This window comes from Micromonospora sp. NPDC047740, from assembly GCF_043204735.1.
GTDB lineage: Bacteria > Actinomycetota > Actinomycetes > Mycobacteriales > Micromonosporaceae > Micromonospora.
In genome coordinates, this window is sequence record NZ_JBIDCT010000004.1 from 284158 (window position 1) to 340515 (window position 56358).

Annotated in this window: 52 protein-coding genes, 1 tRNA gene and 1 riboswitch (2 of these 54 cut by a window edge); of the genes, 27 read left to right on the forward strand and 26 right to left on the reverse strand. The window is 73.6% G+C overall.

Translation table 11 applies throughout. The features are described 5' to 3' along the window. From ACGF4F_RS10510 to ACGF4F_RS10525, 4 genes are all read left to right on the forward strand, one after another. On the forward strand, window positions 1-1371 hold the 3' portion of the coding sequence (locus ACGF4F_RS10510) for a HelD family protein (RefSeq protein ID WP_393076605.1). The gene continues 747 nt to the left of window position 1, outside the view; 1371 of the gene's 2118 nt are visible here — the last part of the coding sequence; the start codon falls outside the window, past its left edge; its stop codon occupies window positions 1369-1371. 91 nt (window positions 1372-1462) lie between these two features. After that, window positions 1463-2377 (forward strand): cation diffusion facilitator family transporter, encoded by a 915-nt coding sequence (locus tag ACGF4F_RS10515; protein ID WP_357434866.1) that lies wholly within the window; start codon window positions 1463-1465, stop codon window positions 2375-2377. 147 nt (window positions 2378-2524) lie between these two features. After that, window positions 2525-2657, forward strand: a riboswitch (cyclic di-AMP (ydaO/yuaA leader). A gap of 4 nt (window positions 2658-2661) precedes the next feature. Next, entirely contained in the window at window positions 2662-3729 is a 1068-nt protein-coding gene (locus ACGF4F_RS10520) for a hypothetical protein (RefSeq protein ID WP_357434865.1), read from the forward strand. Window positions 3730-3837: 108 nt separating this feature from the next. Further along, on the forward strand, window positions 3838-4392 hold the full coding sequence (locus ACGF4F_RS10525; protein WP_357434864.1) for a hypothetical protein: 555 nt from the start codon (window positions 3838-3840) through the stop codon (window positions 4390-4392). 139 nt (window positions 4393-4531) lie between these two features. Here the strand turns inward: ACGF4F_RS10525 and ACGF4F_RS10530 are convergent, their stop codons facing one another. Together ACGF4F_RS10530 and ACGF4F_RS10535 are read right to left on the reverse strand one after the other, a co-directional pair. Then, a complete protein-coding gene (locus ACGF4F_RS10530; protein WP_073835630.1) occupies window positions 4532-4984 on the reverse strand; it encodes an SRPBCC family protein in 453 nt (150 codons plus the stop codon). Between the two features lie 102 nt (window positions 4985-5086). Continuing rightward, window positions 5087-5449, reverse strand: a complete 363-nt coding sequence (locus ACGF4F_RS10535; protein ID WP_393076610.1) for an STAS domain-containing protein — start codon at window positions 5447-5449, stop codon at window positions 5087-5089. Window positions 5450-5879: 430 nt separating this feature from the next. On the opposite strand from ACGF4F_RS10535, the gene ACGF4F_RS10540 reads away from it, so the two are divergent. Beyond that, window positions 5880-6284: a hypothetical protein gene (locus ACGF4F_RS10540; protein WP_393076613.1), complete on the forward strand. Its 405-nt coding sequence runs from the start codon at window positions 5880-5882 to the stop codon at window positions 6282-6284. A gap of 51 nt (window positions 6285-6335) precedes the next feature. Here the strand turns inward: ACGF4F_RS10540 and ACGF4F_RS10545 are convergent, their stop codons facing one another. Further along, on the reverse strand, window positions 6336-6974 hold the full coding sequence (locus ACGF4F_RS10545; protein ID WP_393076616.1) for a maleylpyruvate isomerase N-terminal domain-containing protein: 639 nt from the start codon (window positions 6972-6974) through the stop codon (window positions 6336-6338). A 253-nt stretch (window positions 6975-7227) separates the two neighbouring features. Between ACGF4F_RS10545 and ACGF4F_RS10550 the strand changes: the two genes are divergently transcribed. Both ACGF4F_RS10550 and ACGF4F_RS10555 read left to right on the forward strand, forming a co-directional pair. Then, window positions 7228-7908, forward strand: coding sequence for a BON domain-containing protein (locus ACGF4F_RS10550; protein ID WP_357434860.1), 681 nt, complete (start codon window positions 7228-7230; stop codon window positions 7906-7908). Between the two features lie 163 nt (window positions 7909-8071). Continuing rightward, the gene (locus tag ACGF4F_RS10555; RefSeq protein ID WP_393076619.1) at window positions 8072-8623 is read left to right on the forward strand and encodes a DsbA family protein; all 552 of its coding nucleotides are present in this window, start codon (window positions 8072-8074) and stop codon (window positions 8621-8623) included. A gap of 72 nt (window positions 8624-8695) precedes the next feature. Here the strand turns inward: ACGF4F_RS10555 and ACGF4F_RS10560 are convergent, their stop codons facing one another. Beyond that, window positions 8696-11515 (reverse strand): LuxR C-terminal-related transcriptional regulator, encoded by a 2820-nt coding sequence (locus ACGF4F_RS10560; protein ID WP_393076622.1) that lies wholly within the window; start codon window positions 11513-11515, stop codon window positions 8696-8698. A 190-nt stretch (window positions 11516-11705) separates the two neighbouring features. Between ACGF4F_RS10560 and ACGF4F_RS10565 the strand changes: the two genes are divergently transcribed. The 7 genes from ACGF4F_RS10565 to ACGF4F_RS10595 all read left to right on the forward strand — a co-directional run bounded on the left by ACGF4F_RS10565 (window position 11706) and on the right by ACGF4F_RS10595 (window position 20156). Further along, complete coding sequence (locus tag ACGF4F_RS10565) at window positions 11706-12131, forward strand: hypothetical protein (RefSeq protein WP_393076840.1); 426 nt, start codon at window positions 11706-11708, stop codon at window positions 12129-12131. Further along, a complete protein-coding gene (locus ACGF4F_RS10570) occupies window positions 12128-13279 on the forward strand; it encodes an alcohol dehydrogenase catalytic domain-containing protein (RefSeq protein ID WP_357434858.1) in 1152 nt (383 codons plus the stop codon). The genes ACGF4F_RS10565 and ACGF4F_RS10570 overlap by 4 nt, the downstream gene beginning before the upstream one ends. A gap of 31 nt (window positions 13280-13310) precedes the next feature. Next, on the forward strand, window positions 13311-14486 hold the full coding sequence (locus tag ACGF4F_RS10575; RefSeq protein ID WP_393076625.1) for a saccharopine dehydrogenase family protein: 1176 nt from the start codon (window positions 13311-13313) through the stop codon (window positions 14484-14486). 54 nt (window positions 14487-14540) lie between these two features. After that, on the forward strand, window positions 14541-15620 hold the full coding sequence (locus ACGF4F_RS10580) for a MerR family transcriptional regulator (protein ID WP_393076843.1): 1080 nt from the start codon (window positions 14541-14543) through the stop codon (window positions 15618-15620). Window positions 15621-16101: 481 nt separating this feature from the next. After that, the gene (serS, locus tag ACGF4F_RS10585) at window positions 16102-17388 is read left to right on the forward strand and encodes a serine--tRNA ligase (protein WP_393076628.1); all 1287 of its coding nucleotides are present in this window, start codon (window positions 16102-16104) and stop codon (window positions 17386-17388) included. 283 nt (window positions 17389-17671) lie between these two features. Next, on the forward strand, window positions 17672-19171 hold the full coding sequence (locus tag ACGF4F_RS10590) for an alpha-amylase family protein (protein ID WP_393076631.1): 1500 nt from the start codon (window positions 17672-17674) through the stop codon (window positions 19169-19171). A gap of 61 nt (window positions 19172-19232) precedes the next feature. Beyond that, the gene (locus ACGF4F_RS10595) at window positions 19233-20156 is read left to right on the forward strand and encodes a L,D-transpeptidase (protein ID WP_393076634.1); all 924 of its coding nucleotides are present in this window, start codon (window positions 19233-19235) and stop codon (window positions 20154-20156) included. Between the two features lie 6 nt (window positions 20157-20162). On the opposite strand, the gene ACGF4F_RS10600 is transcribed toward ACGF4F_RS10595, so the two are convergent. The 5 genes from ACGF4F_RS10600 to ACGF4F_RS10620 all read right to left on the reverse strand — a co-directional run bounded on the left by ACGF4F_RS10600 (window position 20163) and on the right by ACGF4F_RS10620 (window position 24045). Further along, complete coding sequence (locus ACGF4F_RS10600) at window positions 20163-20786, reverse strand: response regulator transcription factor (RefSeq protein ID WP_393076637.1); 624 nt, start codon at window positions 20784-20786, stop codon at window positions 20163-20165. Between the two features lie 73 nt (window positions 20787-20859). Beyond that, window positions 20860-21987: a sensor histidine kinase gene (locus tag ACGF4F_RS10605; RefSeq protein WP_393076640.1), complete on the reverse strand. Its 1128-nt coding sequence runs from the start codon at window positions 21985-21987 to the stop codon at window positions 20860-20862. A gap of 34 nt (window positions 21988-22021) precedes the next feature. Then, on the reverse strand, window positions 22022-22831 hold the full coding sequence (locus ACGF4F_RS10610) for an ABC transporter permease (RefSeq protein ID WP_393076643.1): 810 nt from the start codon (window positions 22829-22831) through the stop codon (window positions 22022-22024). A 1-nt stretch (window position 22832) separates the two neighbouring features. Beyond that, the gene (locus ACGF4F_RS10615) at window positions 22833-23771 is read right to left on the reverse strand and encodes an ABC transporter ATP-binding protein (RefSeq protein ID WP_393076646.1); all 939 of its coding nucleotides are present in this window, start codon (window positions 23769-23771) and stop codon (window positions 22833-22835) included. A gap of 88 nt (window positions 23772-23859) precedes the next feature. Then, window positions 23860-24045, reverse strand: a complete 186-nt coding sequence (locus ACGF4F_RS10620; protein ID WP_393076649.1) for a hypothetical protein — start codon at window positions 24043-24045, stop codon at window positions 23860-23862. On the opposite strand from ACGF4F_RS10620, the gene ACGF4F_RS10625 reads away from it, so the two are divergent. Together ACGF4F_RS10625 and ACGF4F_RS10630 are read left to right on the forward strand one after the other, a co-directional pair. Beyond that, a complete protein-coding gene (locus ACGF4F_RS10625) occupies window positions 24044-24892 on the forward strand; it encodes an alpha/beta fold hydrolase (RefSeq protein WP_357434849.1) in 849 nt (282 codons plus the stop codon). The genes ACGF4F_RS10620 and ACGF4F_RS10625 overlap by 2 nt on opposite strands. 107 nt (window positions 24893-24999) lie before the next feature. Continuing rightward, a complete protein-coding gene (locus tag ACGF4F_RS10630) occupies window positions 25000-26145 on the forward strand; it encodes a site-2 protease family protein (protein ID WP_393076652.1) in 1146 nt (381 codons plus the stop codon). A gap of 118 nt (window positions 26146-26263) precedes the next feature. Here ACGF4F_RS10630 and ACGF4F_RS10635 read toward each other — a convergent pair whose 3' ends face one another. The 3 genes from ACGF4F_RS10635 to ACGF4F_RS10645 form a co-directional block, all read right to left on the reverse strand. Continuing rightward, window positions 26264-29998 (reverse strand): S8 family serine peptidase, encoded by a 3735-nt coding sequence (locus ACGF4F_RS10635; RefSeq protein ID WP_393076655.1) that lies wholly within the window; start codon window positions 29996-29998, stop codon window positions 26264-26266. A gap of 215 nt (window positions 29999-30213) precedes the next feature. Further along, window positions 30214-31446, reverse strand: a complete 1233-nt coding sequence (locus ACGF4F_RS10640) for an FAD-binding protein (protein ID WP_393076658.1) — start codon at window positions 31444-31446, stop codon at window positions 30214-30216. Beyond that, a complete protein-coding gene (locus tag ACGF4F_RS10645) occupies window positions 31443-32168 on the reverse strand; it encodes a hypothetical protein (RefSeq protein WP_393076661.1) in 726 nt (241 codons plus the stop codon). Before ACGF4F_RS10645 ends, ACGF4F_RS10640 begins: the two co-directional genes overlap by 4 nt. A gap of 94 nt (window positions 32169-32262) precedes the next feature. Here ACGF4F_RS10645 and ACGF4F_RS10650 point away from each other — a divergent pair, with 94 nt between their 5' ends. Then, window positions 32263-32487 (forward strand): hypothetical protein, encoded by a 225-nt coding sequence (locus ACGF4F_RS10650; RefSeq protein WP_393076664.1) that lies wholly within the window; start codon window positions 32263-32265, stop codon window positions 32485-32487. On the opposite strand, the gene ACGF4F_RS10655 is transcribed toward ACGF4F_RS10650, so the two are convergent. After that, a complete protein-coding gene (locus ACGF4F_RS10655; RefSeq protein WP_393076667.1) occupies window positions 32471-33400 on the reverse strand; it encodes an LLM class F420-dependent oxidoreductase in 930 nt (309 codons plus the stop codon). The genes ACGF4F_RS10650 and ACGF4F_RS10655 overlap by 17 nt on opposite strands. A gap of 116 nt (window positions 33401-33516) precedes the next feature. Between ACGF4F_RS10655 and ACGF4F_RS10660 the strand changes: the two genes are divergently transcribed. After that, entirely contained in the window at window positions 33517-33825 is a 309-nt protein-coding gene (locus tag ACGF4F_RS10660; RefSeq protein WP_393076670.1) for an ArsR/SmtB family transcription factor, read from the forward strand. Window positions 33826-33827: 2 nt separating this feature from the next. After that, window positions 33828-34355, forward strand: coding sequence for an SRPBCC family protein (locus tag ACGF4F_RS10665; RefSeq protein ID WP_393076673.1), 528 nt, complete (start codon window positions 33828-33830; stop codon window positions 34353-34355). 48 nt (window positions 34356-34403) lie between these two features. Here ACGF4F_RS10665 and ACGF4F_RS10670 read toward each other — a convergent pair whose 3' ends face one another. Beyond that, window positions 34404-35609 carry an FAD-dependent monooxygenase gene (locus ACGF4F_RS10670; protein ID WP_393076676.1) on the reverse strand — a complete coding sequence of 402 codons (1206 nt, stop codon included), beginning with the start codon at window positions 35607-35609 and terminating at the stop codon, window positions 34404-34406. Window positions 35610-35680: 71 nt separating this feature from the next. Between ACGF4F_RS10670 and ACGF4F_RS10675 the strand changes: the two genes are divergently transcribed. Further along, entirely contained in the window at window positions 35681-36268 is a 588-nt protein-coding gene (locus ACGF4F_RS10675; RefSeq protein ID WP_393076679.1) for a TetR/AcrR family transcriptional regulator, read from the forward strand. Here ACGF4F_RS10675 and ACGF4F_RS10680 read toward each other — a convergent pair. From ACGF4F_RS10680 to ACGF4F_RS10690, 3 genes are read right to left on the reverse strand one after another with little or no spacing between them, the layout of a single operon-like run. Beyond that, window positions 36259-36912 carry a response regulator gene (locus ACGF4F_RS10680; RefSeq protein WP_393076682.1) on the reverse strand — a complete coding sequence of 218 codons (654 nt, stop codon included), beginning with the start codon at window positions 36910-36912 and terminating at the stop codon, window positions 36259-36261. The two genes, ACGF4F_RS10675 and ACGF4F_RS10680, sit on opposite strands and share 10 nt — an antisense overlap. Continuing rightward, window positions 36909-39083: a sensor histidine kinase gene (locus tag ACGF4F_RS10685; RefSeq protein ID WP_393076685.1), complete on the reverse strand. Its 2175-nt coding sequence runs from the start codon at window positions 39081-39083 to the stop codon at window positions 36909-36911. The genes ACGF4F_RS10680 and ACGF4F_RS10685 overlap by 4 nt, the downstream gene beginning before the upstream one ends. A 24-nt stretch (window positions 39084-39107) precedes the next feature. After that, window positions 39108-39800, reverse strand: coding sequence for a hypothetical protein (locus tag ACGF4F_RS10690; protein WP_393076688.1), 693 nt, complete (start codon window positions 39798-39800; stop codon window positions 39108-39110). Between the two features lie 218 nt (window positions 39801-40018). Here ACGF4F_RS10690 and ACGF4F_RS10695 point away from each other — a divergent pair, with 218 nt between their 5' ends. Then, complete coding sequence (locus ACGF4F_RS10695) at window positions 40019-41182, forward strand: acyl-CoA dehydrogenase family protein (protein ID WP_393076691.1); 1164 nt, start codon at window positions 40019-40021, stop codon at window positions 41180-41182. Window positions 41183-41341: 159 nt separating this feature from the next. Here ACGF4F_RS10695 and ACGF4F_RS10700 read toward each other — a convergent pair whose 3' ends face one another. Further along, window positions 41342-42379, reverse strand: a complete 1038-nt coding sequence (locus ACGF4F_RS10700; RefSeq protein ID WP_393076694.1) for a hypothetical protein — start codon at window positions 42377-42379, stop codon at window positions 41342-41344. After that, on the reverse strand, window positions 42379-42648 hold the full coding sequence (locus tag ACGF4F_RS10705; RefSeq protein ID WP_387272524.1) for a hypothetical protein: 270 nt from the start codon (window positions 42646-42648) through the stop codon (window positions 42379-42381). Before ACGF4F_RS10705 ends, ACGF4F_RS10700 begins: the two co-directional genes overlap by 1 nt. A gap of 1056 nt (window positions 42649-43704) precedes the next feature. On the opposite strand from ACGF4F_RS10705, the gene ACGF4F_RS10710 reads away from it, so the two are divergent. From ACGF4F_RS10710 to ACGF4F_RS10720, 3 genes are all read left to right on the forward strand, one after another. Beyond that, window positions 43705-44973 (forward strand): glycine betaine/L-proline ABC transporter ATP-binding protein, encoded by a 1269-nt coding sequence (locus ACGF4F_RS10710; protein WP_393076846.1) that lies wholly within the window; start codon window positions 43705-43707, stop codon window positions 44971-44973. Next, on the forward strand, window positions 44970-45863 hold the full coding sequence (locus ACGF4F_RS10715) for an ABC transporter permease (protein ID WP_393076697.1): 894 nt from the start codon (window positions 44970-44972) through the stop codon (window positions 45861-45863). The genes ACGF4F_RS10710 and ACGF4F_RS10715 overlap by 4 nt, the downstream gene beginning before the upstream one ends. 74 nt (window positions 45864-45937) lie before the next feature. Then, window positions 45938-46822 (forward strand): glycine betaine ABC transporter substrate-binding protein, encoded by an 885-nt coding sequence (locus tag ACGF4F_RS10720; protein ID WP_393076700.1) that lies wholly within the window; start codon window positions 45938-45940, stop codon window positions 46820-46822. Between the two features lie 67 nt (window positions 46823-46889). Here the strand turns inward: ACGF4F_RS10720 and ACGF4F_RS10725 are convergent, their stop codons facing one another. Then, entirely contained in the window at window positions 46890-47285 is a 396-nt protein-coding gene (locus ACGF4F_RS10725; protein ID WP_393076702.1) for a hypothetical protein, read from the reverse strand. Window positions 47286-47536: 251 nt separating this feature from the next. Here ACGF4F_RS10725 and ACGF4F_RS10730 point away from each other — a divergent pair, with 251 nt between their 5' ends. Continuing rightward, window positions 47537-49990, forward strand: a complete 2454-nt coding sequence (locus ACGF4F_RS10730; RefSeq protein WP_393076705.1) for a metallophosphoesterase — start codon at window positions 47537-47539, stop codon at window positions 49988-49990. Between the two features lie 88 nt (window positions 49991-50078). Here the strand turns inward: ACGF4F_RS10730 and ACGF4F_RS10735 are convergent, their stop codons facing one another. The 4 genes from ACGF4F_RS10735 to ACGF4F_RS10750 all read right to left on the reverse strand — a co-directional run bounded on the left by ACGF4F_RS10735 (window position 50079) and on the right by ACGF4F_RS10750 (window position 53007). Then, window positions 50079-50804: a DUF2510 domain-containing protein gene (locus ACGF4F_RS10735; RefSeq protein ID WP_393076708.1), complete on the reverse strand. Its 726-nt coding sequence runs from the start codon at window positions 50802-50804 to the stop codon at window positions 50079-50081. Window positions 50805-50875: 71 nt separating this feature from the next. Further along, window positions 50876-51151: a hypothetical protein gene (locus tag ACGF4F_RS10740; protein WP_393076711.1), complete on the reverse strand. Its 276-nt coding sequence runs from the start codon at window positions 51149-51151 to the stop codon at window positions 50876-50878. A gap of 49 nt (window positions 51152-51200) precedes the next feature. Beyond that, window positions 51201-52244, reverse strand: coding sequence for an ABC transporter permease (locus ACGF4F_RS10745; protein ID WP_393076714.1), 1044 nt, complete (start codon window positions 52242-52244; stop codon window positions 51201-51203). Between the two features lie 40 nt (window positions 52245-52284). Beyond that, entirely contained in the window at window positions 52285-53007 is a 723-nt protein-coding gene (locus tag ACGF4F_RS10750) for an ABC transporter ATP-binding protein (protein ID WP_393076717.1), read from the reverse strand. Between the two features lie 88 nt (window positions 53008-53095). On the opposite strand from ACGF4F_RS10750, the gene ACGF4F_RS10755 reads away from it, so the two are divergent. Beyond that, the gene (locus ACGF4F_RS10755; RefSeq protein WP_393076720.1) at window positions 53096-53755 is read left to right on the forward strand and encodes a response regulator transcription factor; all 660 of its coding nucleotides are present in this window, start codon (window positions 53096-53098) and stop codon (window positions 53753-53755) included. Next, window positions 53742-54809: a sensor histidine kinase gene (locus ACGF4F_RS10760; RefSeq protein WP_393076723.1), complete on the forward strand. Its 1068-nt coding sequence runs from the start codon at window positions 53742-53744 to the stop codon at window positions 54807-54809. Before ACGF4F_RS10755 ends, ACGF4F_RS10760 begins: the two co-directional genes overlap by 14 nt. Window positions 54810-54915: 106 nt before the next feature. Here ACGF4F_RS10760 and ACGF4F_RS10765 read toward each other — a convergent pair. Together ACGF4F_RS10765 and ACGF4F_RS10770 are read right to left on the reverse strand one after the other, a co-directional pair. Further along, a tRNA-Ile gene (locus ACGF4F_RS10765) sits at window positions 54916-54989 on the reverse strand. Between the two features lie 142 nt (window positions 54990-55131). Beyond that, window positions 55132-56358: the 3' portion of an NAD(P)/FAD-dependent oxidoreductase gene (locus ACGF4F_RS10770; protein WP_393076726.1), read on the reverse strand. It continues 15 nt past the right edge of the window; only the last 1227 of its 1242 coding nucleotides appear in the window; its start codon lies off the right edge, out of view; it ends in the stop codon at window positions 55132-55134.

Genomic DNA, 56358 nt, shown 5'->3' on the forward strand with positions numbered 1-56358 from the left:
CTGCCCTCGCTCGGCGAGGAGACCGCCACCCTGCACTCGCTCGGCTCGCTCTTCCCCGGCATGTCGGCGACCCGTACCGATCCGCCCGAGGTGGCCGCGGTGAAGGGGTCGCTGCGGATGCGCCGGGTGCTGGAGCGCGCGGTCCGGGACGCGGTGCCGGACTCCCCCACCGAGCTGCGCCTGCTCTACCGCGGCGAGTTGCTCCGGCTGACCAGGGACCAGCTGGACGCGATCCGGAACAAGGCGCTGCCCCGTGGCGCGCGCCGCAACGAGGTGCGCCGGGCCGGGTTCGACGGCGTCCTCGCCGCCCTGTACGCGCAGGCCCGCCGGCTGCGGATCGGCCGGCTGCCGGAGCAGCCCGCGTTCGAGGACGAGATCATCGACCGGCCGGAATTCCGCGAGTTCCTGAAGGCCTGGTGGCCCCGGCTGCACCCCCGGCACGTGCTCGGCTGGCTGGCCCGCCCGGAGCGGCTGCGCCGGTACGCGGGCGGTGTCCTGTCCGGGGCCGAGATCCGGCTGCTCACCGAGGCGTACCGGACGCTGGACCGGGCCGGGCTGACCATCGCCGACATCGCCCTGCTGGACGAGCTGGACGCGCTGCTCGGCAAGCCGGTGCAGCGGGCGAAGCCGAAGCGCGACCCGTTCCAGCTCGCCGGGGGCGTCCGGGAGTTGAGCACGTTCGCCGACCGGCAGCGGGCGGCCCGGGCCGCGGCCCGCGAGCGCCCGGAGGACTACCGCGACTACGCCCACGTGGTGGTCGACGAGGCGCAGGACGTCTCCCCGATGCAGTGGCGGATGATCGGCCGGCGGGGCCGGTTGGCCTCGTGGACCGTGGTGGGCGACCCGGCGCAGACCGCCTGGACCGGCGACCCTGAGGAACTGACCCGGGCCCGGGACCAGGCGCTGGGGCGGCGCCGCCGGTACCGGTACGAGCTGACCACAAACTACCGCAACTCGGCGGAGATCTTCGCGGTGGCGGCGGCGGAGATCCGCCGGCTCTACCCGGACCTGCCGCTGCCCACCGCGGTCCGCTCCACCAGCGTCGAGCCGGTCGAGCTGACGGTGCCCCCCGCCGAGCTGGCGCCGGCCACCGTGGCGGCGGCGCGCACCCTGCTGGCCGAGGTGGAGGGGACGGTTGGCGTGATCACGCCGGTGCCGCGCCGGGACGAGGTCGCCGGCTGGCTGGGCGAGCTGGGCGGCGGCCGGCTGCAGGTGGTGACCAGTCTCCAGGCCAAGGGCATGGAGTACGACGGCGTGGTGCTGGTGGCCCCGAGCGAGATCCGGGCCGATCCGGGGTCCGGCGTCCGGACGCTCTACGTGGCGCTCTCCCGGGCCACCCAGCGCCTCACCACCCTCGACCCGGTGGGCTGACGGCGGCTCCGGCGACGCCCATTCACTCGCACATATAGCGATGTGAGCATAGATTGGGTCGGGCCGGGGTGCGGAACGGAAGGGTGTGGGCGTGGGCGCAGGTCATGACCACAGCGGCACGGTGGCCAACGCCGCGCACCGCCACCGGGGCCGGCTCTGGGCCGCCTTCGGGCTGCTCAGCGCCCTGATGGTGGTCGAGGCGGCGACCGCCTTCGCGACCGGCTCGCTGGCCCTGCTCTCCGACGCCGGGCACATGTTCACCGACGTCCTCGGCATCGGCATGGCGCTGGCCGCGATCACCGCCACCCGCCGCGCCGAGACCGATCCGCAGCGCACCTTCGGGCTCTACCGGCTGGAGGTGCTGGCCGCCCTCGCCAACGCGGTGCTGCTCGGCGCGGTCGCCGCGTACGTGCTCGTCGAGGCCGTCCGCCGGTTCGGCGAGCCACCGGAGGTCCTCGCCGGGCCGATGCTCGCCGTGGCGGTGCTCGGCCTGCTCGCCAACCTGGTCGCGTTCGCGCTGCTGCGCAGCGGGGCGCAGGAGAGCATCAACCTGCGTGGGGCCTACCTGGAGGTGCTCGGCGACCTGCTCGGCTCGCTCGGCGTGATCGGCGCCGCCCTGGTCATCACGTTCACCGAGTGGTGGTGGGCGGACCCGCTGGTGGCCGTTGCGATCGGGCTGTTCATCCTGCCGCGCACCTGGCGGCTCGGCCGGGCCGCGGTCCGCATCCTGGTGCAGGCCGCCCCGGAACACCTGCAGGTGACCGCCGTGCACGACCGGCTGGCCGCGGTGCCCGGCGTCGCCGAGGTGCACGACCTGCACGTCTGGACGCTCACCTCCGGCATGGACGTGGCCTCGGCGCACCTGACCACCACCCCCGACGCCGAGGTGGGCGAGGTGCTCGCCGCCGCGCGGGCCGCGCTGCACGATGACTTCCGGATCGATCACGCCACGTTGCAGATCGAACCCGGGGCGTCACCCGGCGCGTGCGGAACCGTCGAGTGGTAATTGAGGACAACCTTAAATCCAAGTGGCTATTGTGCACTAGTGCCGGCTTATGCCCGATTCCCGTTCGCCGTCCACGGCGACGGGCCGGAACAGCGCCGGTAGGCTCGGTCGCGGCTTCCGCCGGGCGACGCCCAGCAGCGTCCGCGGTGGTGGCCGTCGCCTAATCGCCACCGTACGGCGAGCCGGGGAACCATGTACCTGGGGTGCATCCGCGTCAGCGGTAGGGATCTTCCGTCCCGAACCCGTCAGCTAACCCGGTCGGCGGTTGACGGAAGGACACGTGAATGCCACCAGTGGCACCTGTACGAAGGACGGCCGCCCGGTTGGCGGCCCTGCTCGTCGCGGCGCTCGCCCTCGGCGTCGCGGCCACGCCGGTCTCCCCCGCCTCGGCGGCTCCCCCGACCGGCCTGCTCGCCGCCGCACCCGGCGACGACGAGGGCGGCACACCGGCGCTGCGCGCGCAGCTCGACGCGGCCAGCAAGGGCTGGCTGGAGGCGCGGACCGCGTTGAACCGGTCGGTGAGTCGGCAGCAGCAGCTCACCGCCCAGCTCAAGACGATCAACAGCGAGTTGGGCGTACGCGACGCCAAGGTCGGCGAGCTCGCCGGGTTGGCCTACCGGACCGGGCGGCTCGGCACCGCCGCGGCGCTGCTCGGCAGCAGCAACCCGGAGGGCTTCATGGACCGGGCGCTCACCCTGCAGCAGGTCGCCGCACACGAGGACCGGGCCCTGCGCGACCTGATCGACACCCGGGACCAGGCCACCCGCACCCAGAACGCGCTCAACGGCGAGATCCGGGAACAGCGCAAGCAGGTCGCGGTCATGGCCAAGCGCAAGGCGCAGGCGGAACGCGCGCTAAAGGTGGCGAACAACCGGACCACCGGCGCCGCCGGCGGCAGCGTGCAGGGCACGTCCCGGGCCAACGCCACCCCCGCGAAGCGCAACGCCGACGGTTCCTGGCCCGCGGAGTCGTGCAGCGTCAACGACCCGACGCCCGCCGACGGCTGCATCACTCCGCGCACCCTGCACGCGCTCCAGCAGGCCAAGGCGGCCGGGTTCACCCGGTACGTCTCCTGCTACCGGCCCAGCGGCTCGGGTGAGCATCCCAAGGGCCGGGCCTGCGACTTCGCCGCCCAGAAGGACGGCTTCGGCGGGGTGGCCACCGGCGGCGACAAGACGTACGGCAACAACCTGGCCGCGTACTTCATCCGCAACGCCGACCCGCTCGCCGTGCTCTACGTGATCTGGTACAAGCAGATCTGGCTGCCCAGCAGCGGGTGGAAGGCGTACAGCGGGGGCAACGGCGACCCGTCCAGCGACCACACCAACCACGTGCACCTGTCGGTGTACTGAGCCCGCGGTGGCCCGCCGCCCGGCGGGCCACCGTACGCCCACCGACGTACGCCGGATGTCGCCGCGCGGCCCACGACGCCGGGCCGGCGACGGCCGAGCATCGAGGGCATGAGCCGACTCTCGCCCACCACGCGCAAGGCACTGCTCACCCTGCACCTGGTCACCTCGCTGGGTTGGCTCGGCGCCGACCTGGTGCTGCTCACCCTCGGCATCGCCGGGCTGCGCGGCGCCGACCCGGCGGTGGTCTATCCGACCGCCGGGCTGCTGGTCACGTACCTCTTCGCGCCGCTGAGCGTGGCGGTCTGGCTGGTCGGGCTGGCCAGCGCGCTGCTCACCCCGTGGGGCCTGCTGCGCTGGCGTTGGGTGCTGGTGAAGTTCGCGATCACCACCGGGATGCTCGGCCTGGTCCTCCTGCTGCTCACCCCGACCGTACGCGGGCTCGCCGAGCTGGGGCCGGAGCTCGCCACCCGGGACCGGCTGGACCTGGTCATCCCGCCGGCGGTCTCCAGCAGCCTGCTGATCCTCATGACCGTGCTGTCCACCTACAAGCCGTGGGGACGGCTGCGCCGCGCCACGCCGCCGACCCGGCGGCCGGCCGCCGGCTCCAGCGACGGCTTCAGTTCGCAGCGCGGCGTCAGACGCGCCGAACTGAAGTCGTCGTAGCGGCGCGAGGTCAGACCGGCCTTCATTCGGCCCGGAGCGCCGCCTGGCGGCGCGGAGGCCGAATTTTGGCCGCCAGCCGAGCCGGAGTTGCCGCACACCGCCGGGCGGCGGGCCTAGCCGGTACGGCCGCCGCACCGGCTCAGTCGGCGTGCCCCTCGAGGGTCGCGCCGAGCCGGCTGGCCAGGCCGAGATGGGCCGCCCGGGCCTGGCGGAAGGCGTACCCGAACAGCGGCGCCGGGGCGGAGAGGGTGATCTCGACGTCGATCCGCACCACACCGCCGGGCTCGTCCCGCAGCCGCGTGTGGTTGCGCACGGTGGTGGCCGGTTGCTGCCGGGCCACGGTCACCACCTCGTCCTCGTTGGCGACCAGCACGTCCGCCTGGTAGGTGACCGGGAAGTGCAGCGGCCCGAGCGCCAGCCGGTCGGTGATCGCATAGCTGGCCAGGGCGCCGGGCCGGGGCGGGAGCTGGCGGACCCGGACGATCAGCGGATGCAGCTCGCCCTGGCGGGTCAGGTCGCTGAGCAGGGCGACCGCCTCCGCCCGTGCGCACCGAGCCTGCACGGTGTAGCTGAAACTGTCGCTGCTGAGCAAGCCGTACTCCCCTAGCCGTCGCCGGTGGGCACGATCGTCCCGTACCGGGGGCCGGCTGGCAACGGTCGGAAGACCCGGTCCGAGCGGTCCGCCGGGCAGGGCTCAGGCGCCGGGGAGCACCTCGGGCGTGGGGGCGTCGGCGAAGTATGGCTCGGGAGCGCCGAAGAGGCCGAGCAGGCCGGTGACCCAGAGCTGCCGGTGCACGAACCGGCTCGGCTCGGTGACCACCAGCTTGACACCGCTCACCTCGGCGGTCTGGAAGCCGGCGACCATGGCGCTGATGCCGACCGAGTCGATGAAGGTGACCAGGCGCATGTTCAGCTCGATGCGGGCGGGCCGGCCCTTCGCAAGCACCTCGGCGATCGCTTCCCGCACCTCGTACGCGGTGTCGACGTCGATCTCGCCCCGCGGGGCGATCTGGACGACACCACCCGGCTGAACAGACTTCACGATCGACAGGCTCACGCGAACACCTCCACTCGCCCATACGGGCGCCTCATCAGTACGCGGGCCGCGACCGAGCGTATTCCTCCGACGGCCTCGGTCGCCACCCCTCGGGATGAGCAATTCGCGGACTGGGCACACCTGGGCATCCCAATCCGGAGCTTCCACTTCCTATTTCCGCTACGACAGGCTCTCACTATTCAACGACCGACGAGGGTCGCCGATCCGCCGACCCAGGGTAGCCGCCCCCCGCTCGCCGGGCCCGCACCCGGCCCTCGGCGCGTTCGGGTGGTCTGTCCCATCCTGCCCCAGTCGGCCGCGACGGGGCGCGCCGGGGTGGTTTGCGCCGAGTCCGCTCCGGGCACTGGCCGGGATGGGCGGACCGTCCCGCGCCCGATCGTCGCCGGAGTCCGAAGTGGCCGCCGGCCTTCGGCACCCCGAGGAGGTAACCATGTTCGGATCCACCCTGCTGGACCGTCGCAGCAAGCCCGAGCGGATCGCGGACCAGGCCTGGCAGCAGTTGCATTCCGCTGTCGACGCCGCCGGCGACAGCGTCCGGGGCGCCGCGCGGTCCGCCCGCCGCAACGGCTCCGGCCTCGCCGACGACGCCAGCAACCTGGTCGGCTCGGCCGCCGAGGAGGCCCGCCGGCGGGCCACCCTGGCCTTCGACGCGCTCGCCGGCCGGCGGCCGGCGCTGCCCTGGGCGCTGCTGATCAGCGCCGCGCTGGCCGGCGCCGCGGTCGGCTGGGCGGCCGGCACCTTCGCCCGGGCGGCCGGCAGCCGAGCCCGGGAACTCGGCGAGATCGAGTTCGTGGACGTGGACCGGCCGGACTCGGCGGCCGGCCTGGACCGCTGACCCGCACGCCACGACGGCGGTGTCCCGAGTTGGGGGCACCGCCGCCGGCGTCTAGAACGCGGTGACGCTCGCCGGCGCCCGTTCGGCCCGGCTGAGTGCCCGCAGCACGGCCGGCTGGCCGTGCCGGCGTACGGCGAGGCGGGCGAGCAGGGCGAGCACCGGGTCCAGCACGTCGGCCGGCAACTCCGGGGTGGGCACGCCCAGGCTGAACGCGAGGTCGTCGGAGTGCACCGCCAGTTCCATCAGCCGGGTGGTGAGGTAGTCGTCCAGCGCCAGTGACCAGGGCCCCCGGGCCAGGTGCACCACCCGCCCGTCCGGCTCGGCGGGCAACGCGACGGCCAGCTCGTCGACCGCGGCGCCGACCGCGGCCAGCAGCGCCTCGGGGCCGTCCGCGGCGAGCCGCTCCCCGGACCGGCGGATGCCCACGTTCACCTCGTCGTCGACCGACGCGCCGATCCAGGTGCCCCGGGCGTAGTGGTCGAGCAGGCCGATCGGCTCGCCCGGCGGCACCGGCTCCGCCAGCACCGCGGGCACGGCCAGGATCTGGAAGGCGAGGTGGCCGGCGAGTCCGCCGATCCGGAACTCGGCCAGCGCGCTCGGGGCGTCCCACTGCTTCGCCACGGCCGGGTCGGCGAGCAGCGCCGCGGCCGAGCGGGCGGCGGTCAGGTAGGCGATCCTGATCGGGTGCATCGGGCGTACCCCTCTCGTCACGGGTCCGGGAGGCCGAGCCTACTCACCAAGATCGACCACGGCACGGGCCCGGATGCGGCGGCGGCCGCGCCGCGGACCGGACGGCCACCGCATCTGGAGACGCTCCCAAGCAACTCGGTTCATTCGGTGCGGGTGACGGCAGGTCACCCGCGGAGCGGCCACCATCGGAGCCGGCGCCGGACCCGTGCCGGGCACCGCCGCGCCGCGAACCGATCCGGGAGGGAGAGCACCGATGGCCGCAGGGACGATCATGCGGACCGACCAGGACATCCAGTCCGACGTCCTCGACGAGCTGACCTGGGAGCCCCGGGTACGCCCCAACGAGATCGGGGTGACCGTCACCGAGGGGGTGGTGACGTTGACCGGCTGGGTGGACAGCTACGCCAAGAAGTGGGCCGCCGAGCGGGCCGCGCACCGGGTGTCCCGGGTACGGGCCGTCGCCAACGACCTCGCCGTGCGGATCGCCACCTCCGCCGAGAAGAGCGACCCGGAGATCGCCACCGCCGCCACACGGGCCCTGGAGTGGGACGCGTTCGTGCCGGTCGAGACGCTGGACGTGACGGTCACCGACGGCTGGGTCACCCTGCACGGCCAGGTCGAGTGGGAGTACCAGCGCCGGGCCGCCGAGCGGGCGGTCGGCCGGCTCACCGGCGTACGCGGGGTGAGCAACGGCATCACCGTCCGGCCCGGCACCCGCACCGACGCGCGCAACCTGGCCGAGCGGATCGTGGACGCGCTCGCCCGCAACGGCGCCACCGAGGTGGAGGGGATCAGCGTCCGGATCCACGGCGGCGACGAGGCGGTCCTGGAGGGCCTGGTCCGTTCGATCCCCGAACGCGAGGAGATCGAGCGGGTCGTCTGGTCGGCCCCGGGCATCCGGGAGGTGCACAACCACGTGGCCGTATCGCCGTGACGCGAATGACCCCGGCCGGGTGAGCCCGGCTCACCCCGTCGCGGGCGAGGCTGGGAACCATGACTGATCCGAACGGGTTGATCACGCCCGGGCGCGGCGCGTCCGGGTACCCCCGGCCGGCGATCCCGGCGGGGCGGATCCTGCGGCGGCCGGAGGTGGATCGATGACGACGCCACTGCAGGTCACCAGCGCCCGGTTGCGCCTCCCGGTGACCGAGACGGACCACGCCCGGGGGCCGGCCGACGCGGCGGTCACCATCGTCGAGTACGGCGACTACCAGTGTCGGTTCTGCGGGTCCGCGTACGCGAACCTGGCCGAGGTGCTGCGCCAGCGCGGCGACACCGTCCGGCTGGTCTACCGGCACTTCCCCATCGCCAACGTCCATCCGTACGCCGAGAGCGCGGCGGAGGCGGCCGAGGCCGCCGGCCGGCGGGGGCGGTTCTGGGAGATGCACGACTGGCTCTACCAGCACCAGGACCAGCTCGACCCGGTGCACCTGTCGCTCGGCGTCGAGCAGCTCGGGCTGCCGCCCGACGACGTGGACACGGAGGTGGGCGGGCACGCCCACGCCGACCGGGTCCGGCGGGACTTCGTCGGCGGCATCCGCAGCGGGGTGACCGGCACCCCGACGCTCTTCGTCAACGACGTCCGCCACGAGGGCGGCTACGACGTCGCCGAGCTGCTGGCCGCGGTCGATGCCGCCGCCACCCCCTGACACCCGGGCGACGGGATTCACGAGTGCCCATCCCCGGCCGGATGGGCACTCTTTCCCTGCACGGGGGCCGCGTCAGATCAACCGGAGTTCGCGGGCTCGGCGGACGGCCTCGCGGCGGCGCGTCGCGTCGAGCTTGCGGTAGATGTTGCGGACGTGGGTCTTCACCGTGTTGACCGACAGCGACAGCTCGCTGGCGATCTCCACGTTGGACAGGATGCTCTGCAGGTAGCGCAGGATGGTCAGCTCACGCTCGGTGAGCGGCTCGTCCAGCGCGCGCTCCGGCCCACCCGGACGCTCCGGCGGTTCGACGGAGCGCCGCTCGTCGGCCCCGCGTACCAGGTCGCTCACCGTCGCCCAGTGCGCCGTGCCCGAGTCCAGGTGGGCGGCGAGCAGGTCGCGTACGCCCGGCTCGGCGCGCGTGAAGACCCGCCGGTAGCCGTCCGGCTCGGCCAGGTCGAGCACCTGCTCCAGGACCCGCCCGGCCCGCCGGTCGTCGCCGCTGTCGTGGGCCAGGACGGCGTCGAGCACACCGGCGGCGAGCCGGACCGGCAGCGGCCACGACTCCGCCTGCGGCCCGGACCAGTCGGGCAGCGCCCGCCCGGCCGCCCGGCGGTCCCCCGCCCGCAGCTCCACCCGGGCCAGTGCCACCCCCAGCGCCGCCACCTCCCCGCCGGACCCGGCGTCCGCCCGCTCCGACGGCAGCGCGCCGGCGGACCCCGCCTCGGTGGCAGCCCGCAGCGCGTCGGTGAGCAGGGCGCGGGCGCTGTCCACGTCGCCGACGGCGGCGCGGAGCTGCGCCTCGGCAGCGGTCAGCGCGGCGGTCAACTCCCGGCCGGGCGACACCTCCCGGGCCTCGGCGAGGATCCGCAGGGCGGCGGCCGGCTCGCCGTCCGCGGCCAGCAGCTCGGCCCGGCAGAGCGCGGCCAGCGCGGCCGCGCCCGGCGCCGTGGTGGCCGGTCCCGCGAGCGTCAGGTTCGCCGCCGCCTCCGCCGGTTCGTCGCGGTGCCACGCCACCAGGGCCAGCGCGAGGTACGCGTGCCCGCAGTCCAGCCGGCACGACCAGCCCTGGCAGGGCGGCATCGCCAGCGCCTCCCGCGCGGTCCGTTCGGCCGCCCGCAACCCGCCCCGGGCCGCCGTCAGCAGCGCCGACCGGCTGGCGCAGACCAGCTCCGTACGCGGCCGTCCCGACCGCCGAGCCGCATCCAGCGCAGCGGTGAACCGCTCGGCGGCGACCGGCAACTCCCCCTCGGCCAGCCCCACCAGCCCGAGCGCGGTGCCGGCCACCGCACCGGCGTCGGCGTCCTCGCCGGCCCCGGCCCGCGGGTCGTCCCCGGGGCCGACGGCGGTACGGGTGGCGAGCAGCCGGGCGGCGGCCCGGCGTACCTCGGCGTGGTCACCGGCGAGCCGGGCCAGGGCCAGCTCCAGTGCGGTGGCCAACCGCCGGAACCGGTCCCGGCGCGGTTCGGGTAGCGCACCCGCCTGGTCCACGGCACGCCGCAGGTACCCGGCCGCCGCGTCAACGTCACCGTCGTACGCCCGCTCGGCGGCGCAGGCCAGCGCCAGCTCCGGGTCCCGGCGTACCGCCTCGGCGGGCGGCTCGGGCGGCGCCGGGGCGGCCGGCCGGTCCCGGTCGTACGGGGCCAGCTCCGGCCACCGGGCGATCAGCAGCTCGGTGGCCCGGTTCCACTCGCCCGCGGCCAGCGCGTGCCGCAGCGCCTCGGCCGGCCGGTCGTGGTCCCCGTACCAGCCGGCGGCGCGCAGGTGCAGGTCCCGCAGCTCCTCTGCGGGGAGCCGGCCCAGCTCGTCGCGGAGCAGGTCGGCCAGCAGCGGATGGCACCGGTACCAGGGCGGGCTACCCCCGTCGTGCTGGACGAAGCCGCCCGCTCGGGACAGGTCGGCGAGCACCTGCCCGGCGTCGCTGCGCCCGGTCACCGCCTCGGCCAGGTCGGCGCACACGGCGGTGGCGATCGCCGTGCGCCGCAGCACGTCCCGGGCGTCCGGACGCAGCGGGGCGAGCACCTCGTCGCGCAGGTACCCGGCGACGTCCGGCTGGTCACCGGTGAACCGCTCGACGGCCCGGGCCGGATCGGCCTGGGCGCGCAGCGCGAGCGCGGCGAAGCGCAGCCCGGCCGGCCAGCCACCGGTCCGCTCGTGGAGCCGGGACACCGCGGCGGCGGGCAGCGGCACCCCGTGCGCGACCAGCAGGTCGGCCACCTCCTCGGCGGTGAAGGCCAGCTCGTCCGGGCCGACCTCGCTCAGCTCCCCGGCCAACCGCCACCGGTGCAGGGCCAGCGGCGGGTCGAACCGCGCGCCGACCACCAGCCGCAGCCGCCCCTCGGCGTGCCGCAGCAGGAACTCCAGCCCGGTCAGCGCGCCGGGGTCGGTGATCCGGTGCAGATCGTCCAGGACCAGCCGCACCGGGCGTTCCCGGGCGGCGAGCGCCGCGGCGAGCAGTTCGAGCTGGTCCGGGCGGGGCGGACGGTCCGGCACCGGCGGCTGTGGACCCTCGTCCGGGACGCCCTCCGCGGCGGCCCGCAACGCGGCCGCCAGGTACGACCAGAGCCGCGTCCCGGTGTCGCCCTCCTCCACGGTCACCCAGGCCGTCGGCGGCTCGTCGCCAACCGCCCGCGCCCACGAGGCGAGCAGGGTGGTCTTGCCCCAGCCGGCCGGCCCGGAGACCAGGGTGACCGGCGCCGCGACCCCCTGCGCCAGCCGGGCCAGCAACCGGGGCCGGACCAGCACCGGCTCGGGCAGGGCGGCCGGGGCGAGCCGGGAGGCCAGCAGCGGCGGGAGGGCAGCCGGGTCTGCGCCCCCGGACGGCGCCGGGCCCGCCGGCACCGTGACGTCCCCCGGCGTCTCGGCGACCTCGACGTGGTCAGCCTCCTCCGGCATGCGGCCCCTCCCCCGTCGCGTCCGCTCCCCCGGTCGGTGCGGGCAGCGGTTACCCGGCCCGCACCGGTTCACCCCTTCGGGGCGAACCCGCTTCACCCGCACCGGCCGCACCCTGGAGACACGCGGGCGGCCGGCCGCGCGTGACCGGCCGCCCGACGACCCGCGACGACGGGAGGGGCCCGTGGCACGGATGGGACGGCTGGCCGGTGGCGGGAGCAAGGTGGCGAGGGTCGCGCGCACGCTGGTCGTACGCCGGCGGGAGCGCTGGCCACACGCGGCCGGCACCGACCCGCGGCCCGGGCGCTGGCAGGTGGTGACCGTGGCCGGCCGGCCCGAGGAGGTGCTGCCCCGCGGCCGGTGGCCGGAGCCGCTGCGCCGGCTCTACGGCGTAGTGGAGCTGTACGCCCGCCCGGCGCCCGGCGGGCGCGGCACCGAGCTGGCCGCCCGGCTGCTCGGCAACGCGCCGGGCCTGCGCGGAATGGTCGCCCACCTGGTCGGCGACGATCCCGGCCGGTTCATCCGGCAGGCGCTGCGGGAGGCCAAGCAGCTCGCGGAGACCGGCGACGTGCTGCGGGCGGACCGCTCGCGCTGGGACCGCCCCGGGGTGCCCGCGTGAGGGCCCTCTGCTGGGAGGGCGCCAACGCGGTGGCGGTCCGCGAGGTCCCCGACCCGGAGCTGCGCAACGCCCACGACATGATCGTCCGGGTACGACGGAGCGCGACCTGCGGCGCGGACCTGCCGCTGCTCGCCGGGCGGATCCCGTACCTCGCCGCCGGGGACGTGCTCGGGCACGAGTTCCTCGGCGACGTGGTCGAGGTCGGGCCGGAGGTACGCCGACACCGGGTCGCCGACCGGGTGGTGGTGTGCGCCGGGATCGCCTGCGGGGCCTGCTGGTTCTGCCGGCAGGGGCTCTTCGCCTGCTGCGACAACGGCACCACCGGCGCGTCGGCGGCCGAGTCGGCCTGGGGCCAGCCCACCGGCGGCTGCTACGGCCACCCCGGCCCGCTGGGTGGCTTCGCCGGCAGCCACGCCGAGTACGTGCGGGTGCCATACGCCGACGTCGGGGCGTTCGCCGTGCCGGAGGAGGTCAGCGACGACCGGGCGGTCTTCGCCTCGGACGCCGCGCCGACCGGCTGGCTGGGCGCCGAGCTGGGCGAGGTGCGGCCGGGTGACGTGGTGGCGGTGTGGGGCGCGGGAGCGGTCGGCCAGCTCACCGCCGGGGCGGCGCTGCTGCGCGGCGCGGACCGGGTCGTCGTGGTGGACGACCACGACGACCGGCTGCGGATGGTGGAGCAGCACGTCGGCGCGGAACCGCTCAACTACCGATTCGTGGACGTCCTCGCCGAGCTGCGGGAACGCAGTGGCGGCCGGGGCCCGGACGTGTGCGTGGAGGCGGTCGGCATGGCGGCCGAGCCGCCGGGGCTGCTAGCCGGCCGGCTCGGTGGCGGCGCGGAGCGGTCGCTGGCGTTGCGCGAGGCGGTGCACGCCTGCCGCAAGGCCGGCACAGTGGTGGTGCTCGGCACCTGGACCGGAGTCGTCGACACGTTCCCGCTCGGCGCGGTGATGCAGAAGGGGCTGACCGTCCGCAGCGCCCGGCAGCACGGGCAGCGCTGGATCCCGATGCTGCTGGACCGGATGGCCCGCGACGAGCTGCGGACCGAGCACCTGGCCACCCATCGGTTGCCCCTGGAGCGCGCCGCGGACGGGTACGCGCTGTTCCGGGAGCGTGCCGACGGCTGCGTCCGGGCGGTCTTCTCCCCGTGAGCCGGACGCCGGCGGATGGCACACTCGGCGGATGCGCGACGACCGGCCGTACGACCTCGTCCTCTTCGGCGCCACCGGGTTCACCGGCGGGCTGACCGCCGAGTATCTGGCCCGGCACGCCCCGGCGGGGCTGCGGTGGGCGCTGGCCGGCCGCAACCCGGGCAAGCTGGCCGCGGTCCGGGACCGGCTGGCCGCGATCGACGCAGGCCTGGCCGAGCTGCCGCTGCTGACCGCCGACGCCACCGACCCGGCGTCGCTACGCGCCGTCGCGGAGCGTGGCCGGGTCGTCGCCACCACCGTCGGCCCGTACATCCACCACGGGGAGCCGCTGGTCGCGGCGTGCGCCGCCGCCGGCACCGACTACGTCGACATCACCGGCGAGCCGGAGTTCGTCGACCTGATGTACGTCCGGTACCACGCCGAGGCGGTGCGCACCGGCGCCCGCCTGGTGCACGCCTGCGGCTTCGACTCGACCCCGCACGATCTGGGCGCCTGGTTCACCGTCAGACAGCTCGCCACGGACGGGCCGGTCGCCGTGGACGGCTTCGTCCGGGCCGGCGGGCGCTTCTCCGCCGGGACGTACCACTCGGCGCTGACCGCGCTGTCCCGCACCGGAGAGACGAGCCGGGCGGCGCGGGCGCGCAAGGCGGTCGAACCCCGGCCGGCGGGGCGGCGGGTCCGCGCCGTACCCGGGAAGGTGGGCCGGTCGGCCGAGGTCGGCATGTGGGCGGTACCGCTGCCCACCATCGACCCGCAGATCGTCCGCCGGTCGGCCGCCGCCCGCCCGGAGTACGGCCCGGACTTCTGCTACCGCCACTTCGCGGCCGTGAAGCGGCTGCCCACCGTCCTCGCCGCCGGGGTGGGCCTGGCCGGCCTGCTGGGGCTGGTGAAGCTGCCACTGACCCGGCGCTGGCTGCTCGGCCGGCTCTCCTCCGGGCAGGGGCCGAGCGCCGAGCAGCGGGCGAAGTCCTGGTTCCGGGTCCGGTTCGTCGGCACCGGCGGCGGCCGGACGGTGCACACCGAGGTGGCCGGCGGCGACCCGGGGTACGACGAGACCGCAAAGATGCTCGCCGAGTCGGCCCTGTGCCTGGCGTTCGACGACCTGCCGCCCACCGCCGGGCAGGTGACCACGGTGACCGCGATGGGCGACGCCCTGCTGGATCGGCTGGCCCGCGCCGGCATCACCTTCCGCGTACTGGAGCGGTGAGACTTGACCCTCGAGCGGGTTGAGGGCCCAGGATCCGGCGGCGTGGAGAGCGAACTGCGCAGCATCGGCGAGCTGGCCCGGGCCAGCGGCCTCACGGTGAGCGCGCTGCGGTTCTACGACCGGTCCGGCGTGCTGGTCCCGGCGCTGGTCGACCCGGCTACCGGCTACCGCTGGTACCGCGACGACCAGATCGCGCCGGCCCGGCTGGTCGCCGGGCTGCGCCGGGTGGGGATGCCGCTGGCCGGGATCGCCGACGCGCTGCGGCACCGGCACGAGCCGGCGCTGGTCCACCGGCTGTTGGACGCGCACCTGCGGCGGCTGGAGGACGGCCTCGCCGACGCCCGCCGTGAGCTCTCCCGGATCCGTACCCTGATCGATCCCGAGGAGATCCCCATGACCACCCGTCTCGTGCTGCCCCGCGCCGACCTGGCCGCCGCTGTCGATGCCGTCCGGTTCGCCGTCGGCAGCGATCCGGACCTGCCGGTGCTGTCCGCCGTGCTGCTGGAGGTGGAGGCGGACGGGGTACGACTGATCGCCACCGACCGGCACCGGCTGGCCGTGGCCCGGGCGGGCGGAAAGGTCGACGGTCCGGAGGTCCGGGCGCTGCTCCCGGCGGACGCGGTCGACGAATTGCGCACGCTGCTCGACACCGGCGTCGGGATCACCCCGGAGGCGCAAGTCACCGTCACCGCGGACCGGGTCGAGGTCTCCGTCGCCGGCCGCGCGATGGCCGCCGCGGCGCTGCCGTACGACTTCCCGGACTACCGCCGGCTGCTGCACGGCCAGGTCGGCGGCGCGCCCGCGTACCGGATCCCGGTCGACGTGGTCGCGCTGCGCGGCGCGCTCACCGCCGACGACGTCCCGCTGCTGCTCCGCGAGTACGCCGGGGTAGCCGTCGAGGTGACCGTGCTCGGTCTGGACGACCGGGGCGGGCTGCGCGTGGTCCGGCCGGACGAGGCGGTGGACCCGGACGCGGTGCGGGTCGGGGTGAACCGGGAGTACCTGCTCGACGCCCTGGACGCCGGGGACCGCGGTCAGCTCGTGCTGGAGCTGGACGGCCCGATCGCCCCGCTGGCCGTCCGCCGCCCGGACGACGCGGACGCGTTCTCCATCCTCATGCCGATCCGGCTCTGACCGCCCCCTTGATCCGCCCGGCACCACGCCCGAACGTCGACCCGCACGCCGCTCACTCTGGGTGATCCCGCCGCCGCCACCGCACCACCCTCACTCCCGCCTTTGCTCTGCAGCCATCGACGCAGCAGGCACCCAGCGTTGCCCGCTGCGTCCGTGGCTGCAGAGCAAAAGAGCGGGCGGGGTGGGCCGGGGCGCGGAGCGTCTCCCAGAGGATGACCAGGTCACGCGGCTTTCGGAGCGAAGGAAAGCCCAATCGGGTGGTCTCGGCGGTCGGCGCCTGTCACTCACCGTCACGCCGACGGCCGGCAGCCGCCGGATCACTCACCGCCACCAACCGGGCGTCGGCCAGCCACCGACGCCGCAGCGGCCGCGGCGGGTCGATCCCGACCAGCACCGCCCGGCCCGGGCCGGCCGCACGGGGCCGCGACGGTAGCATCTGGGGGTCCCACCTGACTGCCTGGACGGAGGCGTACGGAGCAGCATGCTCGACATGGAGTTGATCCGGAAGGATCGCGAGGCGGTGGCGACCGCGCTGGCGAAGCGTCTGGATCCCGCCGAGGTCAACCGGGCGCTGGACGAGATCCAGCGGCTCGACCAGGAACGCCGCGCCCTGATCAGCGAGATCGACGCCGAGCGGCAGCGCCGCAAGGCGGAGGCGCGGGCGTACGCGCAGGCGAAGCGGGCCGGCAAGGAGCCGGAGTCGGTTGCGCCGGAGGCCGAGCGCAAGCAGCTCGCCGAGCTGGAGTCCCAGCTGGACGAGGTGCAGTCCCGGCTGCGCGAGCGGATGAGCGAGCTGCCCAACCTGCCCGCCGACGACGTCGTCCCCGGCGGCAAGGAGGCCAACCGGGTCGTCAAGACCTTCGGCGAGCCGCCGGCGATCGAGCAGGTCCGGGACCACGTCGAGCTGTCCCGGGCGCTGGGCCTGGTCGACCACGAGCGTGGCGTGAAGCTCGGCGGCTCCGGCTTCTGGATGTACACCGGCATGGGCGCCCGGCTAGAGTGGGCACTGCTCAACTGGCTGATCGACCAGGACATCCAGGCCGGGTACGAGTTCCTGCTCCCGCCGCACCTGCTGCTGGACAGCGCCGGCTTCGCCGCCGGGCAGTTCCCCAAGTTCTACGACGACGTCTACCACCTGGACAAGCAGTCCGCCCCGCGCGGCCAGTTCCTGCTGCCCACGGCGGAGACGGCGATCCTCGGGGCGTTCCAGGACGAGATCCTGGACACCGCGAAGCTGCCGCTGAAGGCGTTCGCCTACACCCCGTGCTACCGACGGGAGGCCGCCGGCTCGCACTCCGACGAGCGCGGCACGGTCCGTGGCCACCAGTTCAACAAGGTGGAGATCTTCCAGTTCACCCTGCCCGAGCAGGCGGACACCGCGCTGACGGAGATGGTCGCCCACGTGGAGAGCCTGGTCGAGAAGCTCGGGCTGCACTACCAGACCAGCCTGCTCGCGGCCGGCGACGCCAGCGCCGCGATGAAGAAGACCTTCGACGTCGAGGTCTGGATGCCGAGCACCGGCAAGTACAAGGAGGTGTCGTCGGTTTCCTGGGGCGGTGACTATCAGGCCCGCCGGGCGGCCATCCGCTACCGGGAGCCGGGCGGCAAGCAGACCCGGTTCGTGCACACGCTCAACGGCTCGGCGCTGGCCACCAGCCGGCTCTTCCCGGCCATCCTGGAGCAGTTCCAGCAGCCCGACGGCTCGGTGCTGGTGCCCGAGGTGCTCCGCGACCGGCTCGGCACCGACCGCCTCACCCCGGTTCGCTGACCCGCTGACGAGTGCCGGCGGGGGTCGGGCCCACCGACCTCCGCCGCCGCAACCCGAGTACGCCGTGGCCTCCGCGCCGGTTACTCGGTCCTCACCAGGCGCAGCGCGAGTTCCGGGCAGACCTTGACCGCTCCTCGACGGCGTGCGCGTGGCGCGATTCGCAACGACGCATGTCCATGCGTTGACATGTCTTGCAACACGCTTGTAACCTTGCCGAAAATTTCAGGCCGAGCCTGCAAGGTGACGGCATCGGCCTCCTCCCCCGCACCCCTCAGGAGTCCCGATGCATCGACGCCGATGCCGGCAGCAACGGCTCCAGCCCGGCGCGTCTGACGCCGCGCCGCGATCTGGCACCGTCGCGGCGGCTCTCGCCCTCGGCCTGACCGCCAGCCTGCTCGTCCCGGCCGGCCTGGCCGCACCCCCGGCCACCGCGGCCACCCCCGGCAGCAAGAAGGTCATCGTCCAGCTCTTCGAGTGGAACTGGAACTCGGTGGCCAACGAGTGCACCACCGTGCTCGGCCCCAAGGGCTACGGCTACGTCCAGGTCTCCCCGCCGCAGGAACACGTCCGCGGCAACCAGTGGTGGGTCGCCTACCAGCCGGTGAGCTACCGGATCGAGTCCCGCAAGGGCACCCGCGCCGAGTTCCAGGCGATGGTGAACACCTGCCACAACGCCGGTGTGAAGGTGCTCGTCGACGCCGTCGTCAACCACATGTCCGGCCAGGACAACGGCGGCACCGGCTGGGCCGGCACCACGTACGGCCACTACAGCTACCCGGGCAACTACGGCTCGCAGGACTTCCACTACTGCGGTCGCAACGGCAACAACGACATCGTCAACTACAACGACCGGTACGAGGTGCAGAACTGCGAGCTGGTCAACCTGGCCGACCTCAAGACCGAGTCGGACTACGTGCGCACCCGGCTGGCCACGTACCTGAACGACCTGCTCTCGCTCGGCGTGGACGGGTTCCGGCTGGACGCCAGCAAGCACATGCCGGCCGCCGACATCGCCGCGATCAAGAGCAAGCTCTCCCGCTCGGCGTATCTCGTGCAGGAGGTCATCTACGGCGCCGGTGAGCCGATCCAGCCGACCGAGTACACCGGCAACGGCGACGTGCACGAGTTCCGGTACGGCAAGGACCTGGCCCGGATGTTCAACAGCGAGCGGCTGGCGTACCTGCGGAACTTCGGCGAGCCGTGGGGCTACCTGCCTGGCAGCCAGGCGGTGGTCTTCACCGACAACCACGACACCCAGCGCGACGGCGGCGTGCTGACCTACCGGGACCGGGGCGAGTACGCCCTGGCCAACGCCTTCATGCTGGCCTGGCCGTACGGCACCCCGGCGGTGATGTCCAGCTTCACGTACAGCAACCGGGACCAGGGCCCGCCCTCGGACGCCGGCAACAAGACCCTCAACACCACCTGCTACTCGGGCTGGGAGTGCGAGCACCGCTGGCGGGTCATCGCCAACATGGTCGCCTTCAACAACGCCACCCAGGGCGCCGGCGTCGCCAACTGGTACGACAACGGCTGGCAGCACATCGCGTTCAGCCGGGCCGGCAAGGGCTATCTCACCCTCAACGACGAGGATTTCGCGATCACCGGTCGCTCGTACTACGCGGGCCTGCCCGCCGGCCGCTACTGCGACATCATCCACGGCGACTTCAACAACGGCTCGTGCAGCGGGCCGGTGATCACGGTGGACGGCAACGGCTGGTTCGCCGCCAACATCCCCGCCCACGACGCGGTAGCCATCCACGTCGGGGCGAAGCTGCCCTGACCGGAGTCCCCCGCACCGCCATGAGCGGAGCGGGGGACTTCTGTCCATTAAAGTCGGGTTCATGCTGCTTCGCCGACTCACCTCGCGCTGGACCCTCGGCTGGCTGCTCGCCGCGCTCGGCGTACCGCTGCTGCTGGTGACCGCGCTGCTGGTCGGGTACGCGCTCACCGGCGGCCCGGCCCCCACGCCGGCCGGCGCGCCGGGTGGCGCGGCGCCGGTCGTCACTCCGACGGAGCCGCCCGCCCCGACCCGGACGGCGGCGGAGTCCGTGCCGCCGGCGGCGCCCGCTCCGGCCGATCTGCCGGTGGTCACGTACGAGCCGGCGCCTGGCGGGTTCCCGGCCGACCCCGGCACGGGCGACCTCCGGCCGCTGAACGAGGGGCTGACGCCGAGCCGGCGGGTCGCCGCGTACGACGCGCCCGGTGGCCGGCCGCTGGCCTTCCTCGCCCCCACCATCAGCGGCGTCCCGCTGACCACGCCGATCGTCGAGCGCCGGGCCGGCTGGACCGCCGTGCTGCTCCCCTCGGCGAACCGCCGGATCGCCTGGCTGCCGGCCGGCGGCTGGACGACCGTCGCGCTGCCCGACCAGCTCGTCGTGGAACGCGGCCCGCACCGGCTCACCTGGTACCGGAACGGCCGGGTGGTCCGCTCCTGGGCGGTCAGCCTCGGCAAGCGCGGCCAGTCCACCCCGCTCGGCCGCACCTTCATCCTGGGCCGCACGCCCCCGCCCCAGTCGGTCTACGGCGGGGTCGACATCTTCGCCCTCGGCGCGATCCCCGACGACCCGGACGCGGTGCCGACCGGGCTGCGCGGCGCCCACATCGGACTGCACAGCTGGTACACCGACGCGACGCTCGGCAAGGACGTCACCAACGGCTGCATCCGGTTGACCCGCAGCGGCCAGCGTCAGCTCCTCGCCGAACTGCCCGCCGGCACCAGCGTCGTGGTGGTCGACCAGCTCGCCACCCCGCCACCGGCAGCCTGAGCCGGCTCACTCGCCGAGCAGCCAGCCGTTCTCCTCGGCGACCCGTACCGCCTCGGCCCGGTTGCGGGCGCCGGTCTTGCCGATCGCCGCGGAGAGGTGGTTGCGGACCGTCCCCTCGGACAGGTGCAGCGTCGCCGCCAGCTCCGCCACCGTGCCGCCGCCCCGGGCGGTCCGCAGCACCTCGGTCTCCCGCTCGGTCAGCGGGCTCGGCCCGGTGGCGAGGGTCTCCGCGGCCAGAGTCGGGTCGACCACCCGCAGGCCGGCGTGCACCCGGCGCACCGCGTCGGCGAGCTGCCGGGCCGGGGTGTCCTTGACCACGAAGCCGTTCGCGCCCGCCTCCATCGCCCGGCGCAGGTAGCCGGGCCGGCCGAAGGTGGTCACCACCAGCACCCGGCAGCCGGGCACCGCCGCCCGCAGCGCGGTGGTGGCGGCGATCCCGTCCAGGCCGGGCATCTCCACGTCGAGCAGGGCCACGTCGGGTCGGGTACGCCGAGCCTCCGGGACCACCTCGTCGCCCCGGCCCACCTCGGCGACGACCGTCAGGTCCGGCTCCAGCGACAGCAGCGCGGCCAGCGCGCCCCGGACCAGCGCCTGGTCGTCGGCGAGCAGCAGCCTGATCGGCTCGGTCATTCGCGCGTCCTCCGCACCCGGGCCCGGCCGCCACCCGTCGCGACCCGGCCGTCCATCGCGAACCCGCCGCCCATCAGGACCCCGCCGGCAGGGCAACGCGCAACAGGAAGCCGCGTCCGCCGGGGCGACGGCCAACCGTGACCGTGGCGTCCAGCCGCCGTGCCCGCTCGCGCAGCCCGACCAGCCCGTGCCCGGCCGCGCCGGGCTCACCGACCGGCCCCCGGCCGTCGTCGCGGACCTCCACGGCCGAGCCGTCCACCCGGACCTCGCACCGCCGCGCGCCGCTGTGCCGGACCACGTTCGTCACCCCCTCGCGTACCGTCCAGCCGAACAGTTCGTCCCGCTCCGCCGGCAGCGCCGGCACCGTCTCCGGCAGCTCCGCGACGATGCCCGCGGCGGCGAGCGCCGAGCGGGCGCCGGCCAGCTCCGTCGTCAGGCGCACCTCGCGGTACGCCCCGACGGTGCCCCGCACGTCCGCGAGGGCCTGCCGGGCCAGCCGCTCCACGTCGGCGATCTCGGCGGCGGCCCGGGCCGGATCCAGCTCCAGCAGCCGCCCGGCCAGCTCCGCCTTGACCGTCACCACGGTCAGCGAGTGGCCGAGGATGTCATGCAGGTCGCGGGCGGTGCGGGCCCGCTCCTCGGCCACCGCGAGCCGGCGGATCTCCTGCTGGGCGGCCTGGAGTTCGGCGTTGCGCTGGGCCAGCCGGCTCACCCCGAACATGGCGAACGAGGCGAGCAGGACGGCGAACACCACGGTGCTCTCGGCCTCCCAGCCGGGCACCAGGGCGGCCGTGACCGGCGGGGTCACCGCGGCGAGGAGGACCACCACGACCGCCTCGCGCGTCGACAGCAGGAACACCGCCGCCGCCGCGACGAAGACGAGTGTGGTGAGCCAGTCTCCCGAGGTGCCGGGGATGCCGGCCAGCCCGAGCCCGAGCAGCAGCGCCAGGGCCGCCCAGGCCCGGCCGCGCGGGACGCCCAGGTGCACCCGCCGACGGTTCCGCGCCCACTGGAAGACGCACACGTAGCTCACGCCGAAGGCGACCAGGGTGGACGCGCCCAGCACCCGACGCCAGAGCTCGGGCTGGTGCAGGGCGGTGAGCAGCGGGATGTTGAGGAAGAAGAGCCAGACGGCGGCGAGCAGCCAGCCGGTAACCCGCCAGTGGGTCCTCGGCTGGCTGCGCTCCGACGGCAGGTTCACGACGAACACGCTAAACCTCCGCCCCGGGGACGGGTCAGACGCGGCTGGTGTCGCGGCGGAACAGCCGGGCCGCGCCGAGGCCGAACACCGCCGTCCAGGCGACCAGGTTGGCGACCGACGCCCAGTCCAGGCCGTCCCCGGTCAGCGGGGCCCGGGCGAGCTGGCCGACGCCGTACACCGGGGTGAACTTGGCGATCTCCTGGAAAGCGTGCGGCAGCATCTCGAGCGGGACGAAGAGCCCGCCGAACATGGCCAGGATGGCCAGGACCGGGCCCATGAACTGCATGACGTTCTCGGCCGGGGCGAGGTAGCCGACGAAGAGCCCGAAGGCGGCGAAGACCAGCGAACCCGCCCAGGCGGCCAGCCCGGAGAGCAGCCAGATGTCGACCGGCAGGCGTACGCCGGCGACGGCGCCGACCGCGAACTCGACCAGCACGCCGGCCAGGCCGAGCACCATCGCGGTGGCCACCTTGATCGCCACGTACGCGGCCGGGCGCAGCGGGGTGAGCCGGAGCTGCCGGCTCCAGCCCAGCGCCCGCTCGGTGGCGACCGCCGCTCCCGCGCTGGTGGTGGCGACCATGGCCGCGTACACGGCGAGACTGATCATGATCCAGCCGGTGACCGGGCGGCCGTTGGGCAGCTCCTCGCCGCGCTGGGGCAGCCCGAACAGCAGGAAGAAGACCGCCGGCATGACCAGCGTGAACATCAGCGTACGGCGGTTGCGCAGCACGCGGCGGATCTCGATGCCGAGCACGGCGGTGGAGAACCCGCCCAGGGCAGGCGGACGGCGGTCGACGGGCCGGGCCGGCGTGGTGGTGGTGGTGGACGAGGCGGCGACGGTCATCTCAGGCTCCGATGGGCTGCGCGGAATCGGCGGTCAGGGTTTCGGCGGCGCCGGTGTCGGTGGTGAGGGCGAGGAACGCGTCCTCAAGGTTGCGGGAGGTGATCTCGAGGTCCCGCGCGGAGGTGCGGGTGAGCAGGTGCCGGGCGACGGTGTCCGAGTCGTCGGTCCGCACCAGCACCGCGTCACCGCGTACCTCGACCGCCTGGACGCCGGGCAGCGCGGCGAGCGCGGCCTGGTCGGCGCCGGGGAGGGTGGCCCGGACAATCCGGCCGACGGCCAGGTTCTTGATCTCGGCGGTGGTGCCGTCGGCGACCACTCGGCCCTGCCGGACCAGCACGATCCGGTCCGCGTAGGCGTCGGCCTCGTCGAGGTAGTGGGTGGCGAAGATGATGGTCCGCCCGTTCCGGGCGTCGGCCCGGATGGCCTGCCAGAAGTCCCGCCGCCCCTCGACGTCCATCCCGGTGGTCGGCTCGTCGAGCACCATCAGGTCGGGATCCGGCAGCAGCGCCAGGGCGAAGCGCAGCCGCTGCTGCTGGCCGCCGGAGCATTTGCCCACCGGGCGGTCGGCGATGTCGGCGATGCCGGCCCGCTCCAGCACCTCCGCCACCGGACGGGGCTGCGCGTAAAAGTGCGCGGTCAGCCTTACCGTCTCGGCGACGGTGAGGTCCTTGAGCAGGCCGCCGGTCTGCATCACGGCGGCGACCCGGCCGAGCCGGATGGCGTCGGACGGCGTGCCGCCGAAGACCCGGACGGTGCCGGCGTCTGGGCGGGCCAGCCCGAGCAGCATGTCCACGGTGGTGGTCTTGCCGGCGCCGTTGGGGCCGAGGAAGGCCACCACCTCGCCCGGCTCGACGCGGAGGCTGAGCCCGTCGACGGCGGTCACCGGGCCGAAGGTCTTGGTGAGTCCGGCCAGCTCGACGGCCGGTGGGATGTCGGTCATGACAACGATGCTCCGGGGAACGGCTGGGCCGTCCCCGGAGCGCGCGTCATCTTCCACCCGTGACATTTGTCAGGGCGGTGGACACCGATCAGTGCGCGCCGCCCTCGCGGGCCCGGCGCGGCAGCAGGAACGCGCCGACGAAGGTGACCACCAGCAGGCCCAGCTCCGCGCCTGCTGATCCGGGGCGTCGCCGGGCACGTCCGGGCCGGTGACTGACCGCCGCCGGGCCGGGTAACCGCCGGGCCGGGCAACCGCGACACGGGGAGGTCACCATGGCGGCACCGACGGGACGGGTCGACACGATCGTGCTGATCCACGGGCTCTGGATGACTTCACGCAGCTGGGAGCACTGGGCCGACCGGTACCGGGCGCAGGGCTTCCGGGTGCTCACGCCGGCCTGGCCCGGCATGGAGGCCGAGGTCGAGGAGCTGCGGGCGGACCCGACGCCGATCGCTGGGCAGCGGATCGCCGACATCACCGAGCACTACGCCCGGATCGTCCGGGAGCAGCCTCGGCCGCCGATCATCATGGGGCACTCGTTCGGCGGCCTGATCACGCAACTGCTGCTCGACCGGAAGCTCGGCGCCGCCGGGGTCGCCCTCCATCCCGCCCCGGTCAAGGGCGTGCTCCGGCTGCCGCTCAACACGCTGCGCTCAGCGTTCTCGATCCTGCGCAGCCCGGCGAACCGAAACCGCGCGGTGCCGTTCACCAAGGAGGACTTCCGGTTCGCCTTCGGCAACACGCTGAGCCCACAGCAGTCCGACGCGGCCTGGGAGCGGTACGCCGTACCCGGCGCCGGCCGCGTCCTGTTCGAGGCGGCGTTCGCCAACCTGGACCCGGACGCGGCCACCGAGGTGGACAAGAAGCGGGACGAACGCGCCCCGCTGCTGTTGACGGCCGGGGGCGCCGACCACGTGGTGCCGCCCTCGGTGGTCGTCGCCAACGTCAACCTCTACCGGAGCTCGACCGCGCTCACCGGGTTCCGCTGCAACCCCCACCGGTCGCACTTCGTCGGCGGCGAGCCGGGCTGGGAGGAGGAGGCCGACTACGCGCTGGAATGGGCGGTCGAGGCGGCCAACCAGTTCTCGCCGACCGTGGTCAGCGAGGCTCCCCCACACTGAGCAGCACGCCGCCGCCGGCCGTGGGCGCACGGTCGCCGCCGGTCGCGGGCGAGAGCTGGCGCGGTCGCTGCTGGCATAGGTGCCCTCGTCAGGGGTATGTGCGAGCCATGAGGGCGAGCTTCCGGCTTGGCCGGGTCGCGGGTGTACCGATCGGGGTCAACTGGAGCGTCCTGGTCATCTTCGTGCTGATCGCCTGGGCGCTGGCGGCCAGTCTGTTCCCGCGCTCCTACCCCGGCCATTCGGCCTTCGCGTACTGGGTGGCGGGGCTGGCCGCGGCGGTGGTCTTCTTCCTCGGCCTGCTCGCGCACGAGGTGTCCCACTCGGTGATCGCCAAGCGCAACGGGATCGAGGTCGAGGACATCACGCTCTGGCTCTTCGGCGGGGTGTCCAAGCTGAAGGGCGAGGCCCGGGATCCCGGTGCCGAGCTGCGGATCGCCGGGGTCGGGCCGCTGGTCAGCCTGCTGCTCGGCATCTTCTTCGGGGTGATCGCGTTCCTCGTCTCGCTCGCCACCGGGCGCGGCCTGCTGGTCGGCGCGCTGTCCTGGCTGGCCGGCATCAACGTGCTGCTGGCGATCTTCAACGTGCTGCCGGCCGCGCCACTGGACGGCGGACGGCTGTTGCGTGCGGTGGTGTGGCGGGCCACCGGCGACCGGACGAAGGCGTCGGTGGTGGCCGCCCGGGCCGGCTGGGGGCTCGGCATCGTGCTGATCGCCGTCGGGATCTGGCAGTTCTTCCGGGGCGCCGGGGTGGGCGGGCTCTGGCTGGCGCTGATCGGCTGGTTCCTGATTGGGGCCGCCGGAGCAGAGGAGCGCCAGGCCCGGATGGGCAGCGCCCTGCGCGGGGTACGCGTCGCCGACGTGATGACCCCGCAACCGCAGACCGCCTCCGGGGAGATGACCGTCGCCGATTTCGTGGACCACTACCTCTTCGCGTACCGGCACTCGGCGCTGCCGCTGACCGAGGACGGCCACCCGGTGGGCCTGGTGACCCTCGACCGGGTCCGGGGCATTCCGGCCGACCGCCGCGAGTCGACCACGCTGGGCGAGGTGTCCTGCCGGGCTGGGGAACTGGTGCTCGCCTCCCCGGACGAGCAGCTCACCGACCTGCTCCCCCGGCTCAGTCAGTGCGCCGACGGGCGGGCGCTGGTGGTGTCCGACCAGCGGCTGGTCGGCATCGTCTCGCCCAGCGACATCAGCCGGGCCGTGCAGCGCGGCAGCATGCGCGAGCAGATGACCGGCGGCCGCGGCAGCTGAGCAGGATCCCCGGGCAGCACTCCCACCGCCGCCCTTCGTACGGTCCCGGTGTGGACGAGCCCCTGTCGCCCGGGGTTGATCAGGGCGTCACGTTCCGGACGCCCTGATCAGCCCGCGGTCAGCGCAGCCCGTACGCTCGCAGGATCGTCTGGGTGACCTCGTTCCCGTCGGCGTCAGCGCCGTGCACCTGCAGCGAGACCGTGCCGGTGCCCGGCGGCACGAGCGCGTGGAAGACGCCGTCCTCGCCCGCGACCTTCACCGAGCGCCACGTCGCCCCTTCGTCGAACGACACCTCGACCCCGACGCTGCCCCCGGCCGGAGCCGCCAACCCGTCCTGGTTGCGCAGCGCGATACCGATGTTGTGCGGGTGGTCCCCGGGCACCGTTCCGGCCAGGTCGGCCGGAATGGAGTAGTCGAGTTGCAGGAGCGGCAGTGGCCGCGGTTCTTCCGGGTCACCGTCCGGGCGCCCCGACCGGAAGTCCCACGCCGTCTGCGTGCGCGTCGCCCACTGCCACTCCTTGGACGCCCGCTCGGTGGTCAACTCCAGCCGATATGAGGCGTCGGCGGCCACCGTCGGCACATCCCGCCGCGCATCGGGCAACTCGGCGAGCACGGCGCCGTCGCGCGACAGTCGTGCCGACACCAGGTCGCGCTCACCGCCGCCGCCCGACAGCGTGTAGTGGCCGGCGGCGTCGACGAATTCCGGTACCCGCAGGGCCAGGATGTCGCCACGGCGGGTCGACACCAGGCCCGCGACACCGCGGGGCGCCGCCGGACGCACCACCGGGGTGAACCAGTCCTCGCGGAGCCGGCTGTCGCCCTGGTAGCTGCGCGGAGCGTCGCGCATCCCGACGCCGAGCGGATTCATCTCGTCCCAGGTGTAGTAGTGCGCCACCCGGTGCTGCCACACCGAGTCACCGGCGGAAACCCACTCCTCGCGCTCCCCGCCCGTGCGCACCATGCGCTGGGTGTCGTTCCACGAGTACGTCTGCCAGGGGCGCCAGCCGAAGCGCTGCTCCTTGGCCCACTCATCCCCGCCGGTGTTGGCGTACCTGGTGATGATCCGCGCCGAGTTCTCCGCGGTTACCTTGTGGACGACCTGCGAAGGGATCCGGGCCCGCTCGACATGGAACACGTCGTAGAGGTACGGACTGGACACGGTAAGGGTGAGGCTGAGCATCGGCTTTCCCGTCGTGGCGGCGGCCTTCAGGCGCTGGCCGTCGTCGTTGGCGACCACCATCGCCGGGATCGGCTCCCGGGTGGCGATCGGCCGCCACACCGTCCATGCGGATTGCGTGGCCGGCCGCACGATCAGCGCGGCTGCGGCTCCGGCCGCTGCTGCGGCAGCCACCTGGGCGCTCTCGGAACGGCCCTTCGCACTGTCCATGAGCACCGCGGCTCCGCGTACGCCCGCCGCGGTCAACTCCGCTTCGGTGCCGGTGCCGGCCCAGACGAGCGGGAAGTTGCGTACCCCGTCGAAGGCCGGTGAGCGGTGCAGCAGGTTGATGTCGAGCGGCCCGGACACGCCGGACACGTGGGCGCTCACCATGGGCGCGACGAGTTGCCACCGGGAGGCGAACTCGTAGTCACCGTCGGTGACGGGGTCGGTGGGCGTCACGTTGACCTGCTGCACAGTGCTGAATTGCATGACCCCGTGGCTGATGCTCCGGCCGTTACCGAAGGTGCGGTGTACGTAGTAGCTCAGCACCGCCTGCTGCTCGGCGGGTTTCGGTGTCTCGATGGTGATCGGGGTCCCCTTGCGGGCGTCGATGACCACCTCGAGGTCCCGGGTGACCTTCAGCTGGGGGTCGGTGATCAGGGTGGCCTGTGAGTCAAGTGGCCCACCGTCCGAGATCAGGCCGTGCAGCAGGTAGTTGCCCTCCTCGACCTCGACGGTCAGAGGCTTGCCCTTTTGAATCCACTTCACCACGTCGGAGCGCGGGTCGACACCGTGCAGGGCGACCACGGACACGCTCGTGTCCGCGCCGCTGCGGTCCACCCCGCGCAGGGTCACGGTGTGCTTGGGGCCATCAAGGGTCACCGCCAGGGCAGTGGTGGTCAGCACCCCGTCAGCGCCGTTGGCCGTGAGCCAACCGCCGTGCCGTCCACGGGTGAGCTTGGCCGGGTCGATCGTGACCGGCACCTGCCGGCTCGTGCCTGCTGGTACGACGATCTGGTCAGCGCCGAGCGCGACAGCGTCCTGGTCCGCGGCGTGAGAGTCGAGGTTCTCCAGGCGTGCGGCGAGCGACAGCGTCACCGCGCTGTCCCCGGTATTGGTGACGGAGACCTGCCGGGTGATCGGCGCCTCGGCCGGCGTGGTGTCGGTGTGCACCCCGAAGTTGAGCACTCCGGTCGCGTGCACCTGCTGGGCAGTCGCCCGTGCCACGTCGACCCGGCCGGCGCCCTGCTGGTGCACCGTCAGGGCAGGATTGGTGCGGGCCGTGCTCACCAGCGCGTCCTTGAGTTGCGCGGCGTTCCAGTCAGGGTGGCGCTGGGCGAGGATCGCCGCCGCGCCGGCCACGTGCGGCGCAGCCATCGACGTGCCGGACGCCGCGGTGTAGTACGCGTCGACCGGCGTTCCCATCGCGGTACCGGCGGCCCGCGCCGCGACGATCCCGACACCCGGTGCGGTGATTTCCGGCTTCACCGCATAATCACCCAACCGTGGACCTCGGCTGGAGAAACTCGCGAGACTCTCGTCGCGGTCCACCGCACCGACAGTGAGCGCAGCGTCGGCCGCACCCGGAGTGCCCACGGTCGACTCCTCCCCCTCGTTACCAGCCGAGACGACGAAGAGGGTGCCGCTGCTCGCGGTGAGCCGGTTGACCGCCTCGCTCAACGGGTCGGTGCCATCGGTAGCACTTCCGCCAAGGCTCATGTTGACCACGTCGGCTCCGGAACTCACCGCCCACTCCATTCCGGCGATGATCCACGACTCGTTGCCGGAGCCACTGTCGTTCAGCACCTTGCCGATGAGCAGGTTCGCCCCGGGTGCGACGCCCTTGCGTCGGCCGTCCGAGGCGGCGCCGGTGCCGGCGATCGTGCTGGCAACGTGCGTGCCGTGTCCGAACTTGTCGGCGGTCGTGGCGCTGTTGGAGAAGTTCCTCGTCGCGCTGATCTTTCCAGCGACGTCGGGGTGTGTCGCGTCGATGCCGGTGTCCAATACCGCCACCGTGACACCGTCGCCGTCGTACCCCGACGCCCAGGCTGCCGGAGCGCCGATCTGCGGCACGCTACGGTCGAGGGTTGGCTTCACCCGCCCGTCGAGCCAGATCTGCGCGATGCCGGACCCCAGCTGCGGCGTGTCCACGCCGAGCGATCGGACGCCTGGGCCGCTGCCGGCCGCTGCCCGCCAGAACCCGGTCAGCCCGTCCTTGTCCTCGACGATCGCAGCGGCGCCGATGCTGTCCAGCCTGGAGACACTCCGTGCCCCGGCTATCGTCTGCCGGCCGGTCTCCCGGTAGCGAATGATCAGTGGCAGGTTTGGTGCCGCCTCGTCCCCGTAGCCCTGCTCGATGAGCTCCTGTACGTCGAACAGGTCGCCGTCGAGAACACCGGTGGACACGTACGGCACGACGTCGCTGGGCAGTACACGCAGGCCGCCGTCGACTTCCAGGGTGTGGAAGGTGATCGCTTCCCGGCCCGGCGCCGGCCGGACGGAGGCGGCGTACCTGCCGGGCGAGGCCTCGACCAACTCCACCACGTCGCCCGTTATCAGAGTGACCCGGGACGGGCTGGCGGTCGCGGCGGCTCCGCCAGCTTCTGCCGGGGGCGGTGGCGCTGCCTCGGCGGGAACGCCCACCGCCAGGACGCCGACCGCCGCCATGGCCGTCCAGCGTAAGAGCCGGTTCATCGTGTTACTCCTCTCAGCGAAGCTGGTCAACCACTGTTGACACCACCGGAGTCTGATTGCCGACACGATGGTGGTCACTAGGTGCCAGGTGCCACAGAGGCGACATGTCGCCAACTGGACACGCCCCGACGGGCAAGCTCGACGGTGTCGAAGATGTGCTGTGAAAGCGCGAAGGTGGCGGCCCGAACGCCCACCGCGGCGGGTCCTGCCGCCGCCTAACCGCGGGGGAAGTACCGGTCGAGCTCGTCGGTGCGGAACTTCCCGGCCGGGTCGAGGTCGGCCAGCAGGGCGCGGAAGTCGTCGTACCTGGGGTACGTGGCGGCCGGGTTCCGGCCGAAGAGCTTGCCCCAGTGCGGGCGCGGGGCGAACGGCGCCAGCCGCTCCTCCACCTCGGCGAGCACCGGGGCCACCCGCGCCGCGTCACCGATCCAGGTGAAGTGGATCGCCAGGCTGTCCCGGTCATGGTTCGGGCTGAGCCACAACCCGTCCGCGGCGACCGTACGCAGCTCGCAGACCTGGAGCACGGCGGCGATCCGCTCGGCGGCCGGGTCGAGCGCGGCGAGCGCCGCGGCGGCCGAGGTGCGGGGCAGGTGCCACTCCGACTGGAGTTCGTCACCGCTGCTCGGGATGAAGCCGAGCCGGAAGTGCGGCAGCCGCTCGTGCCACGGTCCGGGCGCGCCGAACTGGGCGGTGCAGTGCTCCGCCGGCATGCCGGGCACCGGGTGGCAGGGCGCGTCGGCGGCGACGGTGTCCAGCCAGTCCGCCGGGGGTGGTGGCGCGTCGGCCCGCTGTTTGAGCCACACCTGGTCCAGGCGGGACGAGCGCCAGCCGGTGAACACGCTCACGCTGTAGGCCGCGTCGCAGGCGGCTTCGAGCGCCGCGCGGGGCAGGCCGAGCCGGACGTACTGGCGGACCTGGAAGGCGGGCACCACGTCCAGGGTGAGCCGGGTGACCACGCCCAGTGCGCCGAGGTTGACCACCATCCCGGCGAACCTCGGGTGCGCGCGGTCCACGGTGAGCAGGTCGCCGTCGGCGGTGACCAGTTCCAGGGCGGCCACGGCGGTGGCGAGGTTGCCGTGGGCGGCACCCGAGCCGTGGGTGGCGGTGGCGACCGCGCCGGCCACCGAGATGTGCGGCAGCGAGGCGAGGTTGGCCAGCGCGTACCCCTCGGCGTGCAGGCGGGTGGCGAGGTCGCCGTAGCGCAGGCCGGCGGGGACGGTGACCGTGCCGCGGTCGCGGTCCAGCACGACGGTGGGCGGCAGCCCGGCCAGCGAGACCAGCTCGCCCGTGGTGTCACCGAGCCGGTTGAACGTGTGCCCGGTGCCCACCGCCCGCACCCGGTCGGCGCCGGCCACCAGCCGGCGCAGTTCGTCCAGGCTGGACGGCCGGTGGCGGGCCCGGGCGGCGTACCGCACGTTGCCCGCCCAGTTGCGGCCGGCGTCGGTCACGCGGTGGTCTCCCGGTCGGTGGTGGGTTCCTCGGCGAGGGCGGCGTGGAGCGCGCCGAGCGCGGCGTCGACCTGGCCCATGTCGTACCCGCGCAGCCCGACCGGGATGCCGGCGGCCCGGGCCTGCTCGATCTCCGCGCGGACGGCCCGCCGCTCGGCCGGGCCGCCCCGGGCCAGCGCATCCTGGGCGCGGCCCACCAGCTCGTCGACCGGCGCCGTCCCGTAGCCGCGCAGGGCGACGGTGAACGCGATCTCCGTCCCGGGGAGCTGGGTGGCCACCGGGGTGCGGGCGTCGGCGAACCGGCCACCGGAGTACCGGGTCAGCGCCGCCGCGATCTCGTCCGGGCTCTCGCCTACCTGGGTGAGGTGGAGGAGCTCGACGGCGGGCCGACCGTCGCGCGGGTGCCGCGCGGTGGTCCGCAGGCCCAGGCCGACGGCGGGCACCGCGACCAGCCTCCCCCGGTCGTCGAGGGCGAGCGCGTCGAAGTACTCCCAGCGGTACGTCCCGCGCAGGCCCGGGCGGCGCACGTCCAGCCCGTCCGGCCCGATGACGAAGCGGAACGGCCGCACCGCGCCGACCAGCGCCACGCCGCCGACCACGACGACCCCGAGTGCCGCCAGCATCCGCAGCAGCCAGCCCTCACCGGCGACGAGCACCATCACCCCGCCGAACACGCAGACGATGGCCAGCGGCAGTGTCCCCCGGCTGCGGTGCAGTTCCATGTCGTACCCCCGATCCGACGCCGTCGTCCGGGTGCATTTTCCGCCCACCTGTCAAGGCACGGTTGATTCGGCCCGGACGGGGAACCCGGTGCCGATGACCAGCCACCGCGACCCCGCCCCCACCCGCCGCCCCGAGGTGCGCCCGGCCGAGGAGAAGCTCGACCCGACCGGCGTGGGCCCCGGCCGGGTCGGCGCCGCACCGACCGGGCATCCGGTGCCGGCGCCGATCCCGGAGCCCGAGCCGGAGCCGCCGGGGCCCGGCCCGGCGCCTCGAACGGCCGCCGGGCGGGCGTGGTCGATCGTCAGAGCTGCGGCATGACCTCGGCGGCGACCAGCTCCAGGTGGTCCAGGTCGGTCAGGTCGAGCACCTGGAGGTAGACCCGCTGGCTGCCGATCCCGGCGTACCGGCCGAGCTTGTCGACGATCTCGGCGGGCGTGCCGGCGAGGCCGTTCTCGCGCAACTCGGCGGGCTCCCGGCCGATCGCCGCGGCCCGGCGGGCCACCTCCGCCTCGTCCCGCCCGCAGCAGAGCACCAGCGCGTTGGACCAGACCATGGTGGACGGGTCCCGGTCGACCTCGGCGCAGGCGTCCCGCACCCGCTGGAACTGGGCCGCCGAGTCCGCGAGCGAGGCGAACGGCAGGTTGAACTCGTCGGCGTACCGGGCGGCGAGGCGGGGCGTGCGCTTCGGCCCCTTCCCGCCGAGCAGGATGGGCGGCCGGGGCTGCTGCACCGGCTTGGGCAGCGCCGGCGAGTCGCTCACCGGGTAGTACTTGCCGGGGTGGTCGAAGGTCCGACCGGCCGGGGTCTCCCAGAGCCCGGTGATGACGGCGAGCTGCTCCTCCAGCCGGTCGAAGCGCTCCCCGACCGGCGGGAACGGGATGCCGTACGCGGTGTGCTCGTCGGCGTACCAGCCGGTGCCGATGCCCAGCTCGACTCGGCCGCCGCTCATCTGGTCGACCTGCGCCACGGTGATGGCGAGCGGGCCGGGGAGCCGGAAGGTGGCCGCGGTCATCAGCGTGCCGAGCCGGATCCGGGCGGTGTCCCGGGCCAGGCCGGCGAGGGTGGTCCAGGCGTCGGTCGGACCCGGCTCGCCGGTCACCGAGCCCATCTTCAGGTAGTGGTCGGAGCGGAAGAACGCGCCGAAGCCCGTCTCCTCGGCGCAGCGGGCCACGGCGAGCAGCTGGTCGTAGCTGGCGCCCTGCTGGGGTTCGGTGAAGATCCGCAGTTCCATGGCCCGAGCATATTGAGCCGCCGGGCCCGGCCGAGGGGGAAGGAGGGGACCTGCCCGGGCGGTCGACCTCCCTGCATTCCTTGACAGGCATATAACCGATGAGGCATATTGGACCGGTGTCCGTCGACGCCTTCGCCGTCCTGGCCGAACCCACCCGACGCCGCATCCTCGACCGGCTGCGCCGCACCGAGAGCAGCGTCGGTGACCTGGTGGACGCGCTGGGGATGAGCCAGCCGGCCGTCTCCAAGCACCTCAAGGTGCTCCGCGAGGCCGGCTTCGTCACCTGCCGCACCGCGGCCCAGCAGCGGATCTACCGGATCGACCCGGGCCCGCTGCGCGCGGTGGACGACTGGCTCAGGCCGTACCGGCGGATGTGGGCGGACCACCTCGACGCCCTGGAGCGCCACCTCGACAGTCAGGAGTGACCATGGAGCGCGACAACTTCCGGCCCGGCCCGCTCGCCGAGGTCGCCCGCGTACCGGCCGGTGACCGGTGGGACCTGGTGTTCGTCCGGGACCTGCGGCACCCGCCGGAGAAGGTGTGGGCCGCGCTGACCGAGCCGGACCAGCTGGCCCAGTGGGCGCCCTTCCTCGCCAGCCGCGACCTCGGCACGCCCGGCGGGGCCACGCTCAGCATGGTCGACGGCGATCGGACCTTCGAGGCGCCGGCCACCGTGGTCCGCGCCGAGCGCCCGTCGCTGCTGGAGTACACCTGGGGCGACGACCTGCTGCGCTGGGAGCTGGCCCCGGCGGGCCCGGGCACCCGGTTGACCCTGCGGCACCGGATCGAGCAGGCCGACCAGGCCCCGATCATGGCCGCCGGCTGGCACCTCTGCCTGGACGTGGCCGGCCACCTGCTCGACGGCGACCCGGTCGGCCCGATCCGCGGCGGCGAGGCACTGGACTTCGGTTGGGCACGGCTGCGCGACGCGTACGCCGAGCGGCTGGACTCCTGACGCGGACGCCGTGGGGGCGGCGGAGCGCCACCCCCACGGCCGCCTGATTCAGCGCGCGGTGGCCGGGACGTCTGGCAGGGTGATCGCGGTGGCCGCCTTGCGGATCGGCTCGGTGACCCGGCGGATCATCCCCTCCCGGCCCGGCAGGTGCGGCATGAGCCGCAGCATCAACGTCTGGAACCGGATCTGCGCGGCCGAGCCGAGCACCATGCCCTTCAGGTTGCGCTCGGCGAGCTGCTGGTTCGCCGCCACGAACGGGCGCATCCGCCGCTCGTACGCGACGAACCCGGCGGCCGGGTCGCCGGCCGCCTCGGCCAGCGACGCGGCCAGCACGTACGCCCCGACCAGGCTCAGGCTGGTGCCCTGCCCGGAGGCCGGCGAGGCACCGTAGGCGGCGTCGCCGAGCAGCCCGACCCGCCCGGTCGACCAGCCGTCCATCCGCACCTGGCTCATCGCGTCGAAGTAGAAGTCCGGCGCGTCCGACATCGCGGCGAGCAACTCCGGCACCCGCCAGCCGGCCCCGGCGTACGCCCGGGCCAGTGCCGCCTGCTGCCCGGCGACGTCCCGGCGGTCGGGCTCCTCGGCCGGCGAGGGGAAGAGGAAGAGGGCCCGCGCGTCCGGCGCGCCGGCGGTCCGGTAGACACCGACCGTGCGTCCCGGGGCGGGGTGCATCAGCTCGACCCGCTGCTCGCCGTACCCGGCCGGCACCGTGAAGATCGCGATGTGGTGCCCGAGCGGGCGCAGGTATGCCGAGCCAGGGCCGAAGGCCAGCCGCCGCACCGTCGAGTGCAGCCCGTCGGCGCCGATCACCAGGTCGAAGCGGCGGCTCGGTGCCCGCTCGAAGGCGACCTCCACCCCGTCGGCCCGCTGGTCCAGCGCGACGATCGAGTCGTCGAAGAGGTAGTCCACGTCGCGGGTGGCGTCGACCAGGATGCGGGCCAGGTCGCCGCGCATGACCTCGACGTCGTCCCCCTCCCGGCCGCCGAAGAGCGCGGCGTCCATGGTGGCGCGCTGCCGGCCCGACGAGTCCACGAAGCGGGCCAGCCGCATGCCGGTGTCGTGCCGCCGCACCTCGTCCCCCAGGCCCATCCGGTCGACGACCGCCAGGGCCGCACCCCGGATGTCCACCTTGTAGCCCCCGGCGCGGAGCGCCGGGGCGCGCTCGACGACGGTTGGACGGAAACCGTGACGGCGCAGCCACCAGGCCAGAGCGGGGCCGGCGACACCGGCGCCGGAGATCAACACATCGGTCATGCCGATGACTGTACAAGCGTGTTAGACAGTTGTGCAAGACGCTTGTTCAAGAAATCCGCTACCCTGTCGGCATGGGAAATCGGGAGGACCTGCTCGCCGGTGCCAAGCGCTGCCTGATCGAGAAGGGATACACGGGCACCACGGCCCGGGATGTCGCCACCGCGGCCGGCACCAGCCTGGCCGCCATCGGTTACCACTTCCGCACCACGAAGGCCCTGCTCAACGAGGCCCTGATCGAGGCGATGGCGGAATGGGGTGAGGAGTTGGGCCGCGCCCTCGCCGAGGACACCGACGCGACGGCCACGCCCGAGCAGCGGTTCGAGGCGACCTGGGAGCGGATCATCGAGTCCTTTGCCCGGCTGCGCCCGCTCTGGGCCATCCAGTTCGAGCTGATCGCGCAGATGGACCGCCTACCGGAACTGCGGGCGGCGTTCGCCACCGCCAACCACCAGGCCCGGATCGGCCTCGCCGAGGTCTTCCACCGGGTCGACCCGGCCGCCGACGAGCCGACCGCGCTCGCGCTCGGCGCCTTCCACCAGGCGCTGCTCGGCGGCCTGGCCGCCCAGTACCTGGTCGACCCGGAGGCGGCGCCGTCGGCGGCGGAGCTGACCCGGGCGCTGCGGATCGTCGCCGACGAGTTCCGCGCCGGTCAGGGCTGACCGAGGCCGGCCTCCCGGGCCCGGACGATGGCCCGGCCGCGGTCGGCCACCTGGAGCTTGGCGAGCACGTTGGACAGGTGGTTGCGGACGGTCTTCGGGCTGAGCGTCAACCGGCGGGCGATGACCACGTTGCTCAACCCCTGGGCGACCAGGTCGAGCACCTCGCGCTCCCGGTCGGTCAGCTCCGGGAAGGGCGCCGCCCCGGACGCCCGGGCCCCGGACAGGTAGCTCACCGCCCGGCTCGCGATCACCGGGCCGAGCAGCACCTCGCCGTTGGCGACCGCCCGGACCGCCCGCTCCACCTCGGCCGGCGCCGCACCCTTGAGCAGGTAGCCCCGGGCACCGGCGCGCAGCGCCGCGAAGACCCAGTCGTCGTCGTCCAGCATGGTCACCACCAGCACTCCGATACCCGGGTGCCGGGTGACGATCTCCCGGGTGGCCGCCACCCCGGACCGGCCGCCCAGGTGCAGGTCCATGATGATCACGTCCGGCCGCTGCTGGTCGGCGACGCGGAGCGCGCCGTCCGCGTCGGCGGCCTCGCCGACCACCGCCAGCCCGGCAGTCGAGGCGAGCAGCGCGGTCATGCCCAGCCGGAACACCGGGTGGTCGTCCACCACCGCGACCCGGATCGTCTCCCCGCTCACGGCCCCACCACCGCCGGCCGCACCGGGCCCGGCCCGGCAGCCTCCACGCCGGCAGCGGACCACGCCTGTTCCCCCGAGATGGCGGGGTCGGGCCGCGCGGCGTCCACCGTCGGCAGCGCCCGATCCGACTCGTACGCCGACAGCCGCGCGGCCGGCACCCGGACGAGCACGCTGGTGCCGCCGCCCTCCCCCGGCGACACGACGCAGACGCCGCCGACCCCCTCGGCCCGTTCCCGCATCGAGCGCATCCCGATCCCGCCCGGCGTCCCCGGCGCCACGCCCCGCCCCTCGTCCTCGACCCGCACGGTGAGCCCCGCGTCGTCCCGGTCGACGCGCACCCGACAGCTCGCCGCGCCGGAGTGCCGGTGCACGTTGCGGACCGCCTCGGAGACGATGCCGTAGATCGCGGTCGCCACCGGCTCGGGCAGCGGCAGCGGCGCGGCCAGCACCCCGACGGCCAGCCCCGATCCCTCGTACCGCTGGGCCAGCTCGTGCAGCGCCGGGGCGAGGCCGCGCTCGCCCAGCACCGGCGGCAGCAGCCCCCGGGCCAGGTCCCGCACGTGCTCGACGCGCTGGTCGACCTCGTCGCGCAGCCGGTCCAGCAACCGCCCGGCCGCCTCGGGATCCACGGTGAGCAGGTTACGGGTCGCCTGCAGGCCCAACGCCACCCCGGCCAGCGCCGGCCCGAGCCCGTCGTGCAGGTCGCGCCGCAGCTTGCGGCGTTCCTCCTCACGCGCCTCGGCCAGCCGGGCCCGCGAGGCGGCCAGCGCCCGGCTGGTGGCGGCCAGGCTGGCCGCCGAGGCGACCACCGGCACCAGGTCGACCAGGGCCGAACGGGTACGCCCGTCCAGCCGCTCCCCCGCCCGGGCCCAGGCCACCAGCCGACCGATCTCGGTGCCGCCCCGGCGTAGCGGAAGCACCAGCGGCGCGCCGACCGGCCCCGGGGACGACCCGTGCGCGGCGTACGGCTCCGGACCGTCCACCTCGATCGCGCAGGCGCCGAGACGGAGCAGGTCGGTCAGGCTCTGCGCCACCCCGGTCAGCACGTCCGCCGGGTCCGCGGAGGCGCTGATCCGGTGCCCGACGCCGCGTACCACGCCGAGCGGCTCCACCGCCTCGCCGTGGATCAGCCGGTCGACGCCGCGCTGCACCCGGGCCCGCACGGGCTGCATGCCCACCGCCACCAGCGCGGTGACCAGCACCCCCGGCACCGCGGGACTGGCCGGCAGCAGCGCGTCGAGCACGCTCACCCCCACCACGTACGCGGTCACCAGCAGGAAGGTGAGCAGGAACCAGACCAGGGTGCGGCGGACCGCGATCTCGATCCCCCACAGCCGCTGCCGGAGCACCACGGCCAGCACCGCGGCCGGGAAGAACGCCTGGGAGGCGAGCATGGCGGTCGGGGCGAGCCAGTCCGGGACGTACCCGGCCCAGCCGGGGAAGCCCAGCGGGGCGAAGCTGACCGCGAGCAGCCCGGTGCCGACGGCCAGCCAGCCCAGCCCGACCCGCTCGGCCGGCGGCCCGGTACGCCACCGGTGTACCAGGCCGGCAGCGGCGACCAGGCCGAGCAGCGGCACCGCCCGGAACAGCAGCAGGTCCCCGGTGTCCACGACGTCCGCCCAGCCGGGCACGCCGAGCGGCAGCGCGCCCGAGGGCCGGCCCGGCCGGCCGGGCCAGGTCAGGTGGAACAGCTCGATCCCGGCGGTCACCAGGGCGCCGGCGGCCACCGCGACCCGGGCCGGTACGGGCAGCCGCCCCTCCCGGACCAGCCAGGGCACCACCGTGATGAGCGCGAGCATCCCGGGCACCCAGGCCCAGTCACGGGCCGAGGTGAGCAGCACCGGGGCGGGCAGCCCGGGCCGCACCGCGAGCAGGTCCACGTACTGCGCGCTCAACGCGGACAGGCCGCCACCCACTCCGGTCGCGGCGAGCAGCCAGGCGACCGGGTGCCCGCGCCGCAGCAGCACCAGCCAGGCGACCGTGCCGTAGACCGCGCAGTCGGTGAAGTCGACCAGGAAGAAGAGCTGGGACAGGCCCCACGGCCGGCGGGCGAGGACCCAGCAGACGGCCGTACCGGTGAGCAGGAGCGCGCAGCCGGCGGCGACCAGCCGGGCGGCGACCGGGTGACGCCGGTCGCCGCCCGGTGGTGCCGTCGTCGGCTCGGCGGACATGGGCTGATCCTGACAGCCGCCGGGTCAGTTGCCGAGACCCCGACGCTCTAGCGCGAATGTCAGTCCGGCGACAGTGGCCCAGAGCGCCGCCGGGGCCAGCGCCAGATACTGCAGTGGCACCGCCTGGGTGACCACCACCAGCAGGGTCATCAGCAGACTGAACACCGCCAGCCAGCGGCTCACCGACCGGCGGCGCAGCCCGGCGACCGCCACCGCGCCGGCGCTGAGCCCGGCCCCCGCCCACACCCATGGGAGGGTGTTGTAGCCGGTGGCCAGCGCCGCGACCGTGTCGGCGTCGGTCTCGGACAGGTGCAGCAGGTCCCAGTAGAGCTCGGTGGAGACACCGCCGCCGACCAGCAGCAGCGCCGCGGTGAGCAGCAGGCCGCCGGCCGCCACGTCGGGCAGCAGGCCGCCGGCCGGCTCCCGGGCCGCCAACCGCCGCCGCAGCCCGGCCGCGAAGACCGCCAGGCAACCGGCGGCCAGCCCGGACAGCACCTGGAAGACCCAGACGTACGCCTCCCGGCCGTCCATCGCGGCCACGTACCGGGCGTTGTCGGCGATCAGCGACCGGTCCACGTCGGACAGGCCCGGGCTGAACAGGAAGAGCGCGACGCCGGTGAGCCCGGCGAGCGTCCCGGCGACCGCCCAGGCGCGGCGGGGACGGTCGGTGGCGGTCGTGGTGGCGGTGGCGGTGGCGTCGAGCGTGGCGCTGGTCATGGTTCCTCCTCCGGTCGGGGGCCGCGGCGGATCGCCGCAGGCGAAGCGTGGCCGTCCCGGTGTCCCGGGCGCATGGGCCACGGCGTCCCGATCGTCCGGGCGGTTCCGCCGCCGGCCCGGGACACCACCGGCGTCCCGCCCGGTCGGTACCGGTGTCCCTGGCGATCGGGACGGCGCACCCGCCACGGTGGAACCGCCACACCGACGAGGAGGCCGCCATGGAGCACCGCCACGACCTGCTGACCGCCGTACGCGAGCTGGCGCCGGAGCTGACCGCCCGGGCCGAGGAGATCGAGCAGGCCCGAGAGCTGCCCGCCGACCTGCACGACCGGCTCCGCGCGGCCGGTTGCTTCCGGATGTTCGTGCCCCGCAGCCACGGCGGCTACGAGGTGGACCTGCGCACGGGAATGGCGGTGCTGGAGACCCTGGCGCGGGCGGACGGCTCGACCGGTTGGACCGTGATGATCGGCGCGGAGAGCCCGCACCTGCTCGCCATGCTCCCCCGCGACCGGTTCGACAAGCTCTACGCCGCCGGCCCGGACGTGGTGGTGGCCGGCGGTTTCGCCGCACTGGGCCGGGCCGAGCTGGCCGACGGCGGGTTCCAGGTGAGCGGGCGGTGGGGGTTCGCCAGCGGCTGCCGGCACGCCGACTGGATCTTCGGCAACTGCCTGGTCACCGCGGACGGCCAGCCGCTGCCCGGGGCGGACGGGCAGCCGCCGGAGACCCGTTCGATGCTCTTCGCGGCCGACCGGGTGACCGTGGTGGACACCTGGCACGTGCTCGGCCTGCGTGGCACCGGCAGCCACGACGTGCTGGTCGAGTCGGCGTTCTGTCCGGCGGAGGAGAGCTTCGACCTGTTCACCGGCACGCCGTGCGTTCCCGGGCCGGGGTTCGTGGCGCCGCTGGTGCATTTCGTGCTGCACCTGGGTGCGGTCGCGGTCGGCATCGCGCAGGGCGCACTGGACGAGATGACCGCGCTGCTCGGCGACGGGCGGCAGCGCCTCTACGCCCGGCAGCCGCTCGCCGACTCGCCCGCGTTCCGGGTCCAGCTCGGTCGGGCCGACCTGAACGTCCGCGCCGCGCGGGCCCTGCTCGCCGCGCTCGCCGACGAACTCTGGGCGGCCTGCGCCGAGGACCCGGGACGGATCGCCGCCCTGCACCCGACCATCTCCGCCTCGCTGCCCTGGGTGACCGAGCAGGCGATCGCCGCCGTGGACACCTGCTACCGGGCGGCCGGCGGCGGTGCGGCCCGGGACTCCGCGCCGATCCAGCGCCGGTTCCGGGACATCCACACGTTCGCGCAGCACGCCGCAGCCGCCGAGGGCTGGCTGGGGAACAACGGGGCGCAGTTGCTGGGCCGGCCGGTGACGCTGGCGTACTGACCTGACCCGGGCCGGTGGGTGGAGGGGTCCCCCGGCCCAGGGGCCGGCGTGCAGAGGGGTCCGCCGGCCCGCGTGGGGCCGGCCGCCGAGGGGCTCGGCGGCCGGCCCCGACGCGTCAGCCGAGTTTCGGCGCGTAGGCCGAAACGCTGGGCCGGCTCGTCAGATGTACGGCCGGGTGGCGTACGCCGCCCGCAGCGCGGCCAGCCCGGCGTCCTTCGGGGTGAGGGTGCCCCAGCCCGAGTTGAAGTAGTTGGTGCGCACGATCCGCGGGCTCCGCTCGGCGTTGAGCTGGGCGATGGCCGCCGGCACCGTGGCGATCCAGGCGGCCTGATTGGGGAACTCGGCAACCCGTACCCCCCACTCCGCGATGAGCACCGGACGGGAGAGCGCCACCGGGCCGAGATCGGCCACCGCCCAGTCCTTCGTGCGCCGGAACCGGCCCAGGGCGGTGTCGCTCGGGTCGGTGGCGTAGACGTTCCAATGCAGAAAGTCCAGCTTCGCCATCAGCGACTCCGGGTGGGTACGCCGGTAGGCGGCCCGGTCGAAGCCGCCCGAGCCGACCGAGAAGGTGGTGCCGGCGGGCAGCGGGCGGGCCTTGAACCAGTTCACGATGTAGGTCATCGCCTGCACGGCCCGGGCATCCGAGTTGGCCCAGTCGTACGCCACCCCCGACTCGGTGGTGCCGAACTCGTGGTCGGTGTCCAGCTCGGAGGCGAGTTGGATGTTGACCGGGAAGCCCAGGGTCCGGTACTGCGACAGCGCCCTCGCGAAGAGCCCGTCGCAGAGGCCGGCGAGAACCTGCCCGTACCCGTACGCCTTCGGCCAGGTGGTCCCTGGGCGCTGCTGGATGGTCATCGCCGGGGCCGGGACGGTGTAGGTGGCCCCGTCCACGGTGAAGGTCTGCGGTCCGATGCTGGTTGCGCCGTAGTACTTCAGTTCGAGCACCATGTTGACCGCGATCCCCTTGCGGCCGAGGGTGGTGAGCCACGACTGGTTGTATCCGGGGAAGGTGTAGCCGTCGGCGAAGCTGCGGTACTGGGTGAGGGAGCGGAAGTTGCCGCCGGCCAGGTCGGCCGTCGGGTCGGCGTTCCCGGCGAGGTAGTAGCCGCCCAGCACCGGCGGGGCGACGGTGTAGCTGGCGGTGGCGGTGGCGGTGTGCCCGCCGTTGTCCCGCACGGTGACCGTGACCTGCGGCATCACGCCACCGCCCGGTACACGGCCACCGACCCGGTGTCGGAGACTTTCGTCCAGGTCCGGCCGGAATCGTCGGTCACGCTCACGGTGAGCGGGTCGATGACCGCCGTGGCCTTGACCGGGGCGCTGCTGTTGCCCTGGGAGTCGGTCACCACGATGGTGACCGTGACGGGCCGGGTGTCCGGGTCGGCGTAGGTGACCGTGAGGGTCATCTGGTCGCCTGGGGAGTAGGTCGAGCGGTTGAGGCTGGCGGTCACGGTGGGAGCGGCCATCTCCGCCCCCTCCTTCCTTGCTCTGCGCCCGGCGTCCGCCGGTACGCCCGGCCGGTCAGGCGGGGCGCCGCGGTTCACGACGACGATCCCGGCGAGGCCGGTCGGAGGTGGTGACGTCGGTGTCCTGACGGCTGGCACCGTCCGGTCAGGACGGCGCCGGGCCGGGCCTCGGCCGGGCGGCGCGCGGTGGACCGGGCGGTGGCCAGGCCCGCCGGCGGCGTCACGGCCGCGCTCGGCGCTGGCGGCGTCCGGCGACGACACGGAGTCGCCGCCGGGGCCGGAGGGATGGGATGTGGCCCGCCATCCAAAGCCTCCACTGCACCAACAATGCGCCGGGCGGGGGTCGGACGTCCTGTCGGCAATCCGTCGGCCGGTCTGTCCTCGATCAGCTTGCCGTCGCGGCGGCAACCCTGCCGGGGCGGAGCCGTGCCTCGGCACGGCCGGATCGTGGCGGCGGGCGGCCGGCGAGACCAGGCGATCCGATCGGCCGGCTGGTCGTGGGAGGACACGCCTGGCATCCGGCGAGCATGCGGTGCCGCGCCCACGAACGCGCTGGATTCGGCTTCTTCGGGGACGCGGGCGATCCATATTCGGCGATTTCCGGATGGCAAGCGAACCGATTGCGAACCGCGCCACCCGACGGGTCGGGATCGTCGTCCGAATATGACAATCGCGTGACGGAAAATCACGAGCTCATGACTGTTCTCTATCGCCGTCGTCATATTCGGGGACGAACGGCGGCAGCGGACCGCTCGGCACCGGCGCCCGTACCGGACGGAACAAAGAGCCCAGAGCGGGTCCAACCGCCCGGCGCACACCCCGGTGCGGCGCGTCCGCCGTGCGTACCGGCGACCGAATTCGACGCCGAAAAGCGTGCAGTTTTTGTGGTTAATTCCACAGTCCCCCCGGTTACGACTGGATTCTCGCCGATGACGTCGGTAAGTTTCCGGGCCGGCCCCTGCGGCCCCCGGAATGTGACCGATGTTGATATCGACGGACGAGACGCGAAGATGGCCACCGATGGCGTGATCCGCCACCGGTTCCATCGGAGAGGGGATCGTGCCCGCACTCGCAGTGAAGTCGCTCTACAAAATATTCGGCAATCGAGCTGACGAGGCGATGAGGCGCCTCGCGACCGGCGCCCCGCGCGCCGAGGCGCTGGCGGGCCTGCCGGCCACGGCCGCCGTGATCGACGCGAACTTCGAGGTACGCCCCGGCGAGATCTTCGTGGTGATGGGCCTCTCCGGCTCCGGCAAGTCCACCCTCATCCGGATGCTCAACGGTCTGCTCCGGCCCACCCGGGGCAGTGTGCAGGTCGACGGGGTCGAACTGACCACGCTCAAGCCCGCCGCGCTGCGCAAGCTGCGGCGCGAGAAGATCAGCATGGTCTTCCAGCACTTCGCGCTGATGCCGCACCGGACGGTGCTGGAGAACGCGGGGTACGCCCTGGAGGTCGCCGGCCTGCCCAAGGCCGAGCGGCGCGAACGCGCGCTGGACGCGCTGCGCATGGTGGGCCTGGAGGAGTGGGCGGACAAGCTCCCCCACGACCTCTCCGGCGGTATGCGGCAGCGGGTCGGGCTGGCCCGCGCGCTCGCGGCCGGCACCGACATCCTGCTGATGGACGAGGCGTTCTCGGCGCTGGACCCGCTCATCCGCCGGGAGATCCAGGACCAGCTGCTGGAACTCCAGGCCGAACTGGGCAAGACCATCATCTTCATCACCCACGACCTGAACGAGGCCATGCGGCTCGGCGACCGGATCGCGGTGATGCGGGACGGCCGGATCGTCCAGATCGGCACCGCCGAGGAGATCCTCACCGACCCGGCCAACGGGTATGTGGCGCAGTTCGTCGCCGACGTCGACCGGACCCGGATCCTGACCGCCGCGTCGGTGATGGAGAAGCCGCACCACGTGCTGGACGTCAACGCCGGCCCCCGGGTGGCCGCGAAGGCGCTGCGGGAGAGCCAGACCTCGGCGGTCTACGTGACCGGGCCGATGAAGAAGTTCCTCGGCACGGTCACCGAGGACGATGTGCTGCGGGCGCTGCGCGAGGGCCGGCCGAGCCTCGACGGATACGTCTCGACCGAGCGGGTCCGCACGGTCACCGAGGACACCGCGGTGGCCGACCTGTTCGCCGACTGCGCGGAGAGCCAGCATCCGGTGGCCGTCCTCGACGACCGGGGCCGGCTGGCCGGGGTGATCCCCCGGATCACCCTGCTCAGCGCCCTGGCCAGCGCCACCCCGGACGAGGTGGCCGCGGTGGACGAGCCGGCACCCGACCCGGCCGAGGTCGAGCTGGTGGGCACGAAGGGAGAGCTGACATGAGTCACACCTGGTCCCCGCTCGACGTCGAGCTGCCCCGGGTGCCGCTGGGTGCCTGGACCGAATCCGCCGTCGACTGGGCCACCGGCGCCCTCGGCCCGGTCTTCGACGCGGTCGCGGCCGTGGTCGACGCCCTGGTCCGCCCGCTCGACGAGCTGCTCACCGGCGTACCGCCGGTGGCGGTCGTGCTGGTCCTGGCCGGGCTCGGCTGGTGGCTGCGCGGCTGGAAGTTCGGCCTCGGGACGGCGGTCGGCCTCGGCGTGGTGGCCGGGATGCCGTACTGGGAGGAGACCATGAGCACCCTCGCCCAGGTGCTCGTGGCGAGCGTGCTCGCCCTGCTGCTGGCGATCCCGCTGGGCATCTTCATCGCGGAGAACCGGCGGGCGTCCACCGTGGCCCGGCCGGTGCTGGACCTCATGCAGACCATGCCGGCGTTCGTCTACCTGATCCCGGCGATCTTCTTCTTCGGCATCGGCACCGTGCCCGGCGTGCTGGCCACGCTGGTGTTCAGCATGCCGCCCGGCGTACGTCTGACCGAGCTCGGCCTGCGGCAGGTCGACAAGGAGATCGTCCAGGCCGCCGAGTCGTTCGGCGCGCCACCGTGGATGGTGCTGCTGCGGACCAAGCTGCCGCTGGCCCTGCCGACGATCATGACCGGGGTCAACCAGGTCATCATGCTGGCCCTGTCCATGGTGGTCATCGCCGGCATGGTCGGCGCCGGCGGCCTCGGCGACGTGATCATGTTCGCGCTCTCCCAGGTCGAGGTGGGCAGCGGCTTCGAGGGCGGCATCGCCGTCGTGGTCCTCGCCGTGGTGCTCGACCGGCTCACCGACTCCGTGGGCGACCGGTTCCCCTCCGCGCGGGCGCAGCGCCTGGCGCGGCAGGCCGCCTGACTGTCGCCCTCCGCCGGCACCCCTGGGCCCGCGTACGCGGGTCCGCCGGCTGTTCAGAGAAGGAAGGACAATCCGTGTTCACGACCCTGAGGCGCGTGCTGGCGCTCGCCGTGACCGCCACCCTGGCGCTGGGCGGTGCCGCCTGCAGCGCGAAGTCGGACGGCGGGTCCGGCAACGGCAAGAAGATCACCATCGGCTACATGGCCTGGGACGAGGCGATCGCTGCCTCCCACCTGTGGCAGCACATCCTGGAGGAGAAGGGCTACCGGGTCCAGCTCAAGAACCTGGAGGCCGGGCTGGTCTACGGCGGGCTCGCCGGCGGCGACATCGACCTGTTCCTGGACGGCTGGCTGCCCCAGACCCACGCCTCCTACCTGGAGAAGTACGGCGACAAGCTGGAGAAGATCGGCGTCTGGTACGACGACGCCAGCCTCAGCATCGCGGTGCCGAAGTACGTCGACGGCGTCGACTCGCTCGAGGATCTGGCCGGCAAGGCCGGCACCTTCGGCGGGCAGCTGATCGGTATCGAGCCGGGCGCCGGCCTCACCAAGGCCACCCAGGAGAAGGTGCTGCCCGGCTACGGCCTGGCCGACGCCATGAAGCTGAAGACCTCCTCCACCCCGGCCATGCTGGCCGCGCTCGACGCCGCGATCGCCGACCAGAAGCCGATCGTGGTCACCCTCTGGCACCCGCACTGGGCCTACGCGAAGTACGAGCTGAAGGACCTGGCCGACCCGAAGGGGACCCTGGGCCAGGCCGAGCAGATCAACACCTTCGGCCGCCAGGGCTTCGGCAAGGACTTTCCCGAGGTCACGAAGATGCTGGCGAAGTTCACCATGGACAACCAGCAGCTCGGGTCCCTGGAGGACCTGATGTTCAACACCCACAAGGGTGACGAGAAGAAGGCTGTCGAGGAGTGGCTGAAGGCCAACCCCGACTACCTGAAGGCGCTCGCCTGACCCGTCCCGTGACCGGGGGCCCGCCGCGTTGCCGGCGGGCCCCCGGGTCAGGGGCCCGGGTCACTTCTCACCGGGCCGGCCGCCGGCGGCGCCGCAGCCACCCGGCACCGGCGCTCACCAGGGTGGACCCGATCGCGGTGCCGATGGCGACCAGCGCCGCCCCGACCGCCCAGAGCCCGGTGGCGTCGGTCGACGCGGCGTGCCGCGCCCAGGCGGCCGTGAAGGCCACCGTCATCACCGGGGCCACCAGCCAGGGGCCGCGCCACCAGCCGCCGACCGCGGCGATCAGGGCCAGGGTCAGCACGCAGCCGGCCACCTGCCACACCGCGTAGGGGCCGCTGGTGGCGCCGGTCGCCGGGTCGACCGTGTAGCCGGTCTCCCAGCCCAACCAGGCCCACCAGGCGCCGACCGTCGCCGCCGCCAGTAGCAGCCCGCCGAGCAGAGTACGCATCGTTGTGGTCACGGCCCGATCCTGCCGGTCCCGGCGGCCGGGCGGATGAGCATCCGTACTCGGGTCAAACGCCCCGCCGCAGACCCCCGGCCCGGGCGGGGCAGCGCGTCCGGCTGGCACACGGGGCTGCACCGCCCCTCGCTGGCCCTCCGACCGCCTGGTCAGGGGCCGGCCCGGTCCGGTTGGTCTCGGGTTCATCGGGCTATCACCGCAACCGCCTAGCGTCCGGCGTCGTTGATCGCGACACCCGCAAGGAGCTGGACGTGCTAGCCAAACGAAAACTCGCCGTCACACTGGCCTCGGTCGCTGCGTTGACCCTGTCGGCGGGGCTCGCCAGCACGGCGGGCGCGACCGCTGGCGAGCTGCAACGGATCACCCCGCCGGTCGACACCCAACAGCCGCCCCGGGACCGCCTGGTGCTCGCCGTGATCGGGGACTACGGCGGCTGCGGCGTTGACCGCACCTGCGCGGAGGAGTACCAGGTCGCGGACATGGTCCACTCCTGGAACCCGGCGGCCATCCTCACCACCGGCGACAACACCTACCAGCAGGGCCTGCCCGAGGAGGTGGTCAAGGCCCAGGCGCCGTACAAGGCGGACATCGACGCCGGCCGGATGTTCCCGATCATGGGGAACCACGACTACGGCAACGGTTGCTCGCCGGAGAGTGTCCAGCCGAGCCTGGACCACTTCAAGGTGCCCGCCGCCTTCGTCGCCGGCTTCGGCAACGGGCTGCTCGACTTCGTCAACCCCGACGCCAACTGCCAGACGGCGACGGGCAGCGCGAAGCCGCCGATCTACGACACGTACCGCAACACGCTCACGAACAGCTCGGCCGCCTGGAAGGTGGTCGGCGGCCACCAGCCGATCTACTCCTCCGGCAAGGCCGGCAACAACCTGGACCGCGCCTGGCTGATGACGCCGGGCGTGGACCTGATCCTCGCCGGCCACGATCACCACGCGGAGCACATCGAGACGGCCGACGGCTACCACATCGCCATCTCCGGCAACGGCGGCGCCGGCCTGACGCCGCTGTTCAGCGTCGCGCCGGGCAGCAAGTTCCGGGATGCCGCGCATTTCGGGGCGATGCGGCTGATCGTGACCCCGGACTCGCTGAAGGCGGAGTACCTGTCGCTGCCGGGCACCGTCGACTACTACTTCCTGCTCAAGAAGGACGCGCAGGGCCGGGCGTACCTGGCCGAGCGGTCGGACTGGGTCGACCCGAACCCGGACCCGGGCGGAAACCCGATCCCGAACTGGTACACGGTCTCGTTCGACGTCGCGGCGGACAAGGCCGACGGCCTGACCTACCGGAACTACGAGGACGGCCCGTTCCTGACCACCGAGGTCGACGGCCGCCGGGCACTGGAGCTGCAGAGGAATCCCTTCGGCGGCGCCAACCAGTTGTACATGTTCGTCGACGACGCGGCGATCTTCGGCGGGCCGTACCAGGTGAAGGCCACGATCAGCTACCGCTCCCCGGTCCCGGGCTCGTTCGCCATCCAGTACGACTCGCAGCAGAGCGGCTCGGCCTACCAGCGTTCAACGGCGGTGACGATCGGCGCCGGCCAGGTGAACCAGTGGCAGACCACGACCATCGACCTTCCCGACGTCCGGTTCACCAACCGGCAGAACGGCGGCGCGGACCTGCGGCTGAACGCGCTGGCCAACCTTCCGCTCGCCGTCTCGGCGGTACGCCTCGACGTGGTCCCACCCGCCCCACCGGCGACCCGCGTCTCGATGGACTTCTCCGGTGAGCCCGACGGGCTGACCTGGATCCCGTACGAGAGCGGCCCCGCACACGAGATCGTCGTCGACGGTCGGCGCGCCCTGCAGATCGACCGGAACACGTTCAACTCCGGCAACAACCTCTACCTCGCCGTCGACGACCGCTACCTCACCGGCGGCCCGTACGACGCCACCGCGACCATCGAGTACCGCTCCCCGGTCACCGGCTCGTTCGTCCTCCAGTACGACTCCGCGACCACCGGGTCGGCGTACCAGAGCGCCACCCGCGTGAGCATCACCGCCGCCATGGTCAACACCTGGCAGACCGTGACCCTCGACCTGCGTCAGGTGATGTTCCGGAACCGGCAGAACGGCAACGCCGACATGCGGATCGTGGGCGCGAACAACCTGCCCCTCATCGTCGGCGCGATGAGCGTGCAACTCGCCGACCAGCAGGCGCAGTTGCTGAAGGCGGCGCAGGACGCGGTCGCCGCCGCCGAGACCAACCCGTCGGCGGACACGATCACGACCGCCGAGACGGCCATCGCCAAGGTCACCGACGCCACCCAGGTCACCGCCCTGAATCAACGACTGACCGTCGTGAAACACCTCGTCCACACCCGCGACCTGCTCAACCGCATCGCCGCAACCGAACTCACCACCCCCGCACAACTCGACGCCGCCGTCACCGATCTCACCGACGCCACCGCGACCCTGGAACAGATACCCACCGACCGGCAGGGCGACCTGCCACAGCAACTCGCCACCGCGAAACGCCGCATCGCCGACGCCCTCGCCGACTTCTTCGCCACACCCGTCCAAGGCAAACCGGAACCGATCAAACGACCCTGGCTCGACCTGGTCATCTCCGACACCTACGACCGCACCGGCATCACCGACCTGCACGACCGCGTGATGTCGATCGTGCGCAGCCACACCACCGGCCAGCAGGTCACCATCGCCATCAACGAATTCCTCGCCACACGCTAGGCGGCGGAACAGTTCCGCCTCGGCTCGGGGCGGCGCCGGACCCACCGGCGCCGCCCCGAACCATCCGGCATGGCTACGGATGCCGTGATCAGCGAGGTCGCCGCCGCCGGTTCTTGAGCGGGCAGGTAAACACCAGCAGCGCATGCGCCGCCAGCACCGTCAGGTAACCAGCCGCCGACCTCAGCAGGATGGTGTCGTTGCTGGGCGAGGCGACCATCGCCCCGAACACCGCCGCGACCGCCAGCACGAAGACCAGCACCGTCCACCACGGCTCGCGGGTCCGGTAGCGGGGCACCAGCGCCACCAGCAGCACCGTGCCGGCGACCGCGGCCCACACCACCAGCGCGATCAGCGGACCGAGCCCGTGCGAGTAGGCCCGTCCCCAGGTGCTCATCTTTGTGTCGTACGCGTTGAGCCAGGCGCCCAGCTCCAGATAGCGCACCGGCGCGTAGCTGAAGTCCCGGGGCGGGCTGTCCACCCCGGCGTACGGCAGCGCCAGGAAGCCGAGCACCAGGAGCACCGCCACGATGCCGAGGATCAGACACCGTACGACCAGCGACCCGACCGGAAGCTTCGCGGACGGCTGTCCCGGCGCGGGAGCCGGCGCACCGGAAACCACCGGCGGCGGGCCGGGCGGAACGGGCGGCGGGGCGGCGCCATCGGGCAGCGGGTCCAGTTGTGGCTGCTGCCGGCCGTCGATCACGTGCGCTGTCCACTGGTCGCCGTCGAACCAGCGGACCGGCTGCCGCCCAGAGGGATCCGGATACCAACCGGGCCGCGGCCCAACCGTCGCACCATCCCCGCCACCCTGCACGGAGGCAACCTTGCCACGATCATCCGCCCCGGTGAAGAGGATGGCCGGGGTCCGCAGAGCCCCATGGTCTTCTAGGTCCTGTGTCCCACCAGCGTGGCGGCGGGCCCGGCCGATGCCGGCCGGAGGTCGCCAGCAGGCCGGGGCCGGCCCGGCGCGGCCCGCCTTGATCTGATAGAGCCGCCGTCGAACACGTCCCCGAGGACGAGTCTCGCCCGGCCCGGCACCTCCTCCTTGAACACGCAGAGGTTGAGGACCTCCTCGGTGGTGGTCAGCCCGAGGTGCTCGACCAGGAAGCGGATGTCATCGGCGTAGAACCAGCTTTGATCTCCGATCTTCGCTTTGGCCAAGGGGGCGTGCCGGGTCGGGCATTGGCCCGGCCCGGCCTCGGTCCGTCCATCAGCCGCGGAAACGACGGAGGTGGTAGTACGCGTACCCGCAGAGCAGCGCCGTGACGAACCCGAACAGCGCCAACTCCCACCACTGGAACGTCCAGTAGCGGTCGCCGGGTTGATAGGTGACGACCTCGTGGTAGTCCGCGCTGATCCGCGCTACGCAGTCGTGCATCCGCTGCCGGGCGGCTTCCGGAGCCGGGCCTGCCGGACCTCCAGACCCCTGGCCGAGCGTCGGGCAGGTCGCTCGCAGCACCTGAGCGGTGAGCGGCTCTCCGGCGGCGTCGACGATGCGGACGGACTGGATCCAGGCGTCCGGGATATCCGGCGTGGCCGGTTGCAGGGTGCTCGGTCCGACGCCGAGCAGGATGTTCCCGCCCGAGCCGTACCCGGTCGTGTCGGAGTCGAGCGGCATGGACACCACCCGCGGAGCGACCGCGAGCGGCCGGATCCACTCGGTCACCAGGATCCGGACTGCCAGCAGACCGGCCAGGGTCAGGGCCATGGCCGGCAGCGTCCGGCGAGTGACCAGGCCCGCGGTCACGCCGAACGCGAAAGCGAACAGCGCGTACCCGATCGGCACGATATCGCGCTGGTCGAATGTGCCGTAGACGGCCGCCGCCGCGTGGTCCAGCGGTGCGGCCCACCACGTGACGAGCGCGCTGAGCAGTGCGGTCGCCACAACGGTCGTGGTGCCGGCGACCGCCAGCTTCACCGCCAGCCAGTGGCTCCGGCTGATGCTCTGCGCCCAGACCAGTTGATGGGTCCCGGCTTCGAACTCCCGGGCGATCAGCGGCGCACCCCAGTACGCGCCGATCAGCGCGGGTGCCACGGTCACGACGAGACCGAAGACGGTTCGCGCGGCCGCGTTGTCGAGTGCGAACGCGGTGAGGGCGGGGCAGTGGGGGTCCGATCCGCAGGCGCGCCGCGCGGCTGCGGCGGCGTCGGCGAGATGCGGCCGGGTCGCCAGGGCGACTGCGGCGACCGCGACGAGTCCAACCACGGCAGTCCAGGCCGAGGTCCGGAACTGGCGGAGCGCGAGCCGGATCATGCGACCTCCCGGGTCGTCGTAGCGATGGTGGTCAACCGGTTCATCGGGGGTGCCCTTCGTCGGTCGCCCGGCCGAGCTCGTCAAGGACCACGCGCTCCAGCTCCACGGGGTTGGCGCACAGGCCCGCGATCGCGGCGGCGAGCCGGATCCGACCCCCGGCTACGACCACCACGTGGGTACAGGTGTGGGCCAGATCGGCGATCAGGTGCGTGGAGAGCACCACCGTGGTGCCGGTGGCCGTCGCGGCCGCCACTGTCTCGTCCAGGAACGCGCGGCGCGCGAGCGGATCAAGGCTGGCCACCGGTTCATCGAGGACCAACAGGTCGGGGCGTTTCGACAGGGCGAGCGTGAGCGCCAGCTGGGCGCGCTGCCCGCCGGAGAGCCGGCCGGCTCGCTGCTGGAGCGGCAGTCCCAGCCGTGCCACCCGCTCCTTCGCCGCGGCTGCGTCCCAGCGGTGCGGGTTGAGTCCCGCACCCAGGCTCAGGTGGTCGGCGACGGTCAGGCCGGTGTACGTCGGGGCGTCCTGCGCGACGAACCCGATCCGACCCGATCGCATCGCCGCGTCAGGGGTGCCGCCGAGCACCCGGACGGCACCCGCCGTCGGGGATAGCAGGCCCACGATCAGCTGCAGCAGGGTGGTTTTGCCGGCGCCGTTCGGTCCGACCAGGCCGACGATCGCGCCCTCGGGCACGGCCAGTGTGCAGTCGCGTAACGCCCACCGTCGCCGATACCTCTTGGCGAGCGCTTCGGTCTCCAGGATCATGCCACTGGTTTTTACGCCGGCACCGGTGACAGCCCGGTCACAAGCGGCCGTCACCGTACTGTCACCAGCAGGCTGGCATGCTGGGCCGATGCGGGTGCTGGTCATCGAGGATCACGAACTGCTCGCCCGGACGATCGGCGCCGGGCTGCGTCGCGAAGGAATGGCCGTGGACGTCGTCACCGACGGAGGCGAGGCACTGGAACGCCTGGACCTCGCGCCTTACGACGTGCTGGTGCTCGACCGCGACCTGCCGACCGTCTCCGGCGACGACGTGTGCCGGCGCGTCGGCGAGCGTGGCCTGCCCGCCAGAGTCCTCATGCTCACCGCCGCGGGCACGCTCGCCGAGCGGGTACACGGTCTCGATCTCGGTGCCGACGACTACCTGACCAAGCCGTTCGACTTCCCCGAACTCGTCGCCCGGGTCCGGGCGCTCGGCCGCCGATCCGGCCCGCCCGTGCCACCGGTGCTGCGCTTCGCCGACGTGGAACTGGACCCGGCCCGCCGGACCGTCACCCGTGCGGGTCGGCCGGTGGCCCTCAGCCCGAAGGAGTTCGCGGTCCTGGCGCACCTGCTGGCTCGCCCCGGCCAGGTGGTGTCCGCCGAGGATCTGCTCGACCACGTCTGGGACGAGGCCGCCAACCCGTTCACCACCACGGTCAAGACCACGCTCGGCCGGCTCCGGGCCAAGCTCGGCGAGCCGCCGATCATCACGACGGTCCGCGAGGGCGGGTACCGTGCCGGCGACTGAACGGCCGCGCCTGCGTACCCGGCTCGCGGTTCTGTACGCCGCGGCGGCGGTCGTCCTGGGCGCCGTACCAGTGGCCGTCGTCGGCCTCGGCGCGTGGACCGGCCGGTCCACCCAACCGATCGGTGCCGCAGCTGGCGGAGGCACTGTGAGCAACACCGGGCCGGTGCTGGTGGCTGTCGCCGTGGGGTTGATCGTGGTGGCGCTCGTGGCAGCTCCGATCGGGTGGGCGCTCGCCGGGCGGGCGGTGCGACCGCTCCGGGAGCTCATTTCCGCAGCGGGCGGCGCCACCGCCGACCGGTTACCGGATCACGGCGAACTTGGCCGGTACGAGGAGTTCGCCGACCTGTCCGCCACGCTAGCCGCGCTCTACGCCCGGCTCGACGCCGCCTACGCCGCACAACGCTGCTTCGTCGCCGACGCCTCGCACGAACTGCGGACCCCGCTGACCGTTCACCGGACGCTGATCCAGGTCACGCTCGCCGATCCTGACGCCGACGCGACGTCGTTGCGCAACGTGTGCGAGGAGCTGCTGCGCCTCGGGGATCAACAGGAGCGACTGGTCGCTGCCCTGCTGGCGCTTGCGCAGGGCCAGCAGGGCCCGGGGGCCGCCCAACCGGTCGACCTGGCCACACTCGCCGCCGAGGCGGTGACGGCCCGCGGGTCCGCAGCCGCGGGCCTCACTCTTCGCGCCGACACTCAGCGGGCCGTCGTGGCACGCTCCGATCCGGCGCTGCTGGCCAGCCTGATCGGCAACCTGCTGGACAACGCCATCCACTACAACCTCGACGGCGGGCGGGTCGATGTCGAGACGCGCTGTCATGGGACGCGGGCGGTATTCGCGATCAGCAACACGGGTCCCGTTGTGCCGGAGGACGCGGTCGACCGGATCCTGCAGCCGTTCCAGCGCCTCGCCGCGCCCCGGACGCACAGCGGGAGTAGCGGGCTGGGGTTGGCGATCGTGCGTGCGATCGCTGACAGCCACGGGGCGGACCTGCGGGTGATGCCGAACCCGGAGGGCGGTCTCACCGTCACGGTCGGCTTCGCCGCCGCCTGACAGCGCTCGTCCATGCGAAGTGAGGAACGCCCCGCCGCATCCTGGACCCGTCCGCGATCGCGCGAACCGCAAAGGCGCAGGCCAACAGCAAGATCAAGCCATGGAGTGGGGCGGGCGGGACTCGAACCCGCGACCGAGGGATTATGAGTCCCCTGCTCTAACCCGCTGAGCTACCGCCCCGCTACCGCGCCGGATCGTAACCCGCTCAACGGATCACCGGCCACCACCCGAACGGCCGGGCTCAAGATCCGGCCGGCACGGTGGGCAACGCGAGGATAACAGCGCGCAGCGGATCGGCGGGTGCCCGCATGGTCCACTGCGCTCAGCCCTCGCTGCGCAGCTCCGCGAGCACCGCCCCGGCGGCCCGCCAGCCGCTGGCGAGCGCCCCCTGGATGGACGGGCTGTCCCGGTGGTCGCCGGCGACGTAGAGCCTGTCGCCGAGCGCGACCGGTTTGCGCAGCCGGCCCTGCGGCGGTGGTGCGGCGGGCAGCGCGTCCGGGACGGTGACCGTGGTCAGGTGGGTCCAGTCGGCGGTGGACCGCCCGTAGAGCCGGTCCAACTCCCGCCGGATGACCGCTTCGGGCGGGGCCTGCGGCCCGACCACCGAGGTGGCCACCAGCTGCTTCCCGGCCGGCGCGTACGTGGGCGCGGCGCGGCTGACCACGACGGTGTTGGCGACCAGTTCCCGCCGTTCCCCGTCGAGCAGCAGGATCGGCTCGGCCAGGGGCGGCGTGTCGGTGCTGTGGTAGTAGGTCGTGTAGCCGTGCATGCGTACCCGGTTGAGCCTGGGCAGCAGGGTGGCCGCCGCCGGCGGGTCCACGGCGACCACGACGGCGCGGCAGGCGAGGTCGCCGGCCTGGGTGCGGACCCGGCCCGGCGCGACCGCGTGGACCGGACTGTTCAGGTCGATCAGTTCGGCGGGCAGCGGGGCCGCGACGGCCTGGGGCAGCGCCGCCATCCCCCGGGCGGGCAGGCCGATCCGCCCCCGGGCGAACGAGCGCAGGATCACGGCGAGCACATGGCTGGAGGTCGCCAGTTCCCGGTCGAGGAGGACGCCGGAGAGGAACGGCCGGAGCAGCTCCTCGATGATCGCGTCGGAGAGGCCGGCCCGGCGCAGCGCCGCCTCGGTGGTGGTCTCCGGTGCGGTGAGCAGCCGACCTACCGGCAGAGTGGCACAGCCGGTGACGAGCCCGGCGAAGCGCAACCGGTCCGACAGCGACCCGACCCCGGCGGTCAGCGTGCCGGCGAGGCCGGCGGGCTCGCGTAGCGGATTGGCCAGCCGGTCCAGCCGGTCGCCGCGGCGGACCAGCACGCCGGCGCTGAACCAGCCGAGGTTCAGGGCGGCCAGGTCGAGCAGGCCGCCGAGCCGCGGGTAGGCGGTGTTGAGCACCTGGAAGCCGCGGTCCAGCAGGTAGCCGTCGATCTCGTCGGTGGCGACCCGGCCGCCGACCCGATCGCCGGCCTCCAGCAGCCGCCACGGCACGCCGGCGCGGTGCAGCCGCCGAGCCGCGGCGAGGCCGGCCAGGCCACCACCGACGATGACCACGTC

Coding starts and splice junctions, on each gene's coding strand:
- ACGF4F_RS10520 (WP_357434865.1), top strand. CDS start 2,662: ATGCCACCAGTGGCACCTGTACGAAGGACGGCCGCCCGGTTGGCGGCC.
- ACGF4F_RS10525 (WP_357434864.1), top strand. CDS start 3,838: ATGAGCCGACTCTCGCCCACCACGCGCAAGGCACTGCTCACCCTGCAC.
- ACGF4F_RS10540 (WP_393076613.1), top strand. CDS start 5,880: ATGTTCGGATCCACCCTGCTGGACCGTCGCAGCAAGCCCGAGCGGATC.
- ACGF4F_RS10545 (WP_393076616.1), bottom strand. CDS start 6,974: ATGCACCCGATCAGGATCGCCTACCTGACCGCCGCCCGCTCGGCCGCG.
- ACGF4F_RS10550 (WP_357434860.1), top strand. CDS start 7,228: ATGGCCGCAGGGACGATCATGCGGACCGACCAGGACATCCAGTCCGAC.
- ACGF4F_RS10555 (WP_393076619.1), top strand. CDS start 8,072: ATGACGACGCCACTGCAGGTCACCAGCGCCCGGTTGCGCCTCCCGGTG.
- ACGF4F_RS10560 (WP_393076622.1), bottom strand. CDS start 11,515: ATGCCGGAGGAGGCTGACCACGTCGAGGTCGCCGAGACGCCGGGGGAC.
- ACGF4F_RS10565 (WP_393076840.1), top strand. CDS start 11,706: ATGGGACGGCTGGCCGGTGGCGGGAGCAAGGTGGCGAGGGTCGCGCGC.
- ACGF4F_RS10575 (WP_393076625.1), top strand. CDS start 13,311: ATGCGCGACGACCGGCCGTACGACCTCGTCCTCTTCGGCGCCACCGGG.
- serS (WP_393076628.1), top strand. CDS start 16,102: ATGCTCGACATGGAGTTGATCCGGAAGGATCGCGAGGCGGTGGCGACC.
- ACGF4F_RS10590 (WP_393076631.1), top strand. CDS start 17,672: ATGCATCGACGCCGATGCCGGCAGCAACGGCTCCAGCCCGGCGCGTCT.
- ACGF4F_RS10595 (WP_393076634.1), top strand. CDS start 19,233: ATGCTGCTTCGCCGACTCACCTCGCGCTGGACCCTCGGCTGGCTGCTC.
- ACGF4F_RS10600 (WP_393076637.1), bottom strand. CDS start 20,786: ATGACCGAGCCGATCAGGCTGCTGCTCGCCGACGACCAGGCGCTGGTC.
- ACGF4F_RS10610 (WP_393076643.1), bottom strand. CDS start 22,831: ATGACCGTCGCCGCCTCGTCCACCACCACCACCACGCCGGCCCGGCCC.
- ACGF4F_RS10615 (WP_393076646.1), bottom strand. CDS start 23,771: ATGACCGACATCCCACCGGCCGTCGAGCTGGCCGGACTCACCAAGACC.
- ACGF4F_RS10625 (WP_357434849.1), top strand. CDS start 24,044: ATGGCGGCACCGACGGGACGGGTCGACACGATCGTGCTGATCCACGGG.
- ACGF4F_RS10620 (WP_393076649.1), bottom strand. CDS start 24,045: ATGGTGACCTCCCCGTGTCGCGGTTGCCCGGCCCGGCGGTTACCCGGC.
- ACGF4F_RS10630 (WP_393076652.1), top strand. CDS start 25,000: ATGAGGGCGAGCTTCCGGCTTGGCCGGGTCGCGGGTGTACCGATCGGG.
- ACGF4F_RS10635 (WP_393076655.1), bottom strand. CDS start 29,998: ATGAACCGGCTCTTACGCTGGACGGCCATGGCGGCGGTCGGCGTCCTG.
- ACGF4F_RS10645 (WP_393076661.1), bottom strand. CDS start 32,168: ATGGAACTGCACCGCAGCCGGGGGACACTGCCGCTGGCCATCGTCTGC.
- ACGF4F_RS10650 (WP_393076664.1), top strand. CDS start 32,263: ATGACCAGCCACCGCGACCCCGCCCCCACCCGCCGCCCCGAGGTGCGC.
- ACGF4F_RS10655 (WP_393076667.1), bottom strand. CDS start 33,400: ATGGAACTGCGGATCTTCACCGAACCCCAGCAGGGCGCCAGCTACGAC.
- ACGF4F_RS10665 (WP_393076673.1), top strand. CDS start 33,828: ATGGAGCGCGACAACTTCCGGCCCGGCCCGCTCGCCGAGGTCGCCCGC.
- ACGF4F_RS10670 (WP_393076676.1), bottom strand. CDS start 35,609: ATGACCGATGTGTTGATCTCCGGCGCCGGTGTCGCCGGCCCCGCTCTG.
- ACGF4F_RS10675 (WP_393076679.1), top strand. CDS start 35,681: ATGGGAAATCGGGAGGACCTGCTCGCCGGTGCCAAGCGCTGCCTGATC.
- ACGF4F_RS10685 (WP_393076685.1), bottom strand. CDS start 39,083: ATGTCCGCCGAGCCGACGACGGCACCACCGGGCGGCGACCGGCGTCAC.
- ACGF4F_RS10690 (WP_393076688.1), bottom strand. CDS start 39,800: ATGACCAGCGCCACGCTCGACGCCACCGCCACCGCCACCACGACCGCC.
- ACGF4F_RS10695 (WP_393076691.1), top strand. CDS start 40,019: ATGGAGCACCGCCACGACCTGCTGACCGCCGTACGCGAGCTGGCGCCG.
- ACGF4F_RS10700 (WP_393076694.1), bottom strand. CDS start 42,379: ATGCCGCAGGTCACGGTCACCGTGCGGGACAACGGCGGGCACACCGCC.
- ACGF4F_RS10705 (WP_387272524.1), bottom strand. CDS start 42,648: ATGGCCGCTCCCACCGTGACCGCCAGCCTCAACCGCTCGACCTACTCC.
- ACGF4F_RS10715 (WP_393076697.1), top strand. CDS start 44,970: ATGAGTCACACCTGGTCCCCGCTCGACGTCGAGCTGCCCCGGGTGCCG.
- ACGF4F_RS10745 (WP_393076714.1), bottom strand. CDS start 52,244: ATGATCCGGCTCGCGCTCCGCCAGTTCCGGACCTCGGCCTGGACTGCC.
- ACGF4F_RS10750 (WP_393076717.1), bottom strand. CDS start 53,007: ATGATCCTGGAGACCGAAGCGCTCGCCAAGAGGTATCGGCGACGGTGG.
- ACGF4F_RS10755 (WP_393076720.1), top strand. CDS start 53,096: ATGCGGGTGCTGGTCATCGAGGATCACGAACTGCTCGCCCGGACGATC.